Here is a 52,832-nt window from a genome sequence, read left to right as displayed (position 1 = left end):
ACGATGCGGTCGAGACCCTCTACGAGAAGCCGATGGCGGCGCGCGCGGCCCAGGTCTCGGAGAAGATCGTCGAGAAGCTGGTCGAGCGCATCATCGTGATGCGCGAGCGCGAGAAGATGCCGGACCGCCGCAAGGGCTACACCCAGAAGGCGGTCGTCGGCGGCCACAAGGTGTACTTGCGCACCGGCGAATATGACGACGGCCGTCTCGGCGAGATCTTCATCGACATGCACAAGGAAGGCGCGGCGCTCCGCTCCTTCATCAACAACTTCGCCATCGCGGTGTCGCTCGGCCTGCAATACGGCGTGCCGCTCGACGAATATGTCGACGCCTTCACCTTCACCCGCTTCGAGCCGGCGGGCCCCGTGCAGGGCAACGACAGCATCAAGTACGCGACCTCGATCCTCGACTACGTCTTCCGCGAGCTGGCGGTGAGCTACCTCAGTCGCTTCGACCTCGCCCACGTCGATCCCAACGAGACGGGTTTCGACGCGCTCGGCAAGGGCGTCGAGGAAGGCAAGGAGCCGGACGAGGGCGGCGGCCACCACGCGACCAAGCTGGTCTCGCGCGGCCTCACCCGCTCCCGCACCGACAACCTGTTCGTGATGCGCGGCGGCTCGACCGCGGTCAGCCAAGGCAACGACAGCGCTCCCTCAGGCGGCAGCAAGGTGACGGCGATGGCCTCGCATGGCGCGAGCGCCCGCGTCGGCGACGCCCTGGAAGGCGCCGTCGCCCTGAAGCAGGAAGTCGCCCACGACCTCTCGCCGACGGAGAAGCTGGAGCAGCTCCAGTGGAGCAAGGCCGGCACTGCGCAAACCCTCGTCCCCACCAAGGCCGAGCGCCGCGCCGAAGCCAAGGCCAAGGGCTACGAAGGCGAGATGTGCTCGGAGTGCGGCAACTTCACGCTGGTGCGGAATGGCACGTGCATGAAGTGCGATACGTGCGGCAGCACGACGGGGTGTAGCTAACTTTCAACCAGAAACGTTGCGGGCGGAAGGATCACTGCGGCCATGGGTAAAGTTGGTCCGCTAATCGGGGTAAAGTAGGTCCCCTATTTCAGAGACAAACAAAACCCCGCCGGCGACGGCGGGGTTCTCATTTCTACCGGACCTTTGTCCGATTTACCTCAATGAGCCGTCATCCAGGTTGGCGATCGGATCTTCGGCTATGGGCCAACAGGAGACATCCCCCGCTTGGCCTGATATGCAAGAGGCTGCGAACCAAGGTGGCCTTCGCTAACGGAATAAGCACTCATGTTTGCGGTGTTCGTGATTACTGTGCTGCTTGCTGTGCTCTGGACACCGTCGTGGATTGTCTTGCATCGCAATCGTGTTGTCTTTGGCGAAGGATGGAGAGCGGTTTGGCGCATTTGGATTGCGCAGGTGTTCATCGCCACCGCGCTTATCTTCCTGACAGATAGCGCAGGCTTGCTTAATCCGGCAGGCTACACGCTCGGAATCTGTTTCTTGGTCGGATTGGTAGGTGCTTTTGTCCTCCATCGCTCTAAAACAAACTGGCCACGTCAACATCGAGCTAACCTCGGAAACAGGTCCGCATAAGGCAACCAGCGGGGGGCTCGTCCGATGTCTCCTCAGGGTCAGAAGCGCCGGTTTGAACGGCGCCGCGTCACTTCCGGTGTGCCCCGATCAGCTGACCCTACTTGGCCTGGGCCAAAACCGCACTTCGCCATCGGGCCAGAAGCGGAAGTCGCAGTCCCTGGCTTCGGTCATGCTGAAAGGGCTAGTCATCGTGTCGTGGCTGGGATGCAGCCTGTCTCTTTGTGCGGTTCAACACGAGGCCCCAAACATGACCGAGCAGTAGTCCGGGTAACCAACCGGCGCCGAAGCCAACGAATCCCGTCAGAATAAAAAGGATAGCGTAGGTGATGGTGAACCACGTCGGGGGCGTCAAGAACCGCGCGGGCAACAAGAGAGCTAAAAAAAACAGTGCACTGATTATCTGCGGCCCAGCGCTTTTACGAAAGTAGAGACCGAAGATCGAGCCGCCGATGAGACCGACAAGAAACCAGACCTGTATCTGAGGCTGACGGGCGTATTCTGAAATGATCGCCCAAAACTCCGTCATGCGCAGTTCTCGCTTCCAGGCGTAGGGTGAGCAATTGCTGATGCTGCGAGAAATAGCAGAACTGGAAGGCGACGAATGTTGTGCATTGCAGAATTGGGGCTGGCCCGTTCGACTAAATTGGACTGGGTAGGCCTTACCACAAGATCAATCTCTGGTCTGCTATGGGTCAATATGAGACGTGGTATCACCGGGTGCAGCGCCCGAGCAGCGGCTTTAAGGGACGAAGGCATTGTTGTGATTACAAGGATGGCGGCCCACGTTGTTCTCGCTGCGCCTTGTTTCTTGAAAATTCGACATCGCAATAAAAATATCCGCAGCTTACAACTCGGCTAAAGGAATAATAACCGTCGAAAGTTCTGATCATTGCTATCAGCAAGGCTATCGCGACGATCGCCCAAGCAATCTTCGGTATATGCGGAATTACGGTGACAGTGCCCTAAATTCACTCGCTCCGATCTGCGGCTTCGGCTCGCGTTTGGCGGACGGCGTGAATTAAGTGGACTGTCAACGTAGTCGCCGTGATCCAGATTGGTTCCGGCATCGATGCTCATCAATACCCGCCGCCGAATTGCCTTTGCGGTCGAGCCCTTCCCTCCTAAACTCCCAACCCCACCGGCGTCAGTTCCGACCGGCCCGGTAGAAGCGGAGTCGAGTTATGTCCACACCGGAGAGCTTCTCGATCGAGAAGATTTTCGTTCCTACGAAAATGAAGAAGGCTATCAAGCCCGAGATCGTCGCGGAGATCGCTGAAAGCATCCTGGACATCGGGCAACAGGCCCCCATTTCCGTTCGGCTCGACGGAGACCGCCTCGTTCTGGTCGAGGGATTGCATCGGCTCGAAGCCTGCAAGGCGCTCGGCGAGACGACCATTCTCGGCGTCCTGGTCCCGGCGGAGGTTGCTCAGCACAAGCCGCTGCTGTCCGAGCGACCCGAAGTCGAGGCAGAGCGCATCAAGATGGCGCGATTGAAGCAGTTGCGCCTCGAGAAGGAAGCCGCGGAGGCATCGGCGGCGGCCTTGAAGGGCGGTGGCGCGACGGAAGCGCCACGCATCCGTCCGACGAAGGGCATCCGCGACAATCCGAAGGCATCACCGGGCCGGACTGCGAAATCGACGCCGAAAACATTGTCGGACTGGATCACGCAGCAGAAGGGCAGCGGCGGCCGCTACTAATGGCCGGGATGTTGGTTGAACCAAAAGCGCGATTCTTGCCGGCGCGCGATGTCGCTGCTTCAGCATGGGTCACCAGCGCCGGCCCCAGCTCCCGCGCCAGCTGCTTCCCCATCCACCGCCACCGCGGAGCAGCCGGACCAGAAGGAGCAGCAGCACCGCGCCGATGGTGGCGTTGACGATCGCGCTGATGATTCCGCTGCCAAGATGCACTCCGAGCTGAGGCAACAACCAGCTGCCAACAAACGCGCCGAGGATTCCGACGATGATATCACCGACGATCCCAAAGCCGGTGCCACGGACGATCTGGCCCGCAAGCCAGCCGGCGACGAGACCTACAAACAGGATGACCAAAAGATTTTCGCTCGACATGTGCATTTTGCTACCTCAATCGTTTGGTCTGAATGACGATGGGTCTGCGCAAGCCGGTCTGCGGCCGATCTGAATCGCATTGACGCATCGCGCCGTCCGGACAGTTTCCGGTTGGTACGTACGGAGGATAAAGGCGTGGTGCCTGAGCGGCCCCAGCAAGGCGAATACGGATTTTTTATCGCTGCAGGGATTCAGGATCGAAAGTTCGATCCCGCTGCGCACCGGATCATCGGCTCAACAGGTGCAAGCGCCAACGGTTCCTCCGCGCACAACTTATGTTTGAATATGTCGATTGCGTCCAAGCCCGCGCCGGAAACGAGACCGCGAACGCCACGGTTTTTCCGGTTTTGCTGGCGTTTCCGATAGCGACGCACCGGTCCTGATTAAACCAGAAATAGAAATGGAACTTCAGCTGGTCGGGACCGTTTGCTCTCCATGGCTGACCTTCGTCGGCATCAATATTCAAATTGAATTGGAAAAAATCAGATGAAACATACTTTGATGGCTTCTGTCGCCGTCGCGGCCTTGTTTGCAGCGACCGGTCTTGCGATGGCTCAGGGCGGAGCAAAGGGTTCGGAATCCCCCACCGCCGTTTCGCCGAAAGCTGACAGCGCGGCACCGATGAATGCGCCCGCAGCAAAGGGCGCGCCCGATGCAAAGCACCTCGGTGACGCAAAGGCCGATGGCAGGCCGAAGGCCGCGGAAGGAATGGCCCCGCCGACCACGTCGAAGGACGTGAAGAGTTCGTCTTCCGAAACCAAGTCTACCGCCGACAGCAAGACGACTGGCGAGATGAAGGCCGATGGGAAGACAAAGGCGACCGATTCCGCCACCACATCGAAGGACCTGAAGACGCCGACCGCCGATAGCAAGTCTGCCGCGCCCGAGGGCAAGACGACCGGCAATGCCGCTACCACGGCAGTCGCCGCGCCTCCGGCGGAAAAGCGTACCCAGATCACTTCGGCCATCAAGCAGGAGAAGGTCGAGGAAGTCACCAACGTGAACTTCAACGTATCGATCGGCACGGTCGTCCCGACAAGCGTCCGTTATCATGCGTTGCCGAGCCGTATCGTCGAAATCTATCCGGAGTGGCGCGGATACGAGTTCATCCTGGTCAACGGCAGGTACGTCATCCTTCGTCCGCACACCCACGAGATCGTCTATATCATCGAGGGCTAAGCGCCGTCCGACGGCTCACGCACAAACAGAAAGGGCGGCCCATAGCCGCCCTTTCGTCGTTCCGCCCGAGGCGACCGACCAGGCCGCTCTCGCCTCGTCGCGCCGAAGCGATAGCCGCAATCCTTCGACCGCGGCCACCTCTCCTCCCCGATTACGCCAATCCTCTCAAGCCGCCTTCGCCTGCTCCGGCGAGGCCGTCTCCATCGCGCGCATGTAGAGGTCGAGCAGGCTTTCGCGCTCGTCGCGCTCGTTCTTGTCTTCCTTGCGCAGCTTGATGATCTCCCTGAGGATCTTCACATCGAAACCCTCGCCCTTGGCTTCCGCGAAGACTTCCTTCTTCTGTTCGCTCAACTCCTGCATTTCGCTGTCGAGGTTCTCGATCCGCTCGACGAAGGAACGGATCTTGCCGCCGGGAATGGTGATGTCGGACATGGTGCCTCTTTGCTGACTGAGGTCGTGAAAATGACCGCAAAGAAATGACCAATGTGTTAACCTCGCTGCCCGCGCAGTGCCCGCTGAAACGTAGAGGGAACCGTTCCATGGCCGAGCTTCGCTTCGATGACGGTGCCGCCTATGAGCAGATGATGGGCGTCTGGAGCCGTTCGGTCGGCGAGGTCTTTCTCGACTGGCTCAGGCCGGCGCAAGGGCTGCGCTGGATCGACGTCGGCTGCGGCAGCGGCGCCTTCACCGAGCTCATCGTGGCACGCTGCGCCCCCGGCGACGTGCAGGGCATCGATCCCTCGGAGGGACAGCTCGCCTTTGCCCGCACGCGCCCCGGTGCGCGCGGCGCTGTGTTTCAAACGGGCGACGCCATGGCACTGCCCTTTGACGCGGCGAGCTTCGACGTCGCGGTGATGGCACTGGTTCTCGTGTTCGTGCCGGACCCGTCGAAGGGTGTCGCGGAACTGGCGCGGGTCGTCCGTCCCGGCGGCCTGGTTGCGACCTACATGTGGGACATGCTGGGCGGCGGATTTCCGCTCGATCCGATCGTCGACGAGATGCACGCGATGGGGCTGTCGCCGACGCGTCCGCCGCATATGGAAGTGTCCACCCTTGCTGCGCTTCAGGACCTTTGGCGCGCGGCCGGGCTGCAGCAGATCGAGACCCGCGAAATCACCGTGCAGCGCACGTTCCGCGATTTCGACGCGTTCTGGAACGTGGAGACGAAGTCCCCCTCCATCGCACCGGTGATCGCGGCCATGGCGGCGGCCGACGTCGCCGCGCTCATGCAGCGCGTGAGGGCGCATCTCCCCACCGGCACGGACGGCCGCATCACCTGCAGCGCCCGCGCCCACGCGATCAGCGGACGCAAGCCGGGCTGAGGATGCGGGCAAGCAGGAATTCCTGTGACCGCCCGTAGGAAGGCTGGAGCGAAACGATACCCATCATCACCTGATCGAGGACAAATGATGGGTTTTCTTCACTCTACCTACGCTGCCCGTCGCAGGTGGATCATCAAACCTTCATGGGATGCGCAAACTTGCGGAGGCTATCTCGATGATCGCCGCCGCGGTTCCACGCATGCAATCAAAGTCTCTCCCGAATTCCTACAAATCTCCGCCATCTACCAAAGGTAGATTTCTCCCTGAAGCGTGGTCAACAACGCGACTTGCAAGAAATTCTGCAGGCGTCAGGCCCGCTTCCGACAATGAAATGGGAGTTACGCCATGCAGCATCTGCCAAACGACACCATCGACGTCCTGCTCGACCAGTTTGGTCAAATCGAAACCGTCAACGGAGATCCGAACTTCCCGACCACCGCGGACGCCTGGGGCGGTAACGACACGGTCACGGCGACAATCAGCCAGCCCGAAGCAGAGGTCACGGTCTTCGGCGACGACAACACGACGCTGCATGGCCTGTCCCACGGCGGCAACGACACGCTCACGGTCAATTTCAATTACGGCTGGAACGAAGCCCTCGTGGTCGGCGATGCCCAGGCGATGATCGACGACGCCAGGGGCGGCAACGACACGATCAGCGTCGAGGCCGATTCGCTGTACACCAACGTGCATGCTTTCGGCGACGTCGCCGGCGACATGTCGGGCAATTCGCATGGTGGCAATGACACCATCACCGGTGCCGTGGGCTGGCGAAGCTACGACAATGTCTACGCCGGCGATGCCGGCGGTTCCATAAGCGGCACGGCGCAGGGCGGCAATGACGCGCTCGACATCAGTGTGAACACAAGGGAGGGCTCAGCGAACGCCAGCGGCGATGCCATCGGCTCCATCGGCGGCGATGCGCATGGCGGCAACGACAACATCACCATCACCTTCGGCAGCGAAATTGTCATGACCGGCGGGTTTGCGTACGGAGATTCGGCGACCTCACTGACCGACAATGCCCAGGGAGGAGATGACATTCTAACGCTCAAGGCCGATGGCCCCGACACCCTCCACCTTACGCACCCAACAATCTACGGCGATGCACCGGCCATGTCCGGCAATGCCCATGGCGGCAACGATATTCTCACCGGGACGGCAACCAGTGATTTCCTGTATGGCGATGCGAAGGTCTATGCCCCCGCAACGCCGGGCTCGATCACCGGCGGCCGCGATATTCTCAACGGCGGCGGCGGCGATGACCAGCTTTCGGGCGGAGGGAACAGCGACATCTTCGTCTTCAACACCGGCTCCGGCAACGACCTGATCACCGACTTTGACCAGGGCAACAAGGCGGTCGGCAGCACCGCGACCGAGCACGACCTGATCAATGTGCAGGACTACGGGTTTGCGGACTGGACGGCGCTGTCGAGCCTGATCAGCGACAATGCCGCCGGCGATGCCGTGATCCATCTCTCGGCCAACGATTCGATCACGCTCGACGGCGTCCAGGCCGCGAGCCTGCACCCGACCGACTTCCTCATCTGAGCGGGTTGCTCCGGGGGCAAAGCGAAGCGATACCCTTCCACAACGAGCTCTTTCGCAGAGAACAAAAAACCCGCCGGCGACGGCGGGTTTTCTTCTAGAACAGCCTCGTCCTGAAGAGCCCGCCCAAAACGGGCGCCGAAGGATGGCCCTGGAGCCGCTCTCAAAATGCGGAATCTACGGTTTCGGTTCACGTTCGTAGACAGCGGCCACCAAGTCCACAGTTTCCGCAATTCCACGCTCACAACGCCATGGCAACGAAAAGCAAGAGCCTCCTGCCCAGCCTTCGCAACGCCCGGCGGGGCGCTCGATGGGTGCGCAAGACATTCGCGCGAGCGCCGCGAATGGTTCGGATCGCGACCATTGCGGCGATTCTGCTTGCGGCCCTCGCGCTCCTGAACACCGCCTACCACGTCGTCCGCAAGCCGACCGAACTCCTTGCCGTCGTCGGACACGTTCTCGACAAGGAGCCGGCCGAGACGTGGGCGAGGTACGGGCCCCTTTTCCGCGCCTACTCCACCGCGACGATCACGCCGGAATTGCTGGCCGCGCTGGCACAGGTCGAGAGCTCAGGCAATCCGGTGGCGCGCACCTATTGGCGCTGGCGATGGAGCTTCAATCCGCTGGCGATCTACCGGCCCGCCTCCAGCGCGGTCGGCCTCTTCCAGATGACCGACCCGGCTTTCGCGGAGGCCGCGCGGTTCTGTGTCCGCGGCAATGCGGTCACGCAGACCGGCTGCGGGTCTACGTTCTTCTACATCCGCGCGATCCCGAGCCACGCCGTCGAGCTGGCCTCGGTGTATCTGGACCGCCAGGTGGCCATGGTTCTCACCCTCGCGGGCGATGCGAAGGCAAGCGCGCAGCAGAAGCAGGATCTGGCCGCCTTCATCCATCTCTGCGGCGCGGGCCCCGCAGCGGCCTATGCGCGCCGCAAGTTTCAGATGATCGCGGGCGAGCGCTGCGGCGATCACCTCGTCGCGGGCTACCTCGCCAGGGTCAGCGCGATGAAGCGCCAGTTTCTGCGGCTAGCCGCGAATGAGGGCAGTTAGGCGTAGCCCGGATGAGCGAAGCGACATCCGGGACTTCTGTTGCCGAAGCACCCCGGATATCGCTTCGCTCATCCGGGCTACGAGACCACGCGAGTGGCCGGCTCTACCACCAATACGGCCACCGCCATCCCTCATACTGAACATAAGACGGCACCAGCGGCGGACCGTAGGGATCGACCTTGTCGTCTTCCGGGCGATAGCGATAGCGCGGAACGATGTTGTAATCCCACGGCGTCGGCCTCAGCACCGGCGCCGTGACGATCAGCCGCTCCTGCGGTGCACGAACCACTTGCTTCCGCGGCTTTGCTTCGGCAGCCGATGTTGCAAGGCCGCTCAGCACCAGGGCCGTTCCGAGCGCATAGGCGATGGTCATTTTCTTCATTACATTGGTCTCCTTGCCGCCAGAGTGCAAAAGGACGCGCGGCAAGGCAAGCGAATTTGCGCGCGATCTTTGCGGGAATGACCGATGCCGGCTTTGTCGATTTTCGCCGCCATTGGCGCAATGACGGCGTATGCGGCGGCAACGCTCTCTCGTGTCCCGGACGCGCCGCAGCGCGTAGCGATGCGGCGCAGAGCCGGGACCCAGCAAGCCGCACGGATCGCTGCAACTTGGGCCCCGGCTCTGCAGCGCACCGCTGAAGAGGCGCTGCGCTGCGTCCGGGGCACGGACCGGAATTTTTTTGCACCGCTGCACAGGCACCTTCATTGCGAGGAGCCCTTGCGACGAAGCAATCCAAAATCCCCCCGCTGAGGTACTCTGGATTGCTTCGCTTCGCTCGCAATGACGGAGGAATCCTTTGTGAGGACGGAGCGCTTGCTCGGCTCGAGCCCTAGTCTTGCCGCATCACTCGCCGTCCAACAGCGCGAGCGCCCGCGGCACCTGATCGCGATCCGCCACCAGCACATATTCCTGTCGCGTCAGGCTGGCGCCGCTCGCGAGCACGATCGAATTCTTTGGACAAAGGCCGAAACATCCGGTCATGACCAGCTTCGCCGGCTTGGTGCCGTCGCGCTTGCTCGCCTTCAGTTCGGACTTCAGCGCACGCCTGACGTCGCAGCCCTCGTCGCTGCGCTTCAGGCACTTCCGACACACCAAAACCGGCGCCGCGCGGCGCGCTCTGGCGATCATCGGACTTGAAGATTTCGAACTTGCAGATTTCGGACTTGCGGATTTGGACGGCTCTTCAGGCATGGCAGACCTATATGGGACGTCAGCTCATATAGGGATGGAACCGCAATCTCGCTTCCGGAGCGAAACGATGCACGGTGGATCAGCCCTTGCGCGAGCCCTACTCGCGCGCGCGACGTAGCGCCTGCTCCAGCTTCATTCGCTGCTTGTCCCAGCGGCCCTGCTCGGCCTCGGCGCGCGCATCCAGCGCAGCCTGCTCCGCCTCGATCTCCTCGGTGCGCGCTTCGTGCTCCCGCCTCGCTCTGTCGAGCGCCGCCTGCGCGGTCGCGACCGCCTTGTCGCGGCGCGCGCGCTCTCTGGCGCGGGCGGCCTCCTCCTTGTGGCGCTCGGCTTCGCGCCGCCGTTCCTCCTTCTCGAACGCCGCCGCGGCCTTGCGCGCGGCCTGATCGTCGATCTTGCGGGACGGCTCTTTTGCGGCCCTGGCCGGACGCTTCGTGGACTTGGGCTTTGACCTGCTCTTGGACTTGCGTTCGGACTTACCCTCGCCGAGATCGGTCGGCAGCTCCGCGCTCTCGGTGAACGGGCCGTCCGAGCCGACCGGGCGTCTCAGCACGACACCCGGCTTCGCCATCGTCGCCGCGACGATATCGGGGTCGTCGGTCTCCTTCGCGGCGCCCTGATGGAACAGGTTGGAGCTGGCGCCCCAGGCCTGCAGCGCCGCCTTCATCGAGGGTGCGGCGATCGCCTGATCGTAGAAGCCGAGCGAGGTCTGGTAGGTCTTCAGTTTCTTTGGCATGTCGCTCCGGTTTTCCGCGTCGCTTTCCGCTGGCGACCGTAGCAAGCGTAGCTCGATCTCGAACTACGAGCTCCCCAACAACGCGTCATACCCTTTCTCGCTGAACGCCAGCAGGCAGAACCCGTGCCCGAACGGATCGGCCAGCATCGCGATCCGCCCATAAGGCGCATCGCGCGCGGGCGCCTCCAGGATCGCACCCGCACTGAGCGCACGCGCCACGGCAGTGTCGACGTCGTCAACGACGACGTCGATATGCACGGGCGTCCAGTGCCGTTCGTAACGGCGGCGGTCGCCGCCGGCGCCGATCGTGCCGGCCTGCTTGGTCAACAGATACACCGGCGCCGGCCAGCCGAGCAGCTCGACGAAGTCGGCGCCGAAGCGGCGGCCGACCGTCAGGCCGAAGGCTTCGGTGTAGAAGGTCGCAGCTGTCCCGACGTCCGGGACGTCGATGTTGAGGAGGAAGGTCATGGCTCGTCGGCGAGGTTTCCGGATCAGCGGAAGCTACGCACCGAACGCCGGGACGTCGAGAGGACTCCACCGTGACATCATGCGCCTGTTTTGCCCGACAGCGCAAACGGAATTCGGTATCGCCGAAGTCAAATCAAATCCCGAACGATTCCATGGCGATGTCTACTGTGCATGGGGTTGTTTTCGCAAATATCGTCTGGCCGGCCCCTCAATCGCCCCTCAGGCTCAGGATATACGCCGAAAGCGCGTCGGCCTGCTCCGGCGAGATCACCAGGTTCGGCATGTTCTGGTGGCTGGTCCTCAAGAACACCTTGAGCGACAGCGCGGTGGTGCCTTGCCGGTCGGCGATGGCCTGGAAGCCCGGGGCCTCGTCGAACACTCCGATCATGTGCGGCTCGACGGCGTGACACGTCTGGCACCAGGCCCGCGCCAGGCGATGTCCCTCCGCGATCGTGCGCGAGCTGGACCTGGAGGCCCCCGCGGCGGTGTGGACGACGCTGAAGAGAAACAGCAGCGACAAGATGATCAGGATGACGATGCCGATGGAGATTCGAACAGTGTGCGACATGGCCAGACCTCACCGCGATTGAATCATCGATCGAGCCTAGATTTGCATGGAAAGGCCGAGTTGATCTGCGTCAAGGGAGAAGCGGATGACCGCTCGTCTTCGCAAGCTTGCCCCCGCCTCCTCAGCACGTCACAAGATCGGTGTGACCGAAGCCCTTGGAGTAGTCGAGCAGCGAGATCACCGTCGGTATGAGGCGGATCAGCCGCACCTCGGAAGGCTTCGGCACGGTGAGGCCGGAGGCCTTCTGCTCGGGATAGCGCGCCATCAGCAGCGCGATCGCCTTCTCGGCTTCGGCCGGATCGGTCACGGCCACTGCCCGCGCCGCCATGGACAGGCCGGTGATCTCCATCACTTCCGCCGGATCGTCGTCGATCGTCAGCGAGACGCGGTCGTCGCGGGACAGGTTCTGCGCCTTCTGGCTGTCGATGCCGCAGAGGAAGTAGATGGTGAAGCCTACGTTGGCGTAGCCAACGGTCGTCACCTGCGGCCAGCCATCCGGGCGAACGGTTGCGATCCGCATCGTGCGGTGCTGGTCCAGCAAGGTCTGGATTTTCTGTCTGAGAGTGTCGTCCATCGCTCGCCTCCGGTGGTCATTTCATCAAAAGGATACGCCCCTCACACGCAATGCCGTTGACGCAGCTCAACCCTGCGCGGGCGACGTTGGCTCATTGATCATGCCGCTCGCCAGGATCACGGCGACCGCATAGGCTCGGCGCTCATCCAACGGTTCAGGAGGCATCACCATGAACGGCAACCGCTATTACGGGGTCCGCGTCGAGGGCGCGAAATACGGCGTGGGATTCGGCTCGGCGCTCGCCATCGCGATCTCCTACACCAACAACCATTCGATCCTGTGGGCGATCATCCACGGCATCCTGGGCTGGCTCTACGTGATCTTCGTCGCGCTGTTTCGGTGACATCGCACCGGCAGGCGAAGCCCTGCCCGCGCGGTTTGCAGCTTTTCCTTGCTTTCCCGGTTCCCGCCTCTACGGTCGCGCCGCGAACGAACCGTTGAGACGAGACAGACATGACCGACACGATGAAATGCCCGGCCTGCAACTCCGAGCACGCCTATCAGGACCGCGATCTCTGGGTCTGCCCGGAATGCGGCCATGAATGGAGCGGCACGGCGGAAGCGGCCGCGGACACGGCGCAGGATGCCGGCGTGCGCGATGCCAACGGCAACGTGCTCGCCGACGGTGACAGCGTCATCGTGATTAAGGATCTCAAGATCAAGGGCTCGTCCTCGGTCGTCAAAGGCGGCACCAAGGTGCGCAGCATCCGCCTGCAGGACGCCAGCGACGGCCACAACATCGCCTGCAAGATCGACGGCATCGGCGCGATGAATCTGAAATCGGAGTTCGTGCGGAAGGCGTAAGATCCGCTAGCTTTGCCGCTGGGCCAGATAGAACCCGCACAGCACCGTCACGAGCCCAGCCGTCTGCAACATCGTCGGCGGCTCGCCGAGCAGCAGCCAGCCGGTGAGCAGCGTCAGCGCCGGCACGCAGGCCGGAAACACCGCGGCGCGGGCAACGCCGAGGCGCTGGACCGAGACGGCGTAGAGATAGAGCGCGGCGGGCCCGGCGAGCACGCCCTGCGCCAGCGCCTGGATCGCGTTCTCGGTCACGCCGATTGCCGCAATATGGGCGAAGCCGACGGTCGCGATGTAGACCGGCAACAGCAGCAGCGACAGCACGTTGATGACCAGGGCAGCCGATACGGCCGAGACGCGCCAGCGGCGCAGAGCAGCACCGAAGCCGGCGAACATGAACCCGGTGAGCACGAAGATCAGATCGCCCTGCACGCCGTCGGCCCCGATATGGCCGATCGATTCCGCGCCGATCACGCCGAGGCCGCCGACGATGACGAGCGCGCCGGCAAGCCGCGAGGCGGAGATCCGTTCCTTCAGCACGACCGCCGCGAGCAGCAGTCCGCCCAGCGTCGCGCAAGAGGGCTGGATCACGCTGCCGTGGCCGAGCGGCACGAACAGGAAGCCGGTGTAGGAGATCAGCGACATCACGGGGCCGCCGAGCACCATCAGCACGAGGCCCCTGCTCCAGCCGATGCCGCACAGATCGGAGATGCCCGCACGCGCGACCAGCGGCAGGAACACGATGCCCGACCAGACATAGCGATGCACCAGGAGATCGACCGGCGTGAAGCCGACCTTGAGGCCGTGCCGCGTGGCGGCAAAGCCGAGCGCCCAGAACAGCGCCGCGGCGAGGCCGCAGACCACGCCGAGCAGTGCCGGCGCTGCATCGTTCTTCTGAGTGAGAGCGTCAGCGCCGCTCGCCCGCTGATCCATGGATCAAGCGATATGTCGGCGCGCTGAACCGCTCAACCCACGCGCTTGCAGGGCTGGCACGCAGGCATCGCGACGATGCCGCGCAGGACCGTGATTGCCGCACGCGCAATGCGCATGCGGCGTCATCATGTCAATGGCCGCACCAGGCGGTGAAATCTCGCTCTGCGCGAGGCCCCATCTGCCTCAGGCGACCTCAGTCTTAGCGGGCCGTGCCCGTGGTGACGTCCGCGGTCGTCACCTTGCGGGGGCCGAGCACCTTCGCCTGGTGGACCGAGGCGACCGTGGCGGGCGCGGCGACCTGCTGCTCGACATGCGCAGCCCCAAGCACGCGCACCTGCAGCGGAGAGACCGGCAGGCCGTTGGCCTCATAGGTCGGCAGCTCGGCGGCGACGGCGGCGGTGCCGCCCACGATCGTCAGGATGGCGGCGGCGATCGACAAAGTCTTCTTGTTCATGGTGATGCTCCGAAGGTGAAGGTCGGAGCATATTTAGGCGCGATTTGCTGCATTGCGACATATTTTGTTGCATCGCAACAACGCGCGTGACGCATGGCGATATGCCTAATGCGTACAGGGCCTTGGGCGAATCACGCTGGCCGCGACATGGCGTCTCCGCGGACGGTACTCAGCCACCAAGCACATTGCCCCAGCCATCGAAGAGATAGGTCTTCCAGACTACGGTTCCATCTCCACCGGGCCTGCTGGCACGGCGGTAGTCATCGGCCTGATCGGCGGTCCAGGTGATGATCGTGTCCGAAAGTCGATCGTGCAGGATGGCGGGCTCGGTGGGATCGAAGGCGTCCATGGGACGAAGCGTGGGATGCGTCATGGCGCCTCCAACGCAGCAGCGTCCGCAAAGTTGCGGCACGGCCTCGGGCAAGGCACCGCGTGGAACCCTCGCGTTGCAGCTCGGCAACACCCGCCGCGAAAAGCCCGCAGCCGCCGATTGCGCCATTGCGCCGCCACACCATCCCCCGAACAATCGACGAACTGCGTGCCTTTCCGTGCAAGACTGTTTCGTCAACCGTTTGCATCATGACTGTTCGGACAAGATGGTTCGGACAGAACCGTTTGGAGGCAGGGATCATGAACGATCGGCGGTCTCTTCTGGTGGCGGTGTCGTGCCCCTCGGCCGTTCTCGCCGGCTGGCTGGTGTTGTCTCTCTCCGCCTATGCGCCTGCCCTCATCGAGAACAGCGGCGCCAATGTGGCTGCCGTCTCGCGCGTCAAGGATGTCAGTCGCCTCGCGCTCGCCGACGTGCCGCGCGCTGCAACGATCGAGGACGGCATCGCCTTGACCGCCGACATCGCCGCCGCCGTCGCTGCGGCGCCTGCCTCGATGGCGACGTCGCAGGACACGCCGGAGGAGCATGCCTCAATCGTCAAGCTCGCTTCAGCCGACCCGGCGCTGATCCTGCCGACGGAGGCGGCGCCCGCACCGCAGATTGCGCCTGAACCGGAAGCTATCGTCAGCGAGGCTGACCCTACTCCCGCGCCAGACCCAGAGCCCGTCAAGCTCGCATCCGCCGATCCCACCGAGATCGTGACGACGGACGCGCTGTCACCTGCGGCGATCGCAAGCGGCCCCGCCACGCCTGCGGCCAAGCCATCTCCGCCGGCCGACACCGTCGCCGTGCTCGACGAATGCTTCGTCATCGAGGCCTGCATCGACCGCTACCTCTGGGCGCTCTATCAGCGCACCGCCAAGGAGGACACGATCAAGGTTCAGGAGCGGCGCGCCGTCACCGTCAAGCGCAAGGGCAAGACGGTCACGGTGATGCGGAGCTTCACGAAGCTGGTCGATCAGGACTTCGGCTGGAAGGATCCGAAGGCGGCCGAGCGCGCCGGCATGTCGATGTTGGACTACGTCATCGGCGGCATGGACAAGAGTTTCAAGAAAAAGCTGTTCCGCACGCTGCTCGCAGCCGAAGCCGCCGGCCTGTCGCCGGGAATCACCAGCGCATTCCGCGACGACTATCGCCAGTCGATCGCGAGCGGCCTCAAGGCCGCCTCCGACCGGTCCTATCACGGCGGAAGCACACGGGGCGGCTACGGCCACGGCATGGCCGCCGACATCGTCAGCACCCAGGGCAACAACCGCGCGCAGCGCTGGGTCTCGACCGAGATCCTGTGGAAGTGGGTCGATGCCAACGGCAAGGCGTACGGCATCGGCCGGCCCTATCTCGGCCGCGATCCGCCGCATGTCGGCCCGATCGACGGGAAGGAATACATCTCGCGCCGCGGCGTTACGACCGACAGCAAGGAAGCCGCGAACGTCAGGCCGAAGAAGACGCGGGCGGTCGCCAGCGCCAAGCCGCCCAAGGCGCACGCCGCACGCGAGCAGAAGAGCCCGGCCAAGCAGCAGAAGTCGGCGCAATCGGCCGTCAAGCGCGCGACCTGAACCGTCAGGCGTCGGGCCCGCGCGTCGGCAACGGCACGAGCCGTATCTCGGCGGAGCCGGCGTCCTGCGTGCGTACCAGCACCGCAAAGATCGTGTCGACCGCAAGCCGTACCGCCGACTCCATCGCTTCGCCCTTGGCCAGATGCGCCGCGATCAGACCGGTGAGGAGGTCGCCGGTGCCGTAGGGGCGGATCGGCAAGCGCGGCGTCGCAAAGCGCGACAATCGCCCGTCTGCGCAGAGGATCGTCTCCACCTGCCCCGCCGCCGTGTCAGCGAGCGTGCAGCCGGTGGCGACGACGTCGATGCGGCCCGCCGCTGCCAGCGCGGAGCACGCCGCGCGGAGGCCCTGGGCATCGGCAATGGTGAGACCGGAGAGCAGCTCGAGCTCGAACTGATTCGGCGTCGTGAGGTTCGCCGCCGGCAGCAGCCGGTGCCGAACCACATCCAAAATGCCGTCCGCGACATAGACGCGGCCGTCATCGCCGATCACGGGATCGCAGAGATAGACGAGCTTCGCATTCCGCGTGAGCGCCCGCTCGACGAAATCGGCGATCACGGCAGCATTGCCCGGCGAGCCCAAATAGCCGGTGACGAGCACCGCAGCCTCGTCGGCCAGGCCGCGCTCCTCGACGCCCTTCAGGAGATCGGCGACGAGGTCGCTCTCCAGCACCCGCCCGCGCAGGCTGGGGTAGCGCGGATGGTTTGACAGCAGCGTCGTCGGCACCGCCGCAACGTTCACGCCCTCCGCCTGCATGGCGTAGGCAGCCGCGCTGTTGCCGACATGGCCATGGACCACCTGGCTCTGAATGGAGATGACGAGCATGAGGAAGGTCCGTAAGGTCAAACGTTGCGTTGGGCAAGCGTTACGGCATCTCGTATCCAAGCCCCTGCCGCAGCGCCTGCATCTTGCGCGCCAGCCGCCGGTGACCCGACTCCTCCGACCGCGCCAATCGATCGGCAACCGCGACATGGTCAGCATCGCTCTTGTGCTGGTTGAGCTTGGCCTGCCCTTCGACCTCATCCACCACGAGATCGACGACGCGGACCGCAGCCAGCATGCTCTCGCGCTTGCCCGGCTCCATCTGCGCGAGGTCCCAGGGTTCTTTCGGTAAGCGCGCCTCGGAGACTGCGAGCAGTGCATCGCCGTGTCCGCGGTTCTCGTCGAGCCCGCGCAGATGGGCCACGCCCGACAGGTGCACCGCTTCGTAAAGCCAGGTCGAGACGTTGTCGCGTGAGGCATACCAGTCGTTGGAGACATAGGCATCGTCGCCGGTGACGATCAGCAGAAATCGTCTGCTGCCATCGGCCAGCGCCACAAGCGGATTTTTGGCGGTGAAGTGAATCTGCGCGACAGTGTGCCCGCCGCGCTCGGTCAGCACGAATGGCACGTGCGAGGCCCGCGGCCCGCGCTCGTCCGCCGCCACGATCGCGCCGAAGCCGCGAGATGCGGCAAATTCCAGCGCGCGCTGCGTCTCGATGCGGAACTGGGCGCGGAGAACGTGCATGGCGCGGGTGCTCGATGAATGGATGACGAACGCGGCGAGGCTAACCCATAATCCCCCGAAATCTGAATAACAATCAACCTTCGAACGCTGATGCCGGCAATCCCTCAGCGCCGCGACAACCTCGCAAGATAGGCGCAGAACATGTCGGCCATGGCGTCGGCATAGGCGGCGCGAGCCCGGGACAACCTTTCGGCCGGCGGCATGATCGATCTCGTCGACATTCGCGAAGGCGATGCGTTGACGACGCTGAAGTCCGATCTGCCCGAAACGATCGATCTCGTGCTGCTCGACGGTGCCAAGGCGCTCTACCAGGATATCCTCGATCTGCTCGAAGACCGTCTCAAGCCGGGCGCGATCATCGTCGCCGACAACGCCGACGACAGCCCGGACTATCTCTCCCGCATGCGCAAGCCCGGAAGCGGCTATATGTCCACGGCCTTCGCCGACGACGTCGAGCTTTCGGTGCGGATCGATTGAAGCCACGTTCGACCGTCGCTGCGTCACTGAGCCGCTGCGCGATTCATCGCGCGGCGGCTTGGTCATCCGGGCCGACCGCAGAGCCCTTGCGCCGCGCTCCAGGCTGTCGCAGGCACGTCACCCCCGCATGGTATGCGCCGTCATATGTCAGCCATCGTCGGCCTAGTCTCCGCATGAGCTCCGTCTTCAACGCCTATACGGCTCTTGCCCTCGCCATCGTGTTCGAGGTCACCGCGTCGGCGTTCCTGCAGCAGTCCGCGCAGTTCACCCGTCCCTGGCCGACGCTGGCGATGGTGCTGTTCTACGTCGCCTCGTTCTACGCGCTGTCGGTGGCGATCCGGGTCATCCCGTTGAGCATCGCCTATGCGATCTGGGGCGGGGTCGGCATCATCCTGACCGCCACCGTCTCCTTCGTGCTGTTCCGCCAGATCCTGGACGCCGCAGCCTTCGTCGGCATCGCGCTGATCGTGTCCGGGGTCGTGGTCATCAACCTGTTTTCGGAGACCACGGTGCGTTGATGCCGGCCCGATGGGGCGCGCCTACTGGCTCTGCACCGGCTTAGGCTGACGCGGCGCGGATCGAGGCGGCTTTGCGTCAGGCTTGGCCGCACCCCGGGGCGGCGATTCATCGACCGACACGAGGTAGGCGGCGAGTGCCCTGGCCGAGTCGGCGCTGGTTGCGTAGTGGTCCTTCAGGAACCAGGACAGCGTCAGGCTGAAGCGGCCCTTGGCGAGACCGCGCGGGCTGCGATGGCAGGTCGCGCAGCCGTCAGCAAAGAGCTTCGCGGGCGATTTGCCGGCGTCGAGATTTTGCGCGGCAGCATCCGTCACCGTCAGCACGATGGCGGCTGCGACAGTCATCAGGGGCACAGTCAGGCCGCGCCAAGGTCGAAACAACGACGTCAAACTGTCGTCCCCTCGCCCCGTCTCGCGATCAAGCCGCCGACTGCTGATCGAATTCGGGCGGCGCGTAGGCCTTGCCGTCCTGGTCGGTGATGACGACCCGCCACCCCTCGCTCGCCCACACCTTTGCCTTCGCCACGATGAGCAACCGGCTCTCGCGGGCGAAGCTGTACTTCTCGTTGTCGCGTTCTGCGACCATTTTGTAGGCCAATTCGATCCCCTTGCGTCGCCCTGCACCCAACCTCGTCGTGGCAGCGTGCTTTGGCGGCAATTCGCCGGGAGCGTGGCAATTTGGTGCCATCCGCAGGCGGTATGGGCCGCCCCGTGCCATCGGCGACGGGGGCCGATCCTGCCGCGTCGGATCGGCGCTAATGCACGCGGATAACGTGGGGGCGGCCGAGATTGATCAGGCCCTGCACCGCCGAGAGGCGGTCATCGAGGGCTGCAATGGTGAGCAACAGATTGTTGCGACGCTCGTCGAGCAAACCCATTTCGGCGCCGCTGAGCTTTGTGCTCGTCCGTTCCTTGTGGATCGCTTCGAGGGACTTGCGCAGTCCGGCAATCAAACCGGCCAACTGCTGGGCCTCCTTGGTCATCGACCGCTTAGCGACATTCTGCTGACGGCGCGTCTCCGCCTGACTCTGACTCATTTCATCCTCCCGTGCCCCGCTGCCCCGAGTGGATGACTGCATCTTTGGATACACATGTTACGATCGATGAAATCTGCCCGCGAAGAACTTTCTTAAATTGTACGTGCAGGGAACTCGACACCGGGCGTCAGATCACCTTCAGCATGAAGCGGTCGAAGTACGATGCAAGCCCGGCATAATCGTCGAGCGGCAGCACATTCGCGACATACTGGTCGGGCCGCACCACGACCATGCAGCCGCTCTTTCGATCGATCCCTCGCATTGCGAAAACGTCGTGGCCGCCCTTGAGGTCCGGGCAGAACATCTTTTCGTAGTCGATCAGACCATAGCGGCCCTTGCGCGGGAGCAGCAGCGACGGCATCGCCGCGACGGCAAGCTGACGATGATCCTGCTGGAAGACGGCACGCAGGTCGATCACGCTGTCGACGTCGGCGCCAACAGGCGTGTATCGCCGCAATGGTGATTCCCGAGCTTCGGTGAGGAAGCCGCACAGCGCGCGAATGGCCGAGCCGGCAGCCACAGGATCCTCCGCAGGCGAAAACGCGTAGATGCGGAAACGGCCGTCGGCCTGCGCGGCGTGGCCGAGATGGACCGGCTTGGCGTCCGCCAGCCGGATCACCGGCGCGGAATGGAAGCGCTTGCCGATGACGAGGCCCTGCGCGAGGTGCTGATGCGAAGCCACGCCAGTGAGCACCGATGGCCTGTAATGCGTTGCCGTGCCCGCGGTATAGCGCCCGTGCCTGACGAAATAGTCCTGCGTTTTGGCGGCATCGGCGCCGCCGGCCTTGGCGGCCGAGGCGAGAATCCCCGCCCATTCGCGGTCGAAATCGATCAGCTCTTTCGCGACCGCCTGGCGCTCCGCCGAATAGGAATGTAGCAGGCTTGGAGCGCACCGGCTCCGGAGGACACCGGCGAGCTTCCAGCCGAGATTGAAGGCATCCTGCATCGAGACGTTCATGCCCTGCCCCGCCTTCGGGCTGTGCGTATGGCAGGCATCGCCGGCGATGAAGATGCGCGGCAGGCGCGCATCGGTGTCGGCGTCCGGCACGTCGTCGAACTTGTCGGTGAGGCGCTGGCCGATCTCGTAGACCGACCACCAGGCGATCTCCTTCACGTCCAGTGTATGCGGCTTCAGGATCCGCTGCGCCTTGGCGATCACGTCGTCGGCGGTGATGTTGCGGCTCGCAACGCGCTCGCCGACATCGAGTTTTGCGAGCTCGACATAGATGCGGACCATGTAGCCGCCTTCACGCGGAATGATCAGCAGGCTGCCGTCCCTGGCCGACTGGATCAGCGACTTGAATCGGATGTCCGGGAAATCCGTCACCGCCAACACGTCCATCACGCCCCAGGCGTGGTTGGCGGAATCGCCATGCAGCTCGCGCCCGATCGATTTGCGCACCGTGCTGCGTGCGCCATCGCAGCCGACGACGTAGCGCGCCTTGATCGTCTCGACCTTGCCCTCGTGCGCGGCATCGACGCGTTCGAGGCGCACGCTCACGGCATGATCGGCGACAGGATCGACATGGAGATCAAGCACGCGTCGGCTGTAATACGGCTCGAGCTTCGTTGGCGATCTGCGCATGACGTCGAGGAAACAGTCATGGATGCGCGCCTGGTTGAGGATGACGTGCGGGAATTCCGACAGCCCGTCCTCGACGTCCTGAACCCGGCCGCTGCGGGCGATCTTCTCCGGCATCCGCTCATCCGGCTTCCAGAACGTCGTTTCGTTGACCCAGTAGGCCTCCTTCAGCACCCGCTCGCTGAAGCCATAGGCGTGGAACATCTCCATGGTGCGGCAGGCGATGCCGTCGGCCTGGCCGACCAGCAGCCGGCCCGGCTTCTGCTCGACGATGCAGGTCTTGATGTCAGGAAACTGCGCAAGCTGGGCGGCCAGCGTCAGGCCGGCAGGTCCGCAGCCGACGATGAGAACATCGACCTCGTCAGGCACGGTGCCCGTTGCGCCCGGTGCCTGAACGCGCTCGGCGGGATCGGCAATCTCGGGGTCGCCCGGCTGAAATCCATTCAGATGGAATTGCATGAGCACCTCTCCCGTCAAATTTCTGTTTGGATATTGATCAGTATGCTGACGATCAGTATACTTGTCAACGACCTCGAAACCTCCCTGCCTCCGCGGAGACGTCGGTGAAAGACAACAACGACATGCCCGGGCATCTGGCGCGCCGCTTCCAGCAGATCGCTGTGGCGGTGTTCCTGGCCGAGGTCGAAGACGCCGGCTTCGATCTCACGCCGGTGCAGTACGCCGCGCTCGCGACCATCAAGGCCAATCCGGGACTCGACCAGGTAACGCTCGCCGGATTGATCGCCTACGATCGCACCACCATCACCGGCGTGATCGATCGCCTCGTCCAGAAGGGTCTCGCGGAGCGCCGCCCCTCCAGTCGCGACCGCCGCGCGCGGGAGCTCCAAATCACCGATGAAGGCCGGCGCACGCTGCGCAGGATCACGCCGGCCGTCGAATCCGCGCAGCGCATCATGCTGCGCGGCCTGAGCGCCAAAGAGGGCGACGAACTGATGCGGCTGTTGCGCAAGGCAATCGCCGCCGGCAACGAGCTCAGCCGCGCCCCGCAACGCGATGCGCAAATCTAACTCCAAACCACGTCCGAATTTGTCGCAGCGCACGAAACCAGGAACTAACCTTCGCCTGCTAAGCTCGGCCACATTGGGCGCTTAACGCGCGATTAACTTTGTGGGACGGAGTTCGGAATGTTCAGGTTCCTCGTTATGGCCGCAGCCATGACGCTCTCGACCAGTCATGCAGTCGCAGGCGGCCACGGGGGCGGCGACCCTCCTCCGCCGAAGGTCGAGGCGCCGACGGCTCCAGCGAAGGTGATCCTGACCAAACAGGGCCCCAAGCTCGTCGATCTCAACGGCATGACGCTTTATATCTACGAGCGCGACACCACCGGAAAGTCCTCGAATTGCAACGGTAAGTGCACCGAGAGCTGGGTTCCGCTGGCCGCGACGGCCGACGCCAGGGCCGTCGGCGACTTCACCGTGATCAGTCGCGACGACGGCAGCAAGATGTGGGCCTACCGCTATCGTCCGCTCTACACTTCACCCGCTGACAAGGCGCCGGGCGACGCCAACGGCATTGCCACGACGCTGCAATGGCGTGTTGCGCGGCCTGAGAACTAAGCCAAGTAACGGCTGGCGGAAATCAAGCCAGCCGACGGCGCGGCCCTCAACCGCGCCAGCGCGTGCCCGTCTCGGCCTGCGCGTTCTGCCCTGGCGGCAGCACCACGACCGTCGAATTGAGCTTTACCCGGTCGTAGAGATCGATGACGTCCTCATTGCGCATCCGGATGCAGCCGGACGAGATCGCCTGGCCGATATATTCGGGCTGGTTGGTGCCGTGGATGCGGTAGAGCGTGTCCTTGTTGCCGACATACAGATAGATGCCCCGCGCACCGAGCGGATTGGCGGGACCGCCTCGAACGCGCGCCGGATACGGGCCGAGCCGCGCCTGGATGTCCGCCGTCGGAACCCAGTCCGGCCATTCCGCCAGGCGGCCGACCCGCGCGACGCCGGAGAACGCCATGGCTTCCTCGCCGACCGCAACGCCGTAACGGATCGCCTTGCCCTCGGGGAGGACGTAATAGAGATAGCGCGCATCGGTATCGACCAGGATCGTGCCCGGCTGTTCCTTGCGGTGGTAGTCCACGATATGGCGGAGATATTGCTCAGGCACCTTCGCCTGAGCGTAAGGCGTATGCGCGAGCAACTGACGGTCGCGCGGCGTCATGCTCGCATCCGTCGATGGCGAGAGTGTCGTCTGCATACAGCCGCCCAGCGGCAACAAGGCTGCGACGAACAAAACGAGTAGAGATCTTGGCACCGCCGGCCCCCCCGATAGCGGATAGCAGCACCCCCAGCACCGCCACATATCGCCAAAATCGTGCTGAAAACAAGGCGGGAGAGGAACACGTGCGCGTGTTCGATCAACCGGGTTCCATCACCACAAACGGCGGAGGACCGTCGCATCATCTCCATCCCCTCGCCTTGCTTTGGTCAAACCCGGCTGGACTCGTGAGCCACGGGGCTCGGGATGGGCTCACCTCAACCGATCGGCGCCGCGCCAATGCGGACGACCTAGGCTTCAAACACTAGGCTTCAAAGGAGTTGCGATGCTCGCGACGCTGAATGCCAAGCAAATCGTCGATGAGATCGTGAAGGACACGGTCAAGGACAACGACCCCCACGACGCGGTTCAGATCTCTCCCGAGATCGTGCCGGCCTCGCGGTCCACAAGCGCGTCTCCTGCGCTGGCGCCGGAGATCGCGCCGCGTCCGGAACCCAAGTTTACCCCGGAGCCCAAGCTCACTCCGGAGCCCAAGCTCACTTCGGAGCCTAAGTTCACTCCGGAGCCGGCGCGTGCGCCCGAGCCCACCATCAACGTCGTTTACGGAAAGCCCGCCGCGGCACCGTTGGTCGACACGGCTGTCCGCGTCACCTCCAGCGACGGTCCTGCCAGGCAGAAGCGATCCTCGGTCGGCAGGTGGCTGCGCGGTGCGTCCGTCGCGTTCCTGTTTGCCGGCGCCAGCGTGGCCGCCAGCATCGCCTGGGAGAAGCACGGCGAAACGGCAACGCAAATGCTGGCCGAATGGACGCCGGCACTGGCTTCGTTGCTGCCCACGACCTCGATGCTACCTGCGACGTCGCAGACCGCGCCGGTCGCCGCCGCGCAGGCCCCACCGGCCGCAGTGGAAGCCACGGCGGATCAATCAGCCAACCAATCTGCGCCGCCGCCCGCCGCTCAAGTTGCCGCGGTCGCGCCTGCCGCGACACTGCCCGTCGACACAACGCAGTCGGTGCAATCGATGACGCGCGATCTCGCCGCGATGGCGCAGCAGATCGAGCAGCTCAAGGCCAGCATCGCCGAGCTGAAGGCCGGGCAGGAGCAGATGGCGCGTGAGATGGCGAAGCCGCCTGCACCGAAGTCGGCAGCCGAAGCGAAGCCACCGGTCGATCCGCGCGCACGCGCCGCTGCGCTCCCGCCGCAGCCTGCCGCGCCTCCGGTTCGCAAGCCCAAGCCGGCCGTGGCACGGAACTCCATGCCGGCCTCTTCGCCCGCGCCGCTCGCACCTCCGCCGCCGCCATCGCAGGCCGCCGCGGTCCCGCCGCCAGCTGCGCCGGCCACAACGACGCAAGCCGTTGCCGATGACGATGGACCTATCGTGCGTCCGCCAATGCCGCTGCGTTAGAGCATGATCCGGAAGAGTGTGCAGCGGATCTCCAAAAAGACCATGCTCAAGACAGCAACCTGAAGCGCGATGACGATTGGTCCTGATTTCATCGCGCTCTAAAGCATGATCCGGAAAAGTGCGCAGCGGTTTTCCGAAAAGATCATGTTTAAACAACAACCTAAAGCGCGATGACGATTCATCCTAATCGCATCGCGCTTTAGGCAATGCCAGGCGACAGCACGACGTCGCGATCTCGCGCACGCTGTCCGAGTCGATGTGATCCGTTGAGTCCGGGCGACTACGGGAAGCGATGCCTCGCTCGTCTTCCGTACAAGAGAAAAGGCCGTCGGGATCTATGCCGCCGGCCTTCTCGTGCAGCTGCCGGTTCCCGGAGCCCGGTTCTGCTGCAATTCCATGCCTCATGGTCGCGCAGCCATATTTAATAAAATGTTAACGCACTCACATGCTGCACATCATTTCTGCGCCATAAGCTCAGAGATTGCGCGGCCTGTTCATTCGGCAGCTATCGACTCAGTGGTATCATCCGGGATGTGTTGAGACTTGCACTGAAGCTCAGATCGTCACACGGGGAAACTCAGATGCCCTACTACTCTTTCGATCTTGTGGTTGGTGAAGAGTTCAAGAACCAGGGGGGAATCATCCTCGAAGACATCGAGGTTGCCTCCGATCGCGCCGATCAGCTGGCATGCGAGCTGTCGCAGGTGAAGCCGGAGCTGCAGCACAAGGGTTGCGCGGTGCGCGTCACCGATCGCGATCACAACGAGCTCTATCGCACTCCGCTCGATCCGGTGCCGGCCTGGCAGCGCTAAGCACAGCGTGTTCAAGCGAAGTGGATGCCGGTTCGCGTTGAGAAACGCGTCAAACCAAGACGTCAAAGTTGGTTCCGACGAAATCGGAACGATCTTTACTCTTCAAGCGTCGGCGGCTCGAACCAGTTCGTCAGCGACAATCCGCCGTCAACGACGAAGGCCGCGCCGGTGACGTAAGCGGAAAGCTTGTTCGACAGCACCGTGAGCGCCATCGGCACGAGGTCCTTGGCCTCGCCGAGACGCCCGAGCGGAATGTGCCGCGCCAGCGCGGGATCCGCAACGAAACCACCGGCCGCGATCGCGCCGGGCACCAGTGCGTTGACGCGGATATCGTGGCGGCCAAACGTCTTGGCCAACTCCTTCACCAGCATCGCCAGCCCCGCCTTCGCCGTCGAATAATGCGGCAGGTTGCGCGGGGTGCCGGCATGCAGCGAGGTCAGAAACAAGAACGAGCCCGGTCGTTTCGCCGCGATCAGCCGTTTTGCGAGCTCACGCCCCAGGTGAAAGCCCGCGTCGAGATTGACGGCATGCATCTCCTGCCAGGTCCTGCGATCGACCCCGAGGGCATGATCGGCCTCCCGCCGCGGCGGCGAGGCGCTGTGGACGAAATGGGTGACCTCGCCCAGCGCCGCATGTGCGGCAGCCAGCAGTTCGTCGCAGGCCTCGAGCCTGGCGAGATCGCCGACCCAGGGCACGGCCAGAGCGGGCTGCTCGCTGGCGCCGATCGCGGCGTGCACCCGCTCCGCGCTCACATCCGCGAACATGGTGCGGACGCCCTCGCCGACCAGGGCCTGCGCGATCGCGCGGCCGATGCCATTGCCCGCGCCGGTGACGAGCGCGGTGTCGCGTGCTGGATCGAACGGCGTGCTGAACAGGCTCATGTCGTGCTCCGAGGCTGGGGAGCGGCAGGTTAGCCCACCGCCTGGACCGACGACAATTGCGCCGCGCGCCATTGCGGAGCGGCGCGACGGACGCTAGCCTCTCAAAAAACGGAGGAGGTTCCAGGGATGCGCACCGGTTTTCTGATGACGGGCCTGTTACTGCTGGCTGCACCGGCCCAGGCCGCCGACGCGCCGCCGCGGTCGATCTATGTGACCATGGTCTTGCAGGCCTTCGCAGCCAAGGTCGAGTGCCCCCCAACACGGACCTCGTCTATCAGGACCTGGTGCAGAAGGCGCAGCAGATGCACCTGCCCGACGGCACCACCGAGAAGGTGCGCAAGGCGATTGCCTGGATGCACACCGGCGGCAAGCTGGGCGAGAAGCAGGACGATGATTTGATGGCCGAGGTCGCGGTCGCGACCCAGGCCACCGACATGGACCAGCGCCGGCTCGGCATGCCCGGCTGGTGCGAAGCCCAGAAGACCAACCTCGCCGGCCTGATCCGCGGCAAGGGCGGCTAGCGAGCCGGGGCTTTCGCCGCATTAAGCACTCGCCGCATTAAGCACTCCGCGACGGAACCACTGCTCCGGCCCAAAATCGTCACAATCCTCGAAAGCATGCGACCTCTTCGAATTCGAACAGGAGGTCCTCATGCGGAGTATCCATTTCGTTTTCGCCGGCGCGATTGCGGCCGCCACGGTGCTGGTTGCGCCCGTACAGGCGAGGAATTCCGACGCCCAGAAAGGCGAGGAAAAATCCACCTCGTCCTCATGCAGTGCCTATCAGCAGGCGCCGGACGGCTCGTGGGAGCCACTCCCCTGCAAGGAGACACGCGAGCGCGGGCAGCCACAGACACAGAACCGCACGTCGCCGCAAGGCAGCGATCGCGGGGAGCGTTGAAGACGCTCGCGCTTACGAATGTCAGCTCTGATGCGGGCCGCGCATGATCTTCATGGCGTCCACGATGTGACGCCACTCCCTGGCCTCTTCGGTCTCACCGCGGCCCTCGCAGGCCTGGGCCTGCTCGGCGGCCTTCGCGATTGCAGCAAGACCGTGCTGTTCGAACATCTGCCGGGCAACGGTATGAACCTGGACCTCGGACATCATGGGCGGTCTCTCGCTCGAGGGGACTGCGGTGCAGCACGCAACTGCCACCGCGGGTGTCTCACAACGATCGAGGCCCCGAGCTCGTTCCGTCCCGTCGATGTAAGCAAGACAAAGGCGGCCCGCCATGCCCGGCGGACCGCCTTCTCACCCACCCAAAACCGGGAGTCCTCGGCCGCGGAACCTTACGCGACCGCCACCTTCTTGCGCTCGAAATCGTTGGGCACCTCGATATCGACCTCCAGGGTCGAAACCTCGTCGCCGCGATCGAGCCGGACGATGACCTTGGTCGGGTCCAGCGTCACATGCCTGGACACGACGGCCAGAATTTCCTCACGCAGCACGCCGAGCAGATCGGGCTGGCCGCGCATTCCGCGTTCATGGGCAAGCAGGATCTGCAACCGTTCGCGCGCGACCGGTGCAGTGGCCTTGTTGCCGCGGAGAAGCCGAAGCAAACCCATGCTCATGCAGCCCTCCGTCGCAGCAGGCGATCCATGAAGCCCTTGCGCTCGGCCGGCACCTGCATGGCGACCGTCTCGCCGCACAGCCGCCGCGCCGCGTCGATATAGGCCCGTGCCGGCGCGCCGTCCGCATTCGACAGCGTCACGGGCGAGCCGACGTTGGAGGCGCGCAGCACGTCCTGGCTCTCCGGGATGATGCCGAGCAACGGCGTTGCCAGGATCTCGAGGATGTCGTCGATGGTCAGCATCTCGCCGCGCGCGGCGCGGGAGGGATCGTAGCGGGTGATGAGGATGTGCTTCTCGACGCGCTCGCCCTTCTCGGCCCGCACGGTCTTGGAATCGAGCATGCCGATGATGCGGTCGGAGTCGCGCACCGAGGAGACTTCCGGATTGGTGACGATCACGGCCTCGTCGGCAAAGCGCATCGCCATGGAGGCGCCGCGCTCGATGCCGGCCGGGCTGTCGCAGATCACCCAGTCGAAACGACTGCGCAGATCGGCGATGACCTTGCCGACGCCCTCTTCCGTCAAAGCGTCCTTGTCGCGGGTTTGCGAGGCCGGCAGCAGCCACAGATTCTCCAGCCGCTTGTCGCGGATCAGCGCCTGCGGCAGCTTCGCGACGCCCTGCACCACGTTGATGAGATCGAACACCACGCGGCGTTCGGCGCCCATCACGAGGTCGAGGTTGCGCAGGCCGACGTCGAAATCGACGACGACGACCTTGTCGCCGCGCTGCGCGAGCGCTGCTCCCAGCGCGGCGGTCGTCGTGGTCTTGCCGACCCCGCCCTTGCCTGATGTCACGACCAGTACTTTGGCCATCTCAATTATCTCCTTCTGGTCAGTTCAGCGCGGTAATTCGCATGGTATTGCCTTGCAGGAAGGCCTGCGCGGGCCGGCCGCGCAAGGCCTCGTCGATGTCGTCGGCGGTCTGATAAAATCCATCGATTGCAAGCAGTTCGGCTTCGATCTTCTGACAATAGATGCGCGCGCTGGTGTGACCGTTCACGCCCGCCATGGCGCGGCCGCGTAGCGCGCCGTAGACGTGGATGGAGCCGCCGGCAACGACCTCGGCGCCGGACCCGACCGAGCCGAGAATGGTGACGTCGCCTTCCGGGAAGATCACGGTCTGGCCCGAGCGCACGGGATTTTCGAGGAGCAACGATGTCGGCTTGGTCTCCACTTTCACGTCGGCCTTCTTCGGCGCGCTCGGCTCGACCACGCAGCTGCGCCCGCCCGACAAGAGCGGCGGCATCCCGGAGGTCAGCCGGCCCTCCTCCACGCCCTCGATGCCGAGCACGCGGATGTTGCGGTCCTGAAGGCTGGTGAGCAGATGGCCGATGCCGGACTGGCTGAGATCGACCGAGGACAGGTCGATCACCACGGGCCGGCCGGCGAAGAAGCCCGGCGAACGCGCGATGGTGGCATCGATCTCCTGCAGCCAGTCCTGGATCGGAACCGTCGGCGTGAACACGAAGGCCACATAGGAGCGCCCGCGCAGGCGCACCATTTGACGTTGGACTTTTGCTGCAGCCTGCATAGCGGCCGACTCGTTCCCTGTTATTGAATGGTTAACGATGCGGCGGATATGGTTAACGGTCGGTTAATGTCTCCGTGGGGTTGCGTGGGGACCTGAACTGGTTGGACCGTCGTTGTCGTGTCCGGACACGCGCTGCGACGCACAACTCTGCTGCGCATGGCGCGCCCAAGCCGGTCACGCACATCGCCAACATGGGCCCGGGCCCGGCTCCGCAGCGCACCGTCAGGACCGCTACGCTGGGCCACGAAGACGAAAGTCAGGCGTGCTCGCTTGAACTATGAGTGCAGCAGTCACGCGGAAGCGGCCGTGGAGACGGCGCACGCCCGCTGCCCTCGCATGTCGCGCCATCCATGTGATTGCAGGACCCCTCACCCGGATTGACACGGTCGTGCCATCTGGTTTCGATGCGCGTCCCGCAGACGGAGCCGATCATGTCAATTCAGTCTTCCATCAGACGCAAGACAGCCCCGGACATCCGCGCCCGCAAGCAAGGCGAGCCGGTCGTCATGCTGACCTCCTATCATGCGCACACGGCAGCGCTGGTGGATCAGCATTGCGACGTCATTCTGGTCGGCGATTCCCTTGGCAACGTCATGCACGGCTTCGAGACGACGGTGCCGGTCACGCTCGACATGATGATCCTTCAGGGCGCTGCGGTGATGCGGGGATCCAGGCGGGCGCTGGTCGTGGTCGATATGCCGTTCGGATCGTATGAAGCTTCCAGAGAGCAAGCGTTCAACTCCGCGGTACGGATCATGAAGGAAACGCAATGCGGCGCGGTGAAGCTTGAAGGCGGCGTGCGCATGGCGGAGACGATTGCATTCCTGTCCGGGCGTGGCATCCCGGTGATGGGTCATATCGGCCTTACGCCGCAATCCATCAACACGCTCGGTTCGTTTCGCGCCCAGGGGCGCAACGAGATCGACTGGGGGCCGATCGAGGACGATGCGAAGGCGGTCGCCGATGCCGGTGCGTTCTCAGTCGTCGTTGAAGCCGTGGCCGAGCCGTTGGCGCGCAAGATCACGGAAACGATCGCGATCCCCACCATCGGGATCGGCGCGAGCGCGGCCTGCGACGGCCAAGTGCTCGTGCTCGAGGACATGCTTGGGCTCTCGCCACGAACCCCTAAATTCGTTCGGCGCTACGGCGATCTCGGTCCGGCCATCGAAGCGGCGGTCGAACGGTATGCCGCCGACGTGCGGTCGCGTGCCTTTCCCGGGCCGGAACACGTCTACGACATGAAGAAGGGCTGACGCAGCTAGCAGTCAAGCGCCGCTCACTTCTTCACCTTGCTCGCATCCATCTTGATGTTCGGATCCAGCATCTTCGTTGTGAACGCCGTCGTCACGTCAAACGGCTTCTCCATGCCGAGATAAGTGTGGACGAGGTCGTAGTCCTTCTTCATCCGCTCGCCGTCGATCCAGCCGAGACCCTTGGTGGTCGTGAACTCGTCCGTCATCAGGAACTTGATGCGCTCCCACTGGCGCTCCTGGTTGGCCCGGTCGAGCCCCGAGACCTGCGCGAGCAGCGCGTTCAGGCACGGAGCCACGTCGGCGACGCATGCCGCGAAGGCTTTCTGCGTGACGCGCACGAAGTCTTCGACGACCTTCGGGTTCTTCTGCAAGTAAGCGCCGTTGACTATCAGGGAATTGCCGTAAGGGTTGAGCCCGATGTCCTTCCAGTTGACGTAGCCGAGATCGCCGCCGAACTCGATGACCTTCAGATCGTGCTCGTTGTAGAAGTCGCTGATGATATCGACCGTGTGGCTCTTCAGTGCCGCGATCTTGGCGGTCGGCCCGACATTGACGAAGCCGACGGAGTCGGGCGCAAGCCCCGCCGCCTTGGCGAAGGCCGGCCACATCACGCGCGAGGCATCGCCGGGCGGATTGCCGATCTTGTGCCCGGCGAAATCCTTGACGCCATTCACGCCATAGCTCTTCAGCCAGTAGAAAGTCTGGCCTGTATTGGCATAGACGCTCATCACCGCAACCGTGTCGGCGCCCTTGCTCTTGGCTACCAGCATGGTGGCGAGATCGGCGACGCCGAAGGGCGAGCCGCCGGAGCCGACCTTGGCCGCGGAGACGCCGGAGCCCTTGCCGGTCTCGATGGTGAGGTCGATGCCCGCCTTCTCGTACCAGCCCTGCGCCTTGGCGTAATAATACGGCGAGTGGTCGGCCGTCGGCGTCCAGTTCAGGATCAGATTGACGGCCTCTCCCGCATGCGCGGGCATCGCCGTCGCACCGAGCGCCAGAGCCAACACCAGGGCCGAGCCCGCCGCCTGCAAACGCTTCATCGCATCTCTCCTCGTTGCCGCGACCCGGCTTGTCGCTCTCCCCTTGTGAGGATACCAATGCAACAAGCCCGCCCTCCACTTGTCAACTGTTTGGTTGGAAATGCCCGCAAAACGATCTGGCGACACCGTGCCGCAGCGCCGCGACCCCGTCGCCACCCGCAGGAAGCTCCTGACCGCGGCGCGCCAGGAATTCGCCCGGCACGGCTTTGCGGGCGCCCGTGTCGACGAGATCGCCGAGCGCGCCGGCGTCAACAAGCAGCTCGTCTACCACTATTTCGGCGACAAGGACGCGCTCTACCTCGCCGTGCTCGAATGGGTCTATGAGGACATCCGCGAGCAGGAGCGCAGGCTCAATCTCGAAGGCCTGCCGCCGGAGAACGCGATCCGCAAGCTGATCGAGGCGTCGTTCGATCACCTGGCGGCAAACCCTGATTTCATCGTGCTTCTGAACGACGAGAACCGCGGCGGCGCCCGTCATGTCCGCGGCTCGACCCGGCTCGAGGCGATGCACTCGCCGCTCGTCAAAAGCGTCTCCCACATCCTCAACGAGGGGGTGCGATCTGGCGTATTCCGCAAGGGGATCGATCCCGTCCAGCTCTACATCTCCATTGCGGGCCTCAGCTATTTCTTCTTCTCCAACACGCCGACGCTGTCGGCGATCTTCGGCAAGGACCTGTCGAGCCGGGCCCAGCGGCGCGCCCGCCGCCGGCACGTCGCCGACCTCGTGCTCCAGTCGCTCCGGCCCTAATCAACCAACTGGTTGAAACTTCCCTCGAGTCCGGCTAGGCTCGCGACACGCAGCAGGGTGGCTGTCGGCAACAGGGAGCATGCGGTGGCAGGAGACGGGGCACGCACCTCGCGCAGCTTTGCGATCATCCTGATCGTGCACCTCGCCGTGCTCGTGCTGTGGCAGGTCGCGGTCGATGCCTTCCAGGTCCCGAAATTCATCCTGCCCTCCCCGCTTGCGACAATTCAGACGTTGGGGACCACGGGCTATTCCTGGGGCGCCAACACGCTGGTGACGGCGATCGAGATCCTCGGCGGCTTCGCGCTCGGCGCATTCGTCGGCGTCGCGCTTGCCGTGATCTTCAGCTGGGCACCGCTGCTCAGCCTCGTGCTGCTGCCGCTGTTCGTCACGCTGAACATGATTCCGAAGGTCGCGCTCGGCCCGCTCTTCATCGTCTGGTTCTCCTACGGCATCGTGCCGAACATCCTGATCGCCTTCAGCATCTGCTTCTTCCCGATCCTGCTCACCACCGCGCGCGGCCTGCGCGAAGTCGAGCCGGACCTGCTCGATCTCGTCAAATCGCTGCGCGGATCGCGCTGGACACTGTTCCGCAAGATCCAGCTGCCGGGATCGCTGCCCTACATCTTCTCCGGGATGAAGGTCGGCGCAATCCTCGCGGTCGCCGGCGCCATCGTCGGCGAGTTCATCGCCTCCGAGCGCGGCCTCGGCTACCTCATGATCCAGGTGCAGTCCTCGCTCGACACGCCCGCGATGGTGATGGCGGTCGTGCTGCTGACGCTGCTTGGTGTCGCTCTCTACGGCCTGGTCCTCGCCCTCGAACGCATGTTCGTGGTCGGCGACGCCAGGCAGACCTGAAGACCAAGGACGACGTACCCATGCTGCTCACCCGCCAGACGCTGCCGAAGACCATCCCTGACATCGCGGCACTCGACGATCTCCTGTGCCGGCCGAGCCAGGCGCTGATCGACGACCTCAAGAAGGTCGAGGGCGACATCATGATCCTCGGCGTCGCCGGCAAGATGGGCCCGACGCTGGCGGGACTTGCGAAGGCCGCCGCGCCCGACCGCCGCATCATCGGCGTCGCCCGCTTCAGCGACGCCGGCGCGAAGGACTGGCTGCACGCGCGCGGGATCGAAACGATCAACTGCGACCTGATGGACGAGAAGGCGATCGCGGCGCTACCCAAGGCGCCGAACATCGTCTTCATGGCCGGCCGCAAGTTCGGCGCCGAGGGCGATCTGTCGCTGACCTGGGCGATGAACGCGCATGTGCCGGCGCTGGTCGCGCAGGCCTTCCCCTCCTCGCGCATCGTGGCGTTCTCGACCGGCTGCATCTATCCGTTCGTGCCGGTCGACGGCAAAGGCTCGAGCGAGGACATGGCGCCGAACCCGCCCGGCGAATACGCCCAGTCCTGCGTCGGCCGCGAGCGCATGTTCGAATATTTCTCGCACAAATTCGGCACGCCGGGGCGCCTTTTCCGCCTCAACTACGCGATCGACATGCGCTATGGCGTGCTGCACGACATCGCGACGAAAGTGCTGACGGGCACTCCGATCGACGTCAGCCTCGGCCATGTCAACTTCATCTGGCAGGGCGATGCGTCCTCCCAGGCGCTGCGCTGCCTCGCGCATTGCACGACGCCGACCTCGCCGATCAACGTCAGCGGCCACGAGATCCTCGCGGTGCGCGATCTCGCGGCGAAGTTCGGCGCAAGGTTCGGCCGCGCGCCGGTGCTGACAGGCAAGGAAGAGCCGACGGCCTGGCTGACCGACACGTCGAAGGCGGTCGAACTGTTCGGCCTGCCCGTCGTTGACACCGAGCAACTGATCGCCTGGACCGCGGATTGGGTCTCTCGCGCCATGCCGAGCCTCGGCAAGCCCACCAAATACGAGGTGCGCGATGGCCGCTACTGACGGTCCGCGCATCGTCCGGCTCGGCGTCGAGGACGCCGCCGCCGGCCTTGCGCTCTCGACCGAAGCGCACTGGAACCAGACGATCGAGGACTGGCGCTTCTTCTTGAGTGAAGGCGTCGTATTCGGCATCCGCGACGGCGCACGGCTGGTCGCGACTGCGGCCCTGCTGCCCTATTCCGGCAACAATGCGTGGATCAGCATGGTGCTGGTGACGGCAAGCCACCGCCGCCGCGGTCTTGCCACGCAACTCGTCGATGCCTGCCTCGAGGCGGCGCGCAAGAACGGGCTGACGTGCTGGCTCGATGCGACGCCCGACGGCGCCAAGGTCTACGGCCCGCTCGGCTTCACCCCGACCTCGCAGTTGCGCCGGCTGAAGCTGGTGAAATTCACGTCCGCGTCCGGGCAGGCGCCGTCAACCGCAACGCTCGACGCGCTTCGCGATCGGGACCGGCGCGCGACCGGCCTCGACCGCACCACCCTGCTCTCCGCTTTCGCGCGGCGGCCTGGCTCGCGCATCGTCTCCGCGAACGGCGCCATCGCGCTGGTGCGGAACGGCCGAGCCGCGTGCCATATCGGCCCGTTGTTCGCCGATCACACCACAGCCGCGCTGATCCTGGTCAGTGCGATCGCGCGGTCGCAGGACGGACCGCTCCTGCTCGACGCCGTCGCGTCGCAAGCCGCATTCCTGGACGGATTGACAGCGTCCGGCTGGACCATCGAACGACCCTTCCAGCGCATGCGTCTCGGCCCCGCCACCGCCATGGCCGAGGAAATGCCATTCGCCGTCGCCGGCCCCGAATTCGGATAGGACATCATGCACCACAGCCAGATCAACAGCGAAATCCGCAAGCTGATCGCCGACGGCACCGTGCTGCCGGCGCATCCCCTCGCGCTCACCGCCGAGCGACAGCTCGACAAGACGCATCAGCGTGCGCTGACGCGCTATTACATCGACGCCGGCTCGGGCGGCCTTGCCGTCGGTGTGCACACCACGCAGTTCGCGATCCGGGACGTCGGCCTCTACCGTCCCGTACTCGAGCTCGCCGCCGAGACCGCCGCAAGCTGGACCAAGCGTCCGCTCGCGATGGTCGCAGGCCTTGCCGGCCCGACCTCCCAGGCGATCACCGAGGCCCGCACTGCACGCGACATCGGCTATCATGCGGGCCTGCTCAGCCTCGCCGCGATGAAGAGCGCCTCCGAGGACGAGATCATCGCGCATTGTACCGCCGTGGCCGCCGAGATTCCGCTGGTTGGCTTCTATCTTCAGCCGGCCGTCGGCGGCGTCGTCCTGTCGAGCCGGTTCTGGCAGCGCTTCGCCTCGATCGACAACGTCATTGCGATCAAGATCGCACCGTTCAACCGCTACCGTACGCTCGATGTTCTGCGCGGCGTCGCAGCCGCCGGAGCGCTCGACCGCGTCGCGCTCTACACCGGCAATGACGACCACATCCTGCTCGACCTGATGCTGCCGTTCGATCTCCGCGACAAGGGCGTCACCACGCGCACCTATTTCAAGGGCGGCCTGCTCGGCCACTGGTCGGTATGGACCGCGAGCGCCATCCAGCAGTTCGAGCGCTGCAAGGCGGCGCGACACAGGGACAGCGTGCCCGCCGACCTGCTGGCGCTCGATTCCCGCGTCACCGATTGCAACAGCGCCTTCTTCGACGTCGCCAACAATTTCCTCGGCTGCATCGCCGGCTGCCACGAAGTGCTGCGGCGCCAGGGCTTGATGAAAGGTTTGTGGTGCCTCGATCCCGACGAGGGCCTCAGCCCCGGCCAGAAGGAGGAGATCGATCGCGTCTGCCGCGAGCATGCCGACCTCAGCGACGATGCTTTCGTCGCCGCGAACTTGAACAAATGGCTGGCATGAGCTCGGACCCCTTCATCAGCCTGCAAGGCGTCCGAAAGGTCTATCGCAGCGGCGGCGCCGAGTTTCTGGCGGTGTCCGACGTCACCATGGACGTGCAGGAAGGTGAACTCGTCTCGCTGGTCGGCCCGTCCGGCTGCGGCAAAACGACGGTGATGAAGATCCTGGCGGGCCTGCATGACGCCGACGGCGGCACCGTGAGGATAGGCAATGACAAGAGCCCGTTCGATCCGACCCGCGATATCGGCATGGTGTTCCAGCAGGCACTGCTGCTGAAATGGAGGACCATCCTGGACAACGTGCTGCTGCCGGCCGAGATCGTCGGCCTGCCGATGAAAGCCGCGCGCGAGCGGGCGCGCGATCTGCTCAATCTGGTCGGCCTTGCCGGTTATGAGCAGAAATATCCGCAACAGCTTTCCGGCGGCATGCAGCAGCGCACGGCGATCGCGCGCGCCTTCATCCACGATCCGAAATTGATCCTGATGGACGAGCCGTTCGGCGCACTGGACGCGCTGACGCGCGAGCAGATGAATTTGGAGATGCTGCGGATCTGGCGCGAGAGCGGCAAGACCATCATCTTCGTCACGCATTCGATCCAGGAAGCCGTCTTCCTGTCCTCGCACTGCGCCGTGCTGACGGCGGGCCCGGCGAAGATGGCCGACTATTTCGCGATCGACCTGCCCTTCCCGCGCGATCTTCCGCTGAAGACGACCGATGCGTTCGGAGCCTATGCAAGGCGGATTTATGCGAAACTGGGGCTGGGCGCGGCGTAAGTCGCCACACGAAAATTCTCGTAGGGTGGGCAAAGCGGAGCGTGCCCACCATTGCAAGTGAAGTACGTGATGGTGGGCACGGCGCAAGTGCGCCTTTGCCCACCCTACGGGAGCGCGGCGCAATCGCAGCACCGCACTCCCCTCACGTCAGCTCTTGTTGCGCATCTTGCTGAGCAGATAATTGTCGTAGAAATTCTCCGCGATCTGCGTGTAGAAGAGCAGCTCCTTCATATACGCGTCGTGGCTCTCCTTGGTCCGCTTGAACAGGTCGCTCTTGGCGGCGAGCTCGTTCAGATGGTCCTGGGTCGCGTTGTAGCAGGCCTCCAGCACCGGCTGCGGGAACGCTTTCAGCTCAGTGCCGCTCGCGATCAGCCGCTTCAGCGCAGCCGGGTTCACGCTGTCGTATTTCTCGAGCATCCAGGCACCGGCCGCCGCGCCCGCCTGGTTGACGATCGCCTGATACTGCTTGGGCAGCGAATTCCACTTCTCGTCGTTGACGATCATGTGCAGCATGGCGCCGCCTTCCCACCAGCCGGGGAAGTAGTAATATTTGGCGACCTTGTAGAAGCCGAGCTTTTCGTCGTCATAGGGACCGACGAACTCGACCGCGTCGATCGTGCCCTTCTCCAGCGCCGGATAGATATCGCCGCCCGCGATCTGCTGCGGGACGACCCCGAGCTTTGCCAGCACGTGGCCACCCATGCCGGCGATGCGGAATTTGAGACCCTTGAGATCGTCGACGGTCTTGATCTCCTTGCGGAACCAGCCGCCCATCTGGGTGCCGGAATTGCCGCAGAGGATGGCGTGCGCCTTGAAGGGCTTGAGCGCCTCGTTGGTGAGGTCGGCGCCGCCACCGAAGTGCCACCACGACTCCTGATGGCGATGGTTCATGCCGAACGGCGCGCCGGTGGCATAGGCCAGCGCCGGCTCCTTGCCGATGTAGAAATAGAGCGGGGTCTGCGCCATCTCCACCGATGCGGTGCTGACGGCATCGAGCGCCTGGAGGCCGGGCACGAGCTCGCCCGCCGAGAAGGTCTGGATCTGGAATTTGTTGTCGGTGGCCTCAGCGACGTATTTCGCGAAGGTCTGCGCCGTGCCGTAGATGGTGTCGAGCGACTTGGGGAAGCTCGAGGTCAGGCGCCATTTGATCTCGGGCGCGCTTTGCGCGATCGCAGGTGCAGCAACCAGCGTCGTCGCGCCGGCGACTGCGCCGCCCTTGAGGAACGTACGGCGTTTCATGATGGGGTCTCTCCCTTGAAGCAAGTTTCAAACAAATGGCGTTGCGACGGTCTTCGCGGACCGTTTGCCCGTTCCTATAGCGGAGTTCAAGTTGCGAGGAGAAGGCTTTGCGGAGCTCTCAGAGCAGCTTGGCGCTGACGAATAATGCGCGCACGGCGTTGGTCGCCTGCACCGCCAGCATAGCGTTACCGGCGGCGCCTTCCAGGGCCGCGACTGCGTCCTCGTGCAGGGAGCGAAATTCCATCCACTCGACCGACTTGAAGTTGGTGAGGAATTGATAGGCCTGACCGACGGTCGCGATCGCCAACGTGTCACCGTTCAGCTTGATCTTGAACGTCGTGCGCAGCGGGGTTTCGGAACTTGATGCATCACTCATGGGCTGCTTCTGGGCGAGGACGGCTTAACGAAGGGGAAACGGCAGCCCCGCCGTCGCAGGCAAGGTCAGGAATTGGTGCTCGCGCGCTGCGAAGCGGTCGCCGTCCCGCGCAGGCTCGGCACCACGACCAGGCGGTTGAACTCGCCACTGTCGTAGGCCTTCAGGAAACGGTCATAGTCCTTGATCGAGACGCAACCGTTGGAATCGCCGCGCGGCCCGAGCAAGTAGTTGTGCGTGAGCAGACCGACGCGGCCAAGCGCACTGGTGCCCTCAGTCGGCGTCATGCGCAGGGCCCGGACGCCGTGGAACAGCTTTTCGCGCGGCTTGAGGTCGTAGGTTGCCGGCGGCGTCGCGCCGACCATCCGCCGGTCGACGTGGTCGGGGTCGTCCATCAGCGCGCCCAGGCCGGAATGGGCCTCCAGCGCCACCCCGCTCGGCAGATAGACCGCCTTGGCCGAGATGTCGTAGACCGCGGTTCGCGAGTCGTAGCCGAGGGAGGCGAGATCCGGCGCCTTTGTCAGCAGCCCGCTATCCGGCGTCAACGAAGCCAGCTTGATCTTGTCGGTGAATCTTTCGAAGAAGTTGCGGTTGTCGGCCCTGGAGCCGGTATCGGCATAGGCCTGACTGGAGGCGATCTGGGCGGCCAGATCTGCCTGGACCGGACGCGAGCGCGGCATCGGGATGGCGTCGGCGCGCTGCGAGGGCCTCGCCTCTTCGGCTGCAGACTGTTCGTCATCGGTCAGCATCGAGCGCCAGTCGTCGCCCTGAAGCCTCTGGGCGAGCATCGCCTTGGCATCTCGCAGCTTGAGCTGGACCGCATTCACGGCGGAACGCTCGAACGCCCGCAGGCCGAACTCGCGGGCCGGCGGGCTGCCGGAGGCCGACGCGAAACGGTCCTCGAACGAAGGAGCATTGGCCGGCGGCAACGCGGCGGAGACCAGCGGGGTCGAATCGCCGATATCAGAAACCCACGCGGCGACGCCAAGCGCCAGCGCGACCGCTGCCACAGACAGTAAAATCGTCTCGGCCCGCCCCACACGGCGGCGCGACAACAGCCTCTCGGCGTTTGCTGCGTCGGAAACCATCGGATCCCCAAATCGACCCCGGGGGTGCCCACCCCCACCCGGAGACTCTATACCAGCTACCACATTGGGAGCCAAAAGTTAGGCATAATCGCGGCCGGCAAGCCTCCCAAAGGTATCCAATGACCGATCTCTTCGATCTCAACCGCTTTGTCCGGGCCCAGGACCCGGTCTATCGCGACGTCCAGGCCGAACTGGCCCGGGGTCGAAAGCAGACTCACTGGATGTGGTTCATCTTCCCGCAGGTCGCAGGCCTCGGCTTCAGCGCCATGTCGCAGCGCTATGCCATCGGATCCCGCGCGGAGGCCAAGGCCTATCTCGCCCATCCCGTCCTCGGGGCGCGCCTGATCGAATGCACGAGGCTCGTGCTCGCCGTCGAGGGACGGACCATCAACGCGATCCTGGGCGCGCCGGACGACGCCAAATTCCGCTCGTCGATGACGCTGTTCGGCGCCGTGTCCGACGAGCCGATCTTCGATCAGGCGATTACCCGATATTTTGCGGGTGAACGCGACGGCGCCACGCTTGAGATCCTGTCGCGGCTCGACCGCGCATCCGGCTGAATTGGCCGCCAGGGAGCGTAACCCGAGATTAACACGGGGTATTTATTGTCCGTGCAAATTTAACTCTCGTCGCAAGCCATTGCCGGACAGATCATGAAAATCGGTACGCTCCTGACCAGCGCCATCGTCTCGCTCTCGACCGTGGGCGGCGGCCTTGCCGTCTACGTCGCCGTGACCAAATACCAGACGATGGATCGGATCAGCGAAGCCGAAGGCCGGCTGGCGATTGTCCGCGCCGTCAGCGACATTCCGCGTTACCTCAATCCCGAGCGGGGTTTTTCCACCAACATCCTCTACGGCCCCGCCACTGTCGACCCGGCCCAGCTTGCCGAGCAGGACAGGCTGCGCAAGGCAACCAACGGCGCCCGCGACAGGATGAACGCGCTACGCAAGGAATTGCCCGGCCCATTCGACGACGGCAACGCCATCGGCGGCAGCATCGACGCCATCAACTCGAAGTTCACCGGTCTGCGCGAGGCGATCGACAAGGCCATCGCGGGGCCTGCGGACGCGCGCAAGGACGCGGCCCGCAAGGTCGTCGCCGACAATGCCGTGCTCAATGCCGACGTCACCGCGCTGCTGAACGAGCAGGTTCGCCGCATGGCGATTCTCAATGGCGATGCCTACCGCCAGGCCAATTACGCCAACATCGCCATGACGCTGCGCGACATCGGCGGCCTCAATGCAAGCGTGCACAAGAACCTCGTCGGCGGCAAGAAGGTCGCAACCGACGCTGAGAAGGCTGACGTCGCCCGTATGCAGGGCCGCAGCGACCAGATCGTGATGGCGCTGATGGAGCTGCGCGGCAATCCGGCGACCCCGGCCAATATCGGCGCGGCGCTGGAGACAATGAATTCGCGCTACGTCGAGGAATTCGGCCGCGAGCTCAAGATGGTGAAGGACGGTGCCGTCAGCGGCAAGTACGAGCACGACGTCGACACCTACTACGCGGCGTCGCAAAAGGGTCTCGGCTCCATCATCGGCGTTCGCGATGCGTTTTACGACAACGCGGAGGAGATCCTCGCCGGCGCTTCCTCGGCGGCGCGCACCAGCTTGACGATCGCGCTGGCCGGCCTTATCGCCGTGCTGATCGCCAGCGCCGGCCTGATCGTGATGGTCCGCCGCCGCGTCTGCGCCCCGATCGTCGGCTTGACGACGCGCATGACACAGCTTGCCGATGGCGACGTTGCCGGCGAGATCCCCGGCGCCGAGCGCTCCGACGAGATCGGCGCGATGGCCGCGGCGGTTCAGGTCTTCAAGGACAACATGATCCGGGCCGACCGGCTCGCCGCCGAGAAGCAGGCTGAGAACGACGGCAAGATGCGGCGCGCGCAGGCGCTCGACAGCCTCACGCGAGCCTTCGAGGCCAAGGTCACCGAGCTCGTCGGCGGACTGTCCCAGGCTTCGGCGACCATGGAAAGCACCGCGCAGTCGATGACCTCGACGGCGGCGCAGACCAACAGCCAGGCCGCGGTGGTCGCCGCCGCCTCCGAACAGACCTCAAGCAACGTGCAGACCGTCGCCAGCGCCACCGAAGAGCTGACCTCCTCGATCGCGGAGATTGGCCGTCAGGTCGCCCAAAGCACCGAGATCGCCGCCCGTGCCGTCGACAACGCGCGCCGCACCGGCGACACCGCCCGCGCGCTCGCCGAGGGCGCCCAGAAGATCGGCGACGTCGTCACGCTGATCCAGAGCATCGCCGAACAGACCAACCTGCTCGCGCTGAACGCGACCATCGAGGCCGCCCGCGCCGGCGATGCCGGCCGCGGCTTCGCCGTGGTCGCCTCCGAAGTGAAGTCGCTGGCCGGCCAGACCGCCAAGGCCACCACCGAGATCTCCGAGCAGATCACGGCGATCCAGACCGCAAGCGACGAGACCGTGGCCGCGATCCGCAACGTCGCCGACGTCATCGGCGAGATCGACCAGATCGGGACCGCGATCGCCGCCGCGATCGAGGAGCAGGGCTCGGCCACCAAGGAGATCGCCCGCAGCGTCCAGGAGGCCGCCCGCGGCACCCAGGAGGTCAACAGCAACATCTCCGGCGTGCAGCGCGCCGCCGACGACACGGGAGCTGCCGCGAGGGAGGTGCTGGGCGCCGCCGAGCAGCTCTCGACGCAGTCGCGCGATCTCGCCGGACAGTTCGACCGCTTCCTCGGCGAGGTCAGGGCCGCCTAATAAGGCGGTGCCTTCCGCGCCCGCTGCGCTTTCGCTGCCTCGATCCACCACAAGAGATCGTCGGCAAAGCGGGGGAACGAGCGCTCCAGCGCCTTGCCGCCCTCGCCGATCGGTTCGGCGTCCGCCGACAATGTCTGCGCGATCGGACCAACGCCGATGGTGCTCGACACCACCACCATGCCCATCTCCGAAAGCGTGCCGTGCCAGGCCGTCGCCGCGCGCGCACCGGACAGTCGGCCGGCGGAATAGCTCACGATCGCGGCCGGACGCCAGAACCACTCTTCGAGGAAGTGGTCGGTGAGATTCTTCAGGCCGGGCTGGATGCCCCAATTGTACTCGCCGGTGACGAAGACGAAGCCATCGGCGCCGCGGATCTGCCCGGCCAGCTTCTCCAGCGCCTCGGGCGCGGCACCCTTGGGATATTCCTTGTACATTCGGTCCAGCATCGGCAGGCCGATCGCCTTGGCGTCGATGAATTCGACCTCCTCACCGCGGCCGCGCAGCCGATCGATGACGAAATTCGCAAGGCGGATGCCCATGCGGTCGGAACGGTAGGAACCGTAGAGAACGAGAATGCGATTGCTCATGGCCGGACGGTAGCACGAAACCGGCGCCCGTCCCTACTCGATTTGTCGGACTATCGTCCGCGACCGCGGCCCAGCGTTTGCGACGGCGACTCGCCGAACTGGACGCGGTAGCTTCTGGAGAAATCGCTGAGATGCCAGAAGCCAAACGCCAGCGCGACCGCCTTGACGCTATCAGCGCCGGCGAGAAGCTGCCGCCGCACCAGCCACAGCCGGCGCAGGCGCAGATAGCGGTGCAGGCTCATGCCCCGATAGCGGCGGACGACGTCGTGCATGGTGCGAACGGAGAGCCCGAGCTTGCGCGCGATCTCATCGCTGTAGATCGGCTGCGACAAATCCTCGGTCAGCAGTGCGCGGATATCCTGGAACATCCTGAAATTCCGCTCGTCGTTGGGGCCGAGGGTCCAGCGGGCCGAGACGACGCTTTCGAAGGCCTCGTCGACGGCTCCGAGCAGGGACTCCTTCATTGCCGCGCCCTTCAACGAAAGCTCCGGTGCCTCGGCCGGGCCGGACGCCTCGGCCAGCACCTCACGAACCACGGTGCGCAGCCGGTGCAAGCCAGCCGCCGAGACTTCGAAAATCTTGAAGCTCGAGAGCGTGGCCGGCCAGCCTCGGTCCCGCACCTCCGGCCTGAAAACCACCGAGGCGATTTGTCGCTGCACTTCCTCAACGGTGGTGTAGGCGGCGCCGCCGCTGCCAATGACCACGACCGGTCGGGCGCGCTGCGAGCCATTGAAGCGAACGGGTACGTCGAGGTCGTCCATCGTGAAGCCGATCGCCGTGCAATTCTCGACCAGCTGCGCATCGACCATTCGCGGAAACGTCTGCGTCAGATTCACGTCGCAGCCGGGCAACGACAGGATTGTCTGCTCAGCCGAAATTCTCCGTACGAAAGGCGTGAATTCGAAATTCAGCCCGCGTATCGCACTTCGAAATTCGTCGACGTCTGCGAAGCGAAATGTTTTGATTGCCAATCTCGGTACATCGTCAATGCTGTTCATGAAAACAGGAAACGCAACGTCGCGTGGATGTGCGTCAGGCCGCAGTGCCGGTTCGTTTCCCCCTTCGGTTTTCCGTTACCCTGAAAGGATCAATCTTAACGTGTCCTGAGCAATTGGCGAGGAGCTCATTGAAAGAACAAGCGGGCCCGTCCTGTCTCGCCGAATTTCGATAGCGTTTCCCGCACCGCCGATGGTGCTCAAATACCCGACCTTCGATATCTAAAATTCAAAATTAACGACTTTGAGGCGCAATACCGGTCGTTTGATCGTCAAAGTTATTTCAATTTTCAGGCCCCTGCCATGACGGCAAATTCGCCTGCTGATGTTCTGGTCGAGTTGGAGGCCGCGGTCGCAACGTGTCCGCAGGACCGCTGCGCTCGCATTCTTTCCGGCATTATGCAGCTGCTCACCGGCAGCCGCGACCGGCCTCAGGAATTGCTCGCGAGTGTGGTCGACGGCGTTCTGCTGCGGCTGACGGAGCGCGTTGAGGCCAATGGGTTGATTGAGCTCAGCACGGCACTCGCGGAGCTCGCGGTGGCTCCGCCGAAGACCGTGCGGCGTCTCGCCTCACACCACGATCCGGAGGTGGCGTGCCCCGTCTTGCTGAGATCGCAGTCACTGTCCACAGCCGATCTCAAATCGATCGCGGCCTCGAGCGGCGAACGGCAGCAACGCGCGATCGCCGCCCGCGCGCCGATCGATCCGCCGGTGATCGAGACGCTGATCGAAGGCGGCTTCCGCAGCGTTTGCATTGCGCTGATCGCCAATACGGAGGCACGCTTCTCTGACGCCGCCTACGCCGCGCTGGTCGGGAAGTGCCTGACGGATGATGAACTCACGAAGGCGCTGGCACTCAGGCCGGACACGCCCGACACGGTCATGCGGAAGTTGCTGTCGGCCTCACCGGCTCCGAAATCCGGCACAGGGCCGAAGGCGACCGTCTCGCTTCAAGCCGCAGCGGCCGCGCCAATCGTCCCCAAGCTGCCCTGCGCGGCCGCCTATGCAAGCGCGCGGCCGGAGATCGTCGCGCTCAACCGCATCGGCAAGCTCAACGATTCCACGGTCAACCGCTTCGCCATCCGCGGCGAGACCGCCAACCTCGTCACGGCCCTATCTGTGCTTTCGGGGGCTCCCATCGAAATCGTCGAGCATGTCATGACCGACGACGATTGCGAGGGTCTCGTGATGGCCTGCCGTGCCTCGCGGCTGAACTGGCAGACCACGTTGGCCATCTTGGGCAATCGCTGCGGCAGAAGGCTTTCCTTCGCCGAGCGCGAACGCGCGCAGCACATTTTCGAGACACTGCTTCTGTCGACCAGCCAGTGGACGGTGCGTTGGGGGGAAATTGCCGCGAACGCCACGGAGAGCAGTCGGGAACATCGCGGCGCAAAGATGGGGATTAGCCGATGAAATTCGACGGTCGCAAAGCCTCTCGCGTGAAAATGGACCACAGGCAGCCGGTCAACCTCATGGGGTCGGACGGCACCTGGCGACGCCGTTGCGTATTGCTGGACGTGTCGCAAAGCGGCGCCAAGATCGAGGTCGAGGGCACGCTCGACGTGCTCCAGGCCAAGGAGTTCTTCATGCTGCTGTCGTCGACCGGCCTCGCCTACCGGCGCTGCGAACTGGTCTGGATCGACGGCACCACGGCTGGAGTTCACTTCGTTACGGCTGACGGCAAGAAGAAACCTGCAGGCACGCCGGCGCCTGCGCAGACCGCGGCTCAGAGCAAATAGATTCGAACATTCCACCTGGTGTTTGACATCCATACAGTCGAAAAGTGCAGGTCAGATCGTGCAGCACGCGCCAACCAGATCCGGCCCGGTCAATGGTGAGGGCGGCATCCGTCAGACGCGAACGGATCGCCCTTTCCTGCATGTGCTGGCCGACACGTCCGACAAGCTCTCGGGCGTCTGCTCGATCCTCGAAGAGAAATTCACCATTGCCGGCGAGCGACTCGATGCCGATTCCAGGCTGTCGCAGACGCCGGCCGCCATCGTCATCCGCGCGGAGCTGCGCGACGTCGATAACATCGCCGCGATCAAGAAGCGGGCCGGCAAGCTGGCGAAGGCCAGGAAGCGCATCTTCCTGCTCGAGCACGCCTCCCACGTCTGCATCTCGCAAGCCTATGCGCTCGGGGCGACGCTGGTGCTTCCCGGCACAGTCAGCCGGACCAGGCTGCTGGCGGCGCTGGCCGATCCGGCGGACGGTCCATCCGCTTCGTCAGGCGACACGTCGCAACCGGACAACGCCGTCGAGACCGCCGCGACCGCGATCGCATCGATGTTCACGGCTGTGACCCTGGGCCAACCGCTCGACGTCGACGGCACCAAGGAAGCCGGTCGCCAGATTGCCGACCGCATCATCCAGCATGGCCTGACGGAGTGGCTCATGACGGTACGGCGCCATCACGAAGGAACCTATCAGCATTGCCTGCTCGTGACCGGCGTGGCCATCGACTTCGGACTGAGCCTCGGCGTCGGCAGGGCCGACCTGGAACGTCTCTACTCGGCTGCCATGTTCCACGACATCGGCAAGGCGCAGATACCGCTCGCCATCCTCGACAAGCCCGGCCGCCTCGATGCCGCCGAACGCGCGCTGATCGAAACGCATCCGGCCGCCGGCTACGAGTTTCTCAAGGGGCATGACGGGATCTCGCCGGAGATCCTCGATGCTGTTCGCCATCATCACGAATACCTCGACGGGAGCGGTTATCCCGACGCGTTCTGCGCCGAGAGCATCGGCGACATCGTACGAATTCTGACGATCTCGGACATTTTCGCGGCGCTGATCGAGCACCGGCACTACAAGCCGACCATGCCACGCGCGGAGGCCTACAACATTCTCTGTGGGATGAACGGGAAGCTGGAGAAGGCGCTGGTCCACTCATTCAAGCAGGTCGCGCTCACGCGGTGAGCACGGCAGACCGATCTCGAACGCGGCCTAATGAGTAGCGCGATGGCTGGCGCGGCGCGGGATTGATCGGCAAGCCAGCCCCTCGGCCAGCAGCTTCATGTCCTCGTGCCGGCCGCTGCGTATCAGCCGGCCGAACTCTTCGGGTGTGAAAGGAAGACTTGGATCGTCATCGATCTTGTGCCGGAGTCGCGGACCGAAGAACCGTCGAACCAGGCTAGCCAGCCGCCGCATGTCAATTCCCTCGCGCCAGCAACAAACCTCTCAGTCCGCACATTGTTCCTCCTGCACCTTCGAGATTGCAAGAGGCCGCTTGGGTCTCCGCACCAAAAAATTCCGCCAGAGAATAATCTCCTCCTGTCGTGCTAATCGGCAAAACCCACGTAACGCACGAACTCGTGGTTGTGCTCGCGGTCCGAGCGAACGGCGTTCGCGGCAAAGCTGTCGTCGGGATAGCCCATCGCAACGCAGGTCATGATGACCTCGTCCTCCGGAATCCTGGCGACCTCGCGCACGATGTCGGAACGCATGATGCCCTGTCCGTTGATCACGGAGCCGAGGCCGCGGTCCCATGCCGCGAGCACGATGCCGTAGCAGAGCGCGCCGAGATCGAAATGGCAGACCGCGCCGGGATCAAGCACACGGTCGTAGGTCAGGACCAGCGAGACCGGCGCGTCGAACTGGCGGAAGCCGCGCAACACCCAGTCCTGCCGCATCGGCTTGTCGTCGCGCGCGATTCCCATCGCACCGAACAGCTTTTTGGCGATGTCGACCTGCCGCGTGCGGTGCACACCCTGGTACTCGCCGTGGCTGACGATGTCGCGCTTGACCTTGGCGCCACCGACCATCTCCTCCATGTTGCGGCGGCGCACCTCTTCCAGCGGGCTGCCGGCGAGCACGTGGACATGCCAGGGCTGGGTGTTCATCGACGACGGCGCGCGCTTGGCGCTCTCGATGATCGCCTCGATCACCGCGCGCGGCACCGGCTCGTTCCTGAAGCCGCGCACGCTGCGGCGCGACTGGACCAGCGTTTCGAATTCCACTCTTGAACCTCCCTGCCCGTTCGTCCGGCGTTGCGGCGCCGGTTGCCGACGCCGCGCGCAAAACCTATGCTCACGACCAAGCAAGACCAAGAACCCGTGAGGACCCGCCATGGCCGCGCCGCTCGATCCCGTCATCGCCCAGATCATTCCGCTCATGCCGATGCGCGATCCCGCCACGATGACGCCACAGAGCGCCCGCGATTCCTTGCGCGCACTGGCTGCCTCGCGCGCGGCCATACCGCCCCCGCCCGTCGATACCGTGCAGGACATCAAGGTGAAAGGCGGCGCCGGGCCGCTCGATGCACGCGTCTATCGGGTCGGCACTACGCCGGCACCGACCGTGGTGTTCTTCCATGGCGGCGGCTGGGTCGCGGGCGACCTCGATACCCACGACCGGCAGGCGCGCAACCTTGCGATCGAGACCGGCGCGGTGGTCGTCTCCGTCGATTATCGCCGTCCGCCCGAGACGCGCTTTCCCGGCGCCTTCGAGGACGCCTTCGCCGCAGTCGGCGACGTCTTCAACCGCGTCGCGGAATTTGGCGGCGACGCAAGGCGCCTCGGCGTTGCCGGCGACAGCGCCGGCGGCAATCTCGCAGCCACCACCGCGATCGCCTGCCGCGATGCCGGCATCAAGCTCGCCGCGCAAATGCTGGTCTATCCCGTGACCGACGTCCTCGGCGCTTACGCCGATGCGCGCGAGAACGCGCGCTATCCCTCACGCACGGAGAACGCGGACGGCTACTTCCTCACGCGTGCCACGATGGAATGGTTTTGCGGCCATTATCTCGCCGATCCCGCTCACGCGACCGACTGGCGTGCCTCGCCGCTGCGCGCCGCATCGCTTGCCGGGCTGGCACCTGCGATCGTGACCACGGCCTGGTTCGATCCCCTGCGCGACGAGGGTGCGGCCTACGCGCGGGCGCTCGAGGCGGCCGGAGTCCGCGTCAAGCACCACGAGGGCCCCAGTCTGATCCACGGCTATTTCGGCATGGGCGACGCCTCCGAGGTCGCGCGCGCCGAGGCGCAGCGCGCACGCGCCGACTTCAAGGCCTTGCTCGCGCGAGGCGCCTGAGGAGGTACTAGCCGCGAGATGCCCGTTGCGCGCCGGTATGCCCCCAGGTCTCGTCCCAGTCCTGACCGGCGGCGTCGACGACGCGGCCGTCGGCTTCGAAGAACTTGTTCGGCACCTGGAAGATCGCCAGGATCAAGGCGCCGTCCGGACACCAGGCGGCGTGACGGCTGCCCGCCTCGCGCCAGATGAATTCGCCGGCCTTGCATGCGATGCCCTCGGCCGGGCCCTCCTTGTCGACGAGCGCGCCTTCGATGACCCAGCTCTGCTCGATGCCGACATGCTCATGGTCAGGCAGCACCGATCCCGGCGCAAAGCGCATCAAGGCGGTCATCAGGCCCGTGCGGCGATCGAACAGCAGGGTCTTGGCCTCGCACCCCGGAAAGCGGGTCTTCTGCCAGTCCATGTCCTGGGGCCGAACGAGGTGAGAATGCCGATCGGCGGATCGTTCGACCTTCGGGATCGTGGCGTCCATGACGATGCTCCTCCATCTCAACTGCCTGAAGCTAGCAGGATGGCGCGGCCGGGTCAGCGAGCGGTGCAACAGACGAAGACAGTGACCGATCGCACTCAAAAACCGCCAGGGAGACGGCGATCGGTGCTCATCCTGCTTGATTGCGCCACGATTCCCGGCTCCAATCTGCCGGCCATTTCTGGTCCAGGGAGACACCCATGATGAAGCGGATTTTTCTCGCAGCGATCGTTGCCACCTTTGCGGCGGGCTCTGCCTTCGCGCAGGAAACCTGCGAGAGCAAAGCCGTCGGCAAGGACGGCAAGCCGCTTGCCGGCGCCGCCAAGACCTCGTTCCTGAAGAAGTGCAAGGCGGACGCCTGCGCACCCAAGGCGGTCAGCGCCGATGGCAAGCCGCTCGCCGGCGCCGCCAAGAACAGCTTCATGAAGAAGTGCGAGACCGGCGCGTAAGGCGCGCCCGACTTCGAGCACTCTCGTGCCCCGGACGCAGCGCAGCGCTCTTCAGCGGTGCGCTGCCGAGCCGGGGCCTACGCTTCCCATCCCGTCCGACAGATAGGTCCCGGCTTTGCGGCGCCTCACTACGTATCGCACAACGTCCGGGACACGAGACTGGATATCGGCTCGACGCCAACCCGTCACGCTTCAGCTCCGCTTGAACCGGTAATCGAACGCTCCTTCCAGCGGCTTGATCAACCCCACCGTCGGTGTCGGAAAATGCACCGGCAGGATCAACGTGTCGGTATCCGCAACCGAAGCAAAGAATTTTCGCCGAGAGATCGCCGACTGCCTCGCATCCCAATCGGGCTTGGCCGACCAGTCCGGCTCGCGGCACTGGATCTGGTGATGCATGAGATCGCCCGCGACCACCGCACGCTGCCCCTTCGAAAAGATGTTCACGCAGCAATGGCAAGGCGAATGCCCCGGCGTCGGCGTCAGCGTCACCGTATCATCCAGCGCGTAGTCGTCATCCACCAGCAGCGCCTGCCCGGCCTCGACGATCGGCAGGCAATTGTCGCGGAAGACCGTGCCCGGCGGATTGTTGCCCCTGGCATGCTCGGCCTCCCAGGCCGCGTACTCGTCCTTGTGGAAGACGTATTTCGCGTTCGGAAACGTTGGCACCCAGCGGCCGTCGCGCAACGTTGTATTCCAACCGGTGTGGTCGATGTGAAGATGCGTACAGAAGACGTAGTCGATCTGGTCGAAGCCAATGCCGAGCGCGAACAGCTCGTTGCGCCAGCGCTCCTTGCCGGGAAAATCGAAGGGCGCCGGATGTCCTTTCTCCTCGCCGGTGCAGGTGTCCACCAGAATCGTGTAGCGCGGCGTGCGCACCACGAAGGTCTGATAGGTGATCACCATCATGCCGCGCGCAGCGTCGAACACCTCCGGCTCCATCGTCGGCAGGTGGCGGGCGAACACGGCCTCGTCATAAGCCGGGAAAAAATCCTGCGGCCGCCGCCACGGCCCCTCCCGCTCGATCACCGCATCGATGGTGATGTCGCCGATCCGCAACTGCTTCATGGTGTTCGCTCCCTTTTTAGTGAAAGCGTAGCGACCGGACTCGGAGCATTCAAGACAACGCTTGCACGGGGCCGCCATGCGCGGAGTGCCGCAAATCAACCTCAAACACCGGAGATATAGATCGTGGAATGAGGAATGTCCGGTGGGCAGGAAACTGAGAGTGACCGCGGCAATCACGATTGCCGTCGCAGCTGGAATCTACGTCAACAACACAAGCCTTCTGGCACCGCATCAGGGCGGCAAGACAGTCCTGCTCGCCCATCGCGGCATGGCGCAACGCTTCGACGAGCGGGACCTTAAGAACGACACCTGCACCGCCGCGCGGATGCTGCCGCCGGCGCACGACTATCTCGAGAACACGCTGCGCTCGATGAGCGCGAGCTTCGAGGCTGGTGCGGATGTCGTCGAGCTCGACGTGCACCCGACCACCGACGGCGAGTTTGCCGTCTTCCACGACTGGACGCTCGACTGCCGGACCGACGGCAACGGCGTCACCCGCGCGCAGAGCATGGCAAAGCTGAAGACACTCGACATCGGTTACGGCTACACCGCCGACGGCGGCAAGACCTTCCCCTTCCGCGGCAAGGGTGTCGGAATGATGCCGACACTATCGGAAGTGTTCGCCGCCTTCCCCGACAGAAAGCTCCTCATCAACGTGAAGAGCCGCGACCCGGACGAAGGCGAGAGACTTGCCGGCGTGCTGAACGCACTGCCGGCCGAGCGGCGCCGGATGGTCATGGTCTATGGCGGTGACGAGCCCATCGACGAGATCCGTCGTCTCACCCCCGATGTCCGCACGATCTCGCGCAGGGCTATCCGGAGCTGCCTGACCCGCTATATCGGCTATGGCTGGACCGGCCTCGTCCCGGCGGCCTGCCGCAACGCGATGGTGCTGGTGCCGATCAACGCCGCTCCCTGGCTATGGGGCTGGCCCGATCGCTTCCTCGCACGCATGAACGACGTCAACAGCGCGGTGTTCGCGCTCGGTCCCTACAGCGGCGGCGAGTACTCCACCGGCATCGATACGCCGGAAGTGTTCGCGCGGCTTCCCCAAGGCTACTCCGGCGGCATCTGGACCAACGAGATCGAGGCAATCGCCAAGATCGCAGGCAAGAACTGAAGCGGTGAGCTTGACCGCGCGATGTCAACCGGCAAGTCACCCCTCCCGCAGGGAGAAGTGACTGACCGACCGCTAGCACGCGCTAGCTCCGCAATCCCGGCGCCTCCTGCCCCGTGCGCGCGACATATTCCGTGTAGCCACCGC

Annotated in this window: 66 protein-coding genes and 2 pseudogenes (2 of these 68 only partly in view); 34 read left to right on the top strand and 34 right to left on the bottom strand. The window is 64.4% G+C overall.

Features of this window, described 5'->3' with window-relative positions:
• Both ABIA42_RS12260 and ABIA42_RS12255 read left to right on the top strand, forming a co-directional pair.
• A protein-coding gene (locus tag ABIA42_RS12260; protein WP_370113404.1) for a vitamin B12-dependent ribonucleotide reductase crosses the window boundary here: on the top strand, positions 1-968 show its 3' portion. Its footprint begins 2,803 nt before the window's first position; 968 of the gene's 3,771 nt are visible here — the last part of the coding sequence; its start codon lies off the left edge, out of view; the stop codon is at positions 966-968.
• A 285-nt stretch (positions 969-1,253) separates the two neighbouring features.
• A complete protein-coding gene (locus tag ABIA42_RS12255; protein WP_370113406.1) occupies positions 1,254-1,559 on the top strand; it encodes a hypothetical protein in 306 nt (101 codons plus the stop codon).
• Positions 1,560-1,740: 181 nt separating this feature from the next.
• Here the strand turns inward: ABIA42_RS12255 and ABIA42_RS12250 are convergent, their stop codons facing one another.
• Entirely contained in the window at positions 1,741-2,085 is a 345-nt protein-coding gene (locus ABIA42_RS12250; protein ID WP_370113408.1) for a hypothetical protein, read from the bottom strand.
• A gap of 655 nt (positions 2,086-2,740) precedes the next feature.
• Here ABIA42_RS12250 and ABIA42_RS12245 point away from each other — a divergent pair.
• Positions 2,741-3,256: a ParB N-terminal domain-containing protein gene (locus tag ABIA42_RS12245; protein ID WP_370113410.1), complete on the top strand. Its 516-nt coding sequence runs from the start codon at positions 2,741-2,743 to the stop codon at positions 3,254-3,256.
• A 69-nt stretch (positions 3,257-3,325) separates the two neighbouring features.
• Here the strand turns inward: ABIA42_RS12245 and ABIA42_RS12240 are convergent, their stop codons facing one another.
• A complete protein-coding gene (locus tag ABIA42_RS12240; RefSeq protein ID WP_370113412.1) occupies positions 3,326-3,631 on the bottom strand; it encodes a GlsB/YeaQ/YmgE family stress response membrane protein in 306 nt (101 codons plus the stop codon).
• Between the two features lie 286 nt (positions 3,632-3,917).
• Between ABIA42_RS12240 and ABIA42_RS12235 the strand changes: the two genes are divergently transcribed.
• Positions 3,918-4,115 (top strand): hypothetical protein, encoded by a 198-nt coding sequence (locus ABIA42_RS12235; RefSeq protein WP_271530520.1) that lies wholly within the window; start codon positions 3,918-3,920, stop codon positions 4,113-4,115.
• Positions 4,112-4,804, top strand: coding sequence for a DUF1236 domain-containing protein (locus ABIA42_RS12230; protein WP_370113414.1), 693 nt, complete (start codon positions 4,112-4,114; stop codon positions 4,802-4,804). Before ABIA42_RS12235 ends, ABIA42_RS12230 begins: the two co-directional genes overlap by 4 nt.
• A gap of 165 nt (positions 4,805-4,969) precedes the next feature.
• On the opposite strand, the gene ABIA42_RS12225 is transcribed toward ABIA42_RS12230, so the two are convergent.
• A complete protein-coding gene (locus tag ABIA42_RS12225; protein WP_061027722.1) occupies positions 4,970-5,236 on the bottom strand; it encodes a DUF2312 domain-containing protein in 267 nt (88 codons plus the stop codon).
• A 107-nt stretch (positions 5,237-5,343) separates the two neighbouring features.
• Here ABIA42_RS12225 and ABIA42_RS12220 point away from each other — a divergent pair, with 107 nt between their 5' ends.
• The 3 genes from ABIA42_RS12220 (at position 5,344) to ABIA42_RS12210 (ending at position 8,723) form a co-directional block, all read left to right on the top strand.
• Positions 5,344-6,126: a class I SAM-dependent methyltransferase gene (locus ABIA42_RS12220; RefSeq protein ID WP_370113416.1), complete on the top strand. Its 783-nt coding sequence runs from the start codon at positions 5,344-5,346 to the stop codon at positions 6,124-6,126.
• Between the two features lie 345 nt (positions 6,127-6,471).
• Positions 6,472-7,677, top strand: coding sequence for a calcium-binding protein (locus ABIA42_RS12215; RefSeq protein WP_370113418.1), 1,206 nt, complete (start codon positions 6,472-6,474; stop codon positions 7,675-7,677).
• A 248-nt stretch (positions 7,678-7,925) separates the two neighbouring features.
• Complete coding sequence (locus tag ABIA42_RS12210) at positions 7,926-8,723, top strand: transglycosylase SLT domain-containing protein (RefSeq protein WP_370113420.1); 798 nt, start codon at positions 7,926-7,928, stop codon at positions 8,721-8,723.
• A 103-nt stretch (positions 8,724-8,826) separates the two neighbouring features.
• Here ABIA42_RS12210 and ABIA42_RS12205 read toward each other — a convergent pair whose 3' ends face one another.
• From ABIA42_RS12205 to ABIA42_RS12180, 6 genes are all read right to left on the bottom strand, one after another.
• Complete coding sequence (locus ABIA42_RS12205) at positions 8,827-9,105, bottom strand: hypothetical protein (protein ID WP_319329575.1); 279 nt, start codon at positions 9,103-9,105, stop codon at positions 8,827-8,829.
• Between the two features lie 462 nt (positions 9,106-9,567).
• Positions 9,568-9,816, bottom strand: a complete 249-nt coding sequence (locus tag ABIA42_RS12200) for a hypothetical protein (protein WP_370113422.1) — start codon at positions 9,814-9,816, stop codon at positions 9,568-9,570.
• A 196-nt stretch (positions 9,817-10,012) separates the two neighbouring features.
• A complete protein-coding gene (locus tag ABIA42_RS12195; RefSeq protein WP_370113424.1) occupies positions 10,013-10,648 on the bottom strand; it encodes a cell envelope biogenesis protein TolA in 636 nt (211 codons plus the stop codon).
• Between the two features lie 63 nt (positions 10,649-10,711).
• Entirely contained in the window at positions 10,712-11,116 is a 405-nt protein-coding gene (locus tag ABIA42_RS12190) for a VOC family protein (protein WP_370113426.1), read from the bottom strand.
• Between the two features lie 208 nt (positions 11,117-11,324).
• Positions 11,325-11,684, bottom strand: coding sequence for a c-type cytochrome (locus tag ABIA42_RS12185; protein ID WP_370113428.1), 360 nt, complete (start codon positions 11,682-11,684; stop codon positions 11,325-11,327).
• A 121-nt stretch (positions 11,685-11,805) separates the two neighbouring features.
• Positions 11,806-12,258, bottom strand: a complete 453-nt coding sequence (locus ABIA42_RS12180; protein ID WP_370113430.1) for a pyridoxamine 5'-phosphate oxidase family protein — start codon at positions 12,256-12,258, stop codon at positions 11,806-11,808.
• A gap of 169 nt (positions 12,259-12,427) precedes the next feature.
• Here ABIA42_RS12180 and ABIA42_RS12175 point away from each other — a divergent pair, with 169 nt between their 5' ends.
• Both ABIA42_RS12175 and ABIA42_RS12170 read left to right on the top strand, forming a co-directional pair.
• A complete protein-coding gene (locus ABIA42_RS12175; RefSeq protein WP_018644642.1) occupies positions 12,428-12,601 on the top strand; it encodes a hypothetical protein in 174 nt (57 codons plus the stop codon).
• A gap of 110 nt (positions 12,602-12,711) precedes the next feature.
• A complete protein-coding gene (locus ABIA42_RS12170; protein ID WP_370113432.1) occupies positions 12,712-13,062 on the top strand; it encodes a zinc ribbon domain-containing protein YjdM in 351 nt (116 codons plus the stop codon).
• Between the two features lie 6 nt (positions 13,063-13,068).
• On the opposite strand, the gene ABIA42_RS12165 is transcribed toward ABIA42_RS12170, so the two are convergent.
• From ABIA42_RS12165 to ABIA42_RS12155, 3 genes are all read right to left on the bottom strand, one after another.
• Positions 13,069-13,989 carry a DMT family transporter gene (locus tag ABIA42_RS12165; RefSeq protein ID WP_370113434.1) on the bottom strand — a complete coding sequence of 307 codons (921 nt, stop codon included), beginning with the start codon at positions 13,987-13,989 and terminating at the stop codon, positions 13,069-13,071.
• A 199-nt stretch (positions 13,990-14,188) separates the two neighbouring features.
• Complete coding sequence (locus ABIA42_RS12160) at positions 14,189-14,443, bottom strand: hypothetical protein (RefSeq protein ID WP_028179782.1); 255 nt, start codon at positions 14,441-14,443, stop codon at positions 14,189-14,191.
• 169 nt (positions 14,444-14,612) lie between these two features.
• Complete coding sequence (locus ABIA42_RS12155) at positions 14,613-14,816, bottom strand: hypothetical protein (protein WP_271530508.1); 204 nt, start codon at positions 14,814-14,816, stop codon at positions 14,613-14,615.
• 257 nt (positions 14,817-15,073) lie between these two features.
• Between ABIA42_RS12155 and ABIA42_RS12150 the strand changes: the two genes are divergently transcribed.
• On the top strand, positions 15,074-16,387 hold the full coding sequence (locus ABIA42_RS12150; protein ID WP_370113437.1) for a hypothetical protein: 1,314 nt from the start codon (positions 15,074-15,076) through the stop codon (positions 16,385-16,387).
• A 4-nt stretch (positions 16,388-16,391) separates the two neighbouring features.
• On the opposite strand, the gene pdxY is transcribed toward ABIA42_RS12150, so the two are convergent.
• Both pdxY and ABIA42_RS12140 read right to left on the bottom strand, forming a co-directional pair.
• Positions 16,392-17,210, bottom strand: coding sequence for a pyridoxal kinase (pdxY, locus tag ABIA42_RS12145; protein WP_370113439.1), 819 nt, complete (start codon positions 17,208-17,210; stop codon positions 16,392-16,394).
• 40 nt (positions 17,211-17,250) lie between these two features.
• Positions 17,251-17,892, bottom strand: coding sequence for an FMN-binding negative transcriptional regulator (locus ABIA42_RS12140; RefSeq protein WP_370113441.1), 642 nt, complete (start codon positions 17,890-17,892; stop codon positions 17,251-17,253).
• 165 nt (positions 17,893-18,057) lie between these two features.
• Here ABIA42_RS12140 and ABIA42_RS12135 point away from each other — a divergent pair.
• Positions 18,058-18,369, top strand: a pseudogene (locus tag ABIA42_RS12135) (O-methyltransferase); the annotation flags it as partial.
• A 173-nt stretch (positions 18,370-18,542) separates the two neighbouring features.
• On the top strand, positions 18,543-18,887 hold the full coding sequence (locus tag ABIA42_RS12130; protein ID WP_028179789.1) for a multidrug efflux SMR transporter: 345 nt from the start codon (positions 18,543-18,545) through the stop codon (positions 18,885-18,887).
• Between the two features lie 21 nt (positions 18,888-18,908).
• Here ABIA42_RS12130 and ABIA42_RS12125 read toward each other — a convergent pair whose 3' ends face one another.
• From ABIA42_RS12125 to ABIA42_RS12110, 4 genes are all read right to left on the bottom strand, one after another.
• A complete protein-coding gene (locus ABIA42_RS12125) occupies positions 18,909-19,229 on the bottom strand; it encodes a hypothetical protein (protein WP_271530504.1) in 321 nt (106 codons plus the stop codon).
• A 73-nt stretch (positions 19,230-19,302) separates the two neighbouring features.
• The gene (locus tag ABIA42_RS12120) at positions 19,303-19,482 is read right to left on the bottom strand and encodes a hypothetical protein (RefSeq protein ID WP_239623346.1); all 180 of its coding nucleotides are present in this window, start codon (positions 19,480-19,482) and stop codon (positions 19,303-19,305) included.
• A 157-nt stretch (positions 19,483-19,639) separates the two neighbouring features.
• The gene (locus ABIA42_RS12115; protein ID WP_244430140.1) at positions 19,640-19,867 is read right to left on the bottom strand and encodes a hypothetical protein; all 228 of its coding nucleotides are present in this window, start codon (positions 19,865-19,867) and stop codon (positions 19,640-19,642) included.
• 181 nt (positions 19,868-20,048) lie between these two features.
• Positions 20,049-21,962, bottom strand: coding sequence for an FAD-binding monooxygenase (locus ABIA42_RS12110; protein WP_370113444.1), 1,914 nt, complete (start codon positions 21,960-21,962; stop codon positions 20,049-20,051).
• A 104-nt stretch (positions 21,963-22,066) separates the two neighbouring features.
• Here ABIA42_RS12110 and ABIA42_RS12105 point away from each other — a divergent pair, with 104 nt between their 5' ends.
• Both ABIA42_RS12105 and ABIA42_RS12100 read left to right on the top strand, forming a co-directional pair.
• Entirely contained in the window at positions 22,067-22,531 is a 465-nt protein-coding gene (locus tag ABIA42_RS12105; protein WP_370113446.1) for a MarR family winged helix-turn-helix transcriptional regulator, read from the top strand.
• Positions 22,532-22,648: 117 nt separating this feature from the next.
• Positions 22,649-23,080, top strand: a complete 432-nt coding sequence (locus ABIA42_RS12100) for a hypothetical protein (protein ID WP_131868394.1) — start codon at positions 22,649-22,651, stop codon at positions 23,078-23,080.
• A 46-nt stretch (positions 23,081-23,126) separates the two neighbouring features.
• Here ABIA42_RS12100 and ABIA42_RS12095 read toward each other — a convergent pair whose 3' ends face one another.
• On the bottom strand, positions 23,127-23,723 hold the full coding sequence (locus ABIA42_RS12095) for a L,D-transpeptidase (RefSeq protein ID WP_271530500.1): 597 nt from the start codon (positions 23,721-23,723) through the stop codon (positions 23,127-23,129).
• Between the two features lie 346 nt (positions 23,724-24,069).
• On the opposite strand from ABIA42_RS12095, the gene ABIA42_RS12090 reads away from it, so the two are divergent.
• Together ABIA42_RS12090 and ABIA42_RS12085 are read left to right on the top strand one after the other, a co-directional pair.
• Entirely contained in the window at positions 24,070-25,146 is a 1,077-nt protein-coding gene (locus tag ABIA42_RS12090; protein WP_370113448.1) for a hypothetical protein, read from the top strand.
• Positions 25,147-25,727: 581 nt separating this feature from the next.
• The gene (locus tag ABIA42_RS12085; RefSeq protein ID WP_035676244.1) at positions 25,728-25,958 is read left to right on the top strand and encodes a hypothetical protein; all 231 of its coding nucleotides are present in this window, start codon (positions 25,728-25,730) and stop codon (positions 25,956-25,958) included.
• A 95-nt stretch (positions 25,959-26,053) separates the two neighbouring features.
• Here ABIA42_RS12085 and ABIA42_RS12080 read toward each other — a convergent pair whose 3' ends face one another.
• Positions 26,054-26,839 carry an SDR family NAD(P)-dependent oxidoreductase gene (locus ABIA42_RS12080; RefSeq protein WP_271530497.1) on the bottom strand — a complete coding sequence of 262 codons (786 nt, stop codon included), beginning with the start codon at positions 26,837-26,839 and terminating at the stop codon, positions 26,054-26,056.
• Positions 26,840-26,965: 126 nt separating this feature from the next.
• On the opposite strand from ABIA42_RS12080, the pseudogene ABIA42_RS12075 reads away from it, so the two are divergent.
• Positions 26,966-27,360 (top strand): annotated as a pseudogene (locus ABIA42_RS12075) (hypothetical protein).
• Between the two features lie 130 nt (positions 27,361-27,490).
• Complete coding sequence (locus ABIA42_RS12070) at positions 27,491-27,739, top strand: hypothetical protein (protein ID WP_271530495.1); 249 nt, start codon at positions 27,491-27,493, stop codon at positions 27,737-27,739.
• 21 nt (positions 27,740-27,760) lie between these two features.
• On the opposite strand, the gene ABIA42_RS12065 is transcribed toward ABIA42_RS12070, so the two are convergent.
• From ABIA42_RS12065 to minC, 4 genes are all read right to left on the bottom strand, one after another.
• Positions 27,761-27,946, bottom strand: coding sequence for a hypothetical protein (locus tag ABIA42_RS12065; protein WP_271530494.1), 186 nt, complete (start codon positions 27,944-27,946; stop codon positions 27,761-27,763).
• A gap of 182 nt (positions 27,947-28,128) precedes the next feature.
• Positions 28,129-28,410, bottom strand: a complete 282-nt coding sequence (minE, locus tag ABIA42_RS12060; RefSeq protein ID WP_271530493.1) for a cell division topological specificity factor MinE — start codon at positions 28,408-28,410, stop codon at positions 28,129-28,131.
• Positions 28,407-29,222, bottom strand: coding sequence for a septum site-determining protein MinD (minD, locus tag ABIA42_RS12055; RefSeq protein ID WP_271530492.1), 816 nt, complete (start codon positions 29,220-29,222; stop codon positions 28,407-28,409). Before minD ends, minE begins: the two co-directional genes overlap by 4 nt.
• A gap of 19 nt (positions 29,223-29,241) precedes the next feature.
• Entirely contained in the window at positions 29,242-29,940 is a 699-nt protein-coding gene (gene minC / locus ABIA42_RS12050) for a septum site-determining protein MinC (protein WP_271530491.1), read from the bottom strand.
• 431 nt (positions 29,941-30,371) lie between these two features.
• Here minC and panB point away from each other — a divergent pair, with 431 nt between their 5' ends.
• Complete coding sequence (gene panB / locus ABIA42_RS12045; RefSeq protein WP_271530490.1) at positions 30,372-31,193, top strand: 3-methyl-2-oxobutanoate hydroxymethyltransferase; 822 nt, start codon at positions 30,372-30,374, stop codon at positions 31,191-31,193.
• A 23-nt stretch (positions 31,194-31,216) separates the two neighbouring features.
• Here panB and ABIA42_RS12040 read toward each other — a convergent pair whose 3' ends face one another.
• Entirely contained in the window at positions 31,217-32,233 is a 1,017-nt protein-coding gene (locus ABIA42_RS12040) for an ABC transporter substrate-binding protein (protein WP_370113453.1), read from the bottom strand.
• Positions 32,234-32,333: 100 nt separating this feature from the next.
• Here ABIA42_RS12040 and ABIA42_RS12035 point away from each other — a divergent pair, with 100 nt between their 5' ends.
• From ABIA42_RS12035 to ABIA42_RS12010, 6 genes are all read left to right on the top strand, one after another.
• Positions 32,334-32,981 (top strand): TetR family transcriptional regulator, encoded by a 648-nt coding sequence (locus tag ABIA42_RS12035; RefSeq protein WP_370113455.1) that lies wholly within the window; start codon positions 32,334-32,336, stop codon positions 32,979-32,981.
• A gap of 84 nt (positions 32,982-33,065) precedes the next feature.
• Positions 33,066-33,836 carry an ABC transporter permease gene (locus ABIA42_RS12030; RefSeq protein WP_370113457.1) on the top strand — a complete coding sequence of 257 codons (771 nt, stop codon included), beginning with the start codon at positions 33,066-33,068 and terminating at the stop codon, positions 33,834-33,836.
• 20 nt (positions 33,837-33,856) lie between these two features.
• Positions 33,857-34,894 (top strand): NAD-dependent epimerase/dehydratase family protein, encoded by a 1,038-nt coding sequence (locus ABIA42_RS12025; RefSeq protein ID WP_370113459.1) that lies wholly within the window; start codon positions 33,857-33,859, stop codon positions 34,892-34,894.
• Positions 34,881-35,702, top strand: a complete 822-nt coding sequence (locus ABIA42_RS12020) for a GNAT family N-acetyltransferase (protein ID WP_370113461.1) — start codon at positions 34,881-34,883, stop codon at positions 35,700-35,702. Before ABIA42_RS12025 ends, ABIA42_RS12020 begins: the two co-directional genes overlap by 14 nt.
• A 6-nt stretch (positions 35,703-35,708) precedes the next feature.
• Positions 35,709-36,764 (top strand): dihydrodipicolinate synthase family protein, encoded by a 1,056-nt coding sequence (locus ABIA42_RS12015; protein WP_370113463.1) that lies wholly within the window; start codon positions 35,709-35,711, stop codon positions 36,762-36,764.
• Complete coding sequence (locus ABIA42_RS12010; RefSeq protein ID WP_370113465.1) at positions 36,752-37,534, top strand: ABC transporter ATP-binding protein; 783 nt, start codon at positions 36,752-36,754, stop codon at positions 37,532-37,534. Before ABIA42_RS12015 ends, ABIA42_RS12010 begins: the two co-directional genes overlap by 13 nt.
• A 147-nt stretch (positions 37,535-37,681) precedes the next feature.
• Here ABIA42_RS12010 and ABIA42_RS12005 read toward each other — a convergent pair whose 3' ends face one another.
• The 3 genes from ABIA42_RS12005 to ABIA42_RS11995 form a co-directional block, all read right to left on the bottom strand.
• Positions 37,682-38,773 carry a TRAP transporter substrate-binding protein gene (locus tag ABIA42_RS12005; protein WP_135169532.1) on the bottom strand — a complete coding sequence of 364 codons (1,092 nt, stop codon included), beginning with the start codon at positions 38,771-38,773 and terminating at the stop codon, positions 37,682-37,684.
• A 118-nt stretch (positions 38,774-38,891) separates the two neighbouring features.
• Positions 38,892-39,149 (bottom strand): hypothetical protein, encoded by a 258-nt coding sequence (locus ABIA42_RS12000; RefSeq protein WP_172788535.1) that lies wholly within the window; start codon positions 39,147-39,149, stop codon positions 38,892-38,894.
• Positions 39,150-39,214: 65 nt separating this feature from the next.
• Entirely contained in the window at positions 39,215-40,234 is a 1,020-nt protein-coding gene (locus ABIA42_RS11995) for a DUF2778 domain-containing protein (protein WP_370113468.1), read from the bottom strand.
• Positions 40,235-40,353: 119 nt separating this feature from the next.
• Between ABIA42_RS11995 and ABIA42_RS11990 the strand changes: the two genes are divergently transcribed.
• Together ABIA42_RS11990 and ABIA42_RS11985 are read left to right on the top strand one after the other, a co-directional pair.
• Entirely contained in the window at positions 40,354-40,794 is a 441-nt protein-coding gene (locus tag ABIA42_RS11990) for a DUF1810 domain-containing protein (RefSeq protein ID WP_271530482.1), read from the top strand.
• Between the two features lie 93 nt (positions 40,795-40,887).
• The gene (locus ABIA42_RS11985; RefSeq protein WP_370113470.1) at positions 40,888-42,969 is read left to right on the top strand and encodes a methyl-accepting chemotaxis protein; all 2,082 of its coding nucleotides are present in this window, start codon (positions 40,888-40,890) and stop codon (positions 42,967-42,969) included.
• Here the strand turns inward: ABIA42_RS11985 and ABIA42_RS11980 are convergent.
• Positions 42,966-43,556, bottom strand: coding sequence for an NADPH-dependent FMN reductase (locus ABIA42_RS11980; protein ID WP_271530480.1), 591 nt, complete (start codon positions 43,554-43,556; stop codon positions 42,966-42,968). The genes ABIA42_RS11985 and ABIA42_RS11980 overlap by 4 nt on opposite strands.
• Positions 43,557-43,606: 50 nt before the next feature.
• Positions 43,607-44,554, bottom strand: coding sequence for a helix-turn-helix domain-containing protein (locus tag ABIA42_RS11975; protein WP_370113473.1), 948 nt, complete (start codon positions 44,552-44,554; stop codon positions 43,607-43,609).
• A 300-nt stretch (positions 44,555-44,854) separates the two neighbouring features.
• Between ABIA42_RS11975 and ABIA42_RS11970 the strand changes: the two genes are divergently transcribed.
• From ABIA42_RS11970 to ABIA42_RS11960, 3 genes are read left to right on the top strand one after another with little or no spacing between them, the layout of a single operon-like run.
• Positions 44,855-45,964, top strand: coding sequence for a DUF2336 domain-containing protein (locus tag ABIA42_RS11970; RefSeq protein WP_370113475.1), 1,110 nt, complete (start codon positions 44,855-44,857; stop codon positions 45,962-45,964).
• Positions 45,961-46,290, top strand: coding sequence for a PilZ domain-containing protein (locus tag ABIA42_RS11965; protein ID WP_124158977.1), 330 nt, complete (start codon positions 45,961-45,963; stop codon positions 46,288-46,290). The genes ABIA42_RS11970 and ABIA42_RS11965 overlap by 4 nt, the downstream gene beginning before the upstream one ends.
• 58 nt (positions 46,291-46,348) lie before the next feature.
• Positions 46,349-47,470, top strand: coding sequence for an HD-GYP domain-containing protein (locus ABIA42_RS11960; protein ID WP_370113477.1), 1,122 nt, complete (start codon positions 46,349-46,351; stop codon positions 47,468-47,470).
• A 362-nt stretch (positions 47,471-47,832) separates the two neighbouring features.
• On the opposite strand, the gene ABIA42_RS11955 is transcribed toward ABIA42_RS11960, so the two are convergent.
• Positions 47,833-48,510 (bottom strand): nitroreductase, encoded by a 678-nt coding sequence (locus tag ABIA42_RS11955; RefSeq protein ID WP_271530476.1) that lies wholly within the window; start codon positions 48,508-48,510, stop codon positions 47,833-47,835.
• Positions 48,511-48,619: 109 nt separating this feature from the next.
• On the opposite strand from ABIA42_RS11955, the gene ABIA42_RS11950 reads away from it, so the two are divergent.
• Positions 48,620-49,582: an alpha/beta hydrolase gene (locus ABIA42_RS11950; RefSeq protein ID WP_370113479.1), complete on the top strand. Its 963-nt coding sequence runs from the start codon at positions 48,620-48,622 to the stop codon at positions 49,580-49,582.
• Between the two features lie 7 nt (positions 49,583-49,589).
• Here ABIA42_RS11950 and ABIA42_RS11945 read toward each other — a convergent pair whose 3' ends face one another.
• The gene (locus ABIA42_RS11945) at positions 49,590-50,054 is read right to left on the bottom strand and encodes a cupin domain-containing protein (RefSeq protein ID WP_370113481.1); all 465 of its coding nucleotides are present in this window, start codon (positions 50,052-50,054) and stop codon (positions 49,590-49,592) included.
• A gap of 197 nt (positions 50,055-50,251) precedes the next feature.
• On the opposite strand from ABIA42_RS11945, the gene ABIA42_RS11940 reads away from it, so the two are divergent.
• The gene (locus tag ABIA42_RS11940) at positions 50,252-50,500 is read left to right on the top strand and encodes a hypothetical protein (RefSeq protein WP_049820148.1); all 249 of its coding nucleotides are present in this window, start codon (positions 50,252-50,254) and stop codon (positions 50,498-50,500) included.
• Positions 50,501-50,692: 192 nt separating this feature from the next.
• On the opposite strand, the gene ABIA42_RS11935 is transcribed toward ABIA42_RS11940, so the two are convergent.
• Positions 50,693-51,568: an MBL fold metallo-hydrolase gene (locus tag ABIA42_RS11935; RefSeq protein WP_370113483.1), complete on the bottom strand. Its 876-nt coding sequence runs from the start codon at positions 51,566-51,568 to the stop codon at positions 50,693-50,695.
• Positions 51,569-51,710: 142 nt separating this feature from the next.
• Between ABIA42_RS11935 and ABIA42_RS11930 the strand changes: the two genes are divergently transcribed.
• Positions 51,711-52,688: a glycerophosphodiester phosphodiesterase family protein gene (locus ABIA42_RS11930; protein WP_271530473.1), complete on the top strand. Its 978-nt coding sequence runs from the start codon at positions 51,711-51,713 to the stop codon at positions 52,686-52,688.
• An 82-nt stretch (positions 52,689-52,770) separates the two neighbouring features.
• Here the strand turns inward: ABIA42_RS11930 and ABIA42_RS11925 are convergent, their stop codons facing one another.
• Positions 52,771-52,832, bottom strand: partial view of an ABC-F family ATP-binding cassette domain-containing protein gene (locus ABIA42_RS11925; RefSeq protein ID WP_370113485.1) — the end only. 1,561 nt of this gene lie beyond the right edge of the window; the window shows 62 of its 1,623 coding nt (coding positions 1,562-1,623); its start codon lies beyond the right edge, outside the window; its stop codon occupies positions 52,771-52,773.

Source organism: Bradyrhizobium sp. USDA 327, assembly GCF_041262065.1.
In the GTDB taxonomy this organism is placed as follows: Bacteria; Pseudomonadota; Alphaproteobacteria; order Rhizobiales; family Xanthobacteraceae; genus Bradyrhizobium; species Bradyrhizobium liaoningense.
This window is presented reverse-complemented; position numbering and strand designations above follow the sequence as displayed.

Coding starts and splice junctions, on each gene's coding strand:
- panB (WP_271530490.1), top strand. CDS start 30,372: ATGTCAATTCAGTCTTCCATCAGACGCAAGACAGCCCCGGACATCCGC.
- minC (WP_271530491.1), bottom strand. CDS start 29,940: ATGCAGGCTGCAGCAAAAGTCCAACGTCAAATGGTGCGCCTGCGCGGG.
- ABIA42_RS12190 (WP_370113426.1), bottom strand. CDS start 11,116: ATGACCTTCCTCCTCAACATCGACGTCCCGGACGTCGGGACAGCTGCG.
- ABIA42_RS12170 (WP_370113432.1), top strand. CDS start 12,712: ATGACCGACACGATGAAATGCCCGGCCTGCAACTCCGAGCACGCCTAT.
- ABIA42_RS11940 (WP_049820148.1), top strand. CDS start 50,252: ATGATGAAGCGGATTTTTCTCGCAGCGATCGTTGCCACCTTTGCGGCG.
- ABIA42_RS12245 (WP_370113410.1), top strand. CDS start 2,741: ATGTCCACACCGGAGAGCTTCTCGATCGAGAAGATTTTCGTTCCTACG.
- ABIA42_RS12160 (WP_028179782.1), bottom strand. CDS start 14,443: ATGAACAAGAAGACTTTGTCGATCGCCGCCGCCATCCTGACGATCGTG.
- ABIA42_RS12205 (WP_319329575.1), bottom strand. CDS start 9,105: ATGAAGAAAATGACCATCGCCTATGCGCTCGGAACGGCCCTGGTGCTG.
- ABIA42_RS11975 (WP_370113473.1), bottom strand. CDS start 44,554: ATGAACAGCATTGACGATGTACCGAGATTGGCAATCAAAACATTTCGC.
- ABIA42_RS12165 (WP_370113434.1), bottom strand. CDS start 13,989: ATGGATCAGCGGGCGAGCGGCGCTGACGCTCTCACTCAGAAGAACGAT.
- ABIA42_RS12195 (WP_370113424.1), bottom strand. CDS start 10,648: ATGCCAAAGAAACTGAAGACCTACCAGACCTCGCTCGGCTTCTACGAT.
- ABIA42_RS12230 (WP_370113414.1), top strand. CDS start 4,112: ATGAAACATACTTTGATGGCTTCTGTCGCCGTCGCGGCCTTGTTTGCA.
- ABIA42_RS11935 (WP_370113483.1), bottom strand. CDS start 51,568: ATGAAGCAGTTGCGGATCGGCGACATCACCATCGATGCGGTGATCGAG.
- ABIA42_RS12020 (WP_370113461.1), top strand. CDS start 34,881: ATGGCCGCTACTGACGGTCCGCGCATCGTCCGGCTCGGCGTCGAGGAC.
- ABIA42_RS12180 (WP_370113430.1), bottom strand. CDS start 12,258: ATGGACGACACTCTCAGACAGAAAATCCAGACCTTGCTGGACCAGCAC.
- ABIA42_RS11985 (WP_370113470.1), top strand. CDS start 40,888: ATGAAAATCGGTACGCTCCTGACCAGCGCCATCGTCTCGCTCTCGACC.
- ABIA42_RS12085 (WP_035676244.1), top strand. CDS start 25,728: ATGCCCTACTACTCTTTCGATCTTGTGGTTGGTGAAGAGTTCAAGAAC.
- ABIA42_RS12110 (WP_370113444.1), bottom strand. CDS start 21,962: ATGCAATTCCATCTGAATGGATTTCAGCCGGGCGACCCCGAGATTGCC.
- pdxY (WP_370113439.1), bottom strand. CDS start 17,210: ATGCTCGTCATCTCCATTCAGAGCCAGGTGGTCCATGGCCATGTCGGC.
- ABIA42_RS12240 (WP_370113412.1), bottom strand. CDS start 3,631: ATGCACATGTCGAGCGAAAATCTTTTGGTCATCCTGTTTGTAGGTCTC.
- ABIA42_RS12080 (WP_271530497.1), bottom strand. CDS start 26,839: ATGAGCCTGTTCAGCACGCCGTTCGATCCAGCACGCGACACCGCGCTC.
- ABIA42_RS12025 (WP_370113459.1), top strand. CDS start 33,857: ATGCTGCTCACCCGCCAGACGCTGCCGAAGACCATCCCTGACATCGCG.
- ABIA42_RS11950 (WP_370113479.1), top strand. CDS start 48,620: ATGGCCGCGCCGCTCGATCCCGTCATCGCCCAGATCATTCCGCTCATG.
- ABIA42_RS12010 (WP_370113465.1), top strand. CDS start 36,752: ATGGCTGGCATGAGCTCGGACCCCTTCATCAGCCTGCAAGGCGTCCGA.
- ABIA42_RS11990 (WP_271530482.1), top strand. CDS start 40,354: ATGACCGATCTCTTCGATCTCAACCGCTTTGTCCGGGCCCAGGACCCG.
- ABIA42_RS12115 (WP_244430140.1), bottom strand. CDS start 19,867: ATGACCAAGGAGGCCCAGCAGTTGGCCGGTTTGATTGCCGGACTGCGC.
- ABIA42_RS11980 (WP_271530480.1), bottom strand. CDS start 43,556: ATGAGCAATCGCATTCTCGTTCTCTACGGTTCCTACCGTTCCGACCGC.
- ABIA42_RS11965 (WP_124158977.1), top strand. CDS start 45,961: ATGAAATTCGACGGTCGCAAAGCCTCTCGCGTGAAAATGGACCACAGG.
- ABIA42_RS12185 (WP_370113428.1), bottom strand. CDS start 11,684: ATGTCGCACACTGTTCGAATCTCCATCGGCATCGTCATCCTGATCATC.
- ABIA42_RS12250 (WP_370113408.1), bottom strand. CDS start 2,085: ATGACGGAGTTTTGGGCGATCATTTCAGAATACGCCCGTCAGCCTCAG.
- ABIA42_RS12175 (WP_018644642.1), top strand. CDS start 12,428: ATGAACGGCAACCGCTATTACGGGGTCCGCGTCGAGGGCGCGAAATAC.
- ABIA42_RS12130 (WP_028179789.1), top strand. CDS start 18,543: ATGAGCTCCGTCTTCAACGCCTATACGGCTCTTGCCCTCGCCATCGTG.
- ABIA42_RS12155 (WP_271530508.1), bottom strand. CDS start 14,816: ATGACGCATCCCACGCTTCGTCCCATGGACGCCTTCGATCCCACCGAG.
- ABIA42_RS12040 (WP_370113453.1), bottom strand. CDS start 32,233: ATGAAGCGTTTGCAGGCGGCGGGCTCGGCCCTGGTGTTGGCTCTGGCG.
- ABIA42_RS12225 (WP_061027722.1), bottom strand. CDS start 5,236: ATGTCCGACATCACCATTCCCGGCGGCAAGATCCGTTCCTTCGTCGAG.
- ABIA42_RS11970 (WP_370113475.1), top strand. CDS start 44,855: ATGACGGCAAATTCGCCTGCTGATGTTCTGGTCGAGTTGGAGGCCGCG.
- ABIA42_RS12140 (WP_370113441.1), bottom strand. CDS start 17,892: ATGCACGTTCTCCGCGCCCAGTTCCGCATCGAGACGCAGCGCGCGCTG.
- ABIA42_RS12255 (WP_370113406.1), top strand. CDS start 1,254: ATGTTTGCGGTGTTCGTGATTACTGTGCTGCTTGCTGTGCTCTGGACA.
- ABIA42_RS12150 (WP_370113437.1), top strand. CDS start 15,074: ATGAACGATCGGCGGTCTCTTCTGGTGGCGGTGTCGTGCCCCTCGGCC.
- ABIA42_RS12000 (WP_172788535.1), bottom strand. CDS start 39,149: ATGAGTGATGCATCAAGTTCCGAAACCCCGCTGCGCACGACGTTCAAG.
- ABIA42_RS12100 (WP_131868394.1), top strand. CDS start 22,649: ATGTTCAGGTTCCTCGTTATGGCCGCAGCCATGACGCTCTCGACCAGT.
- ABIA42_RS12125 (WP_271530504.1), bottom strand. CDS start 19,229: ATGACTGTCGCAGCCGCCATCGTGCTGACGGTGACGGATGCTGCCGCG.
- ABIA42_RS12095 (WP_271530500.1), bottom strand. CDS start 23,723: ATGCAGACGACACTCTCGCCATCGACGGATGCGAGCATGACGCCGCGC.
- ABIA42_RS12015 (WP_370113463.1), top strand. CDS start 35,709: ATGCACCACAGCCAGATCAACAGCGAAATCCGCAAGCTGATCGCCGAC.
- minE (WP_271530493.1), bottom strand. CDS start 28,410: ATGAGCATGGGTTTGCTTCGGCTTCTCCGCGGCAACAAGGCCACTGCA.
- ABIA42_RS12070 (WP_271530495.1), top strand. CDS start 27,491: ATGCGGAGTATCCATTTCGTTTTCGCCGGCGCGATTGCGGCCGCCACG.
- ABIA42_RS12005 (WP_135169532.1), bottom strand. CDS start 38,773: ATGAAACGCCGTACGTTCCTCAAGGGCGGCGCAGTCGCCGGCGCGACG.
- ABIA42_RS12090 (WP_370113448.1), top strand. CDS start 24,070: ATGCTCGCGACGCTGAATGCCAAGCAAATCGTCGATGAGATCGTGAAG.
- ABIA42_RS12065 (WP_271530494.1), bottom strand. CDS start 27,946: ATGATGTCCGAGGTCCAGGTTCATACCGTTGCCCGGCAGATGTTCGAA.
- minD (WP_271530492.1), bottom strand. CDS start 29,222: ATGGCCAAAGTACTGGTCGTGACATCAGGCAAGGGCGGGGTCGGCAAG.
- ABIA42_RS12035 (WP_370113455.1), top strand. CDS start 32,334: ATGCCCGCAAAACGATCTGGCGACACCGTGCCGCAGCGCCGCGACCCC.
- ABIA42_RS12220 (WP_370113416.1), top strand. CDS start 5,344: ATGGCCGAGCTTCGCTTCGATGACGGTGCCGCCTATGAGCAGATGATG.
- ABIA42_RS11995 (WP_370113468.1), bottom strand. CDS start 40,234: ATGGTTTCCGACGCAGCAAACGCCGAGAGGCTGTTGTCGCGCCGCCGT.
- ABIA42_RS11945 (WP_370113481.1), bottom strand. CDS start 50,054: ATGGACGCCACGATCCCGAAGGTCGAACGATCCGCCGATCGGCATTCT.
- ABIA42_RS12210 (WP_370113420.1), top strand. CDS start 7,926: ATGGCAACGAAAAGCAAGAGCCTCCTGCCCAGCCTTCGCAACGCCCGG.
- ABIA42_RS12215 (WP_370113418.1), top strand. CDS start 6,472: ATGCAGCATCTGCCAAACGACACCATCGACGTCCTGCTCGACCAGTTT.